This window comes from Cronobacter sp. EKM101R (assembly GCF_963888145.1).
Lineage (GTDB): Bacteria > Pseudomonadota > Gammaproteobacteria > Enterobacterales > Enterobacteriaceae > Cronobacter > Cronobacter turicensis.
Genome location: NZ_CAWPHW010000052.1, coordinates 1 through 57,671 on the forward strand (window position 1 = coordinate 1; position 57,671 = coordinate 57,671).

A 57,671-nucleotide genomic window follows, 5' to 3' on the forward strand; every position below is an offset into this window, starting at 1 on the left:
GGGGGACTTGAACCCCCACGTCCGAAGGACACTAACACCTGAAGCTAGCGCGTCTACCAATTCCGCCACCTTCGCATACCAGCAATACCGGGAAGTATTGCAACCACGGAGGCGCATTCTAGATGTTTTCTGGACTTCGTCAACACTTAATTGCATGCCGCTTTTCTGAATGGTGCAAAAAGCGGCATTCGACGCGTGAACAGGCTTAACGCTTCGCGTTGCGGCCCATTACGGCGCGATACACCTTAAAGCGGCCGGTTTGCGCCAGCACTTCGTGGTTGCCGAAGGTTTCGTCCAGCACATTGGGATAGGGCAGAAACGCGTTGGCCACAATACGCAGCTCGCCGCCGATATTCAGATGGCGTACAGCGCTGCGGATAAGCGTCTGCGCGGCTTCAAAGCTGGTCTCCATGCCGTCGTGGAACGGCGGGTTGGAGATAATCATATCGAAGCGGCCTTTGATTTCAGAGAAGACGTTGCTTGCAACCACTTCACCTTCAAAACCGTTCGCGGCAAGCGTCGCGCGGCTCGCCTCTACCGCAGGCGCGCTCACGTCGCACAGAGTCAGACGCACTTTCGGCGAATGGCTCGCCAGCACCGCCGCCAGCACGCCCGTGCCGCAACCGACATCCAGCACTTTGCCTTTGGTATGCGGCGAAAGGGTAGAGAGCAGCAGATCGCTGCCGACATCCAGCCCGTCGCGGCTGAAGACGCCCGGCAGGGTTTTGATGGTCAGCTCATCGACCTGATATTCGCCCCACCAGCCGTCAGCATTGAATTCCGGCTGTTTTTCGAGACGGCCATGATAAAGCCCGCAGCGGCGCGCGCTGTCGATTTTATTCAGCGGGCAGTAAGCTTCGAGCATCGCCTCGGCGCTGCGCACGCCGCTGCGGTTTTCGCCGACGACGAAAATATCGGTGCCGACCGGCAGCAGCGACAGCAGATTCATCAGCTGGAACTGGGCCTCCGGTTTGTTCTTCGGCCAGTAGTAAATAAGGGTATCGCTGTCCGCCACGATATCGGCGTCGGCGACCAGGCCGTAGCGCGCGTTATCGCCCATCGGCTTGCTCAGCACCTGCCAGTGGTGGAACTGCTGCGTATGCGCGCGGCTTTGCGCGGTATCAAAACGCGCCGGCAGGTCATCCTGCATATCGCCGGCAAACAGAACGCGGCTTTCGGTAAAATCATCACTGTGGCGCAGCAGAACTTCGCTTGCCGGGGAAAAACCAGACATGAAACACTCCTTCGGAAACTTGAGGGGCGATTATAGTGGTTTGTTGGCGCATGTTCGACGGATTTGCTATATTTGCGCCCCTTCGGCACTGATTCAGGCATCCCTATGACATCCCGACGAGACTGGCGATTACAGCAACTGGGCATTACCCAGTGGGTATTGCGTCGACCCGCCGCGCTGCTGGGTGAAATCGCCATTGTGCTGCCTCCTCATATCCGCCTGGTCATGGTGGCCGCCGAGCCGCCGCCGCTTACACAGCCGTTCGTTAAAGATGTGCTGCGCGCGCTGGCGCTTACTGCCGACCAGGTGATGCAGTTAACCCCCGATCGCGTGGCGATGCTGCATGACGCCCACTGCAACAGCTGGTGTCTGGGCGTGGACGCGACGCCTGAGCTGCCCGGTATCCGGCTGGTGACGCCGGGGCTGGAAACGCTACAGCGCAGCGGCCCGGCGCGCGCCGATCTCTGGCAACAAATTTGCGAGCATGAAGATGATTTCCTTACTCCAGAGCGCTGATCTGGCGGCGGCGTTCGCGATTGAACAGCGCGCCCATGCGTTTCCCTGGAGCGAAAAAACCTTCGCCAGCAATCAGGGCGAACGCTATCTGAATCTGCGTCTTGATGTCGACGGCACGATGGCCGCGTTTGCGATTACCCAGGTCGTGCTGGATGAAGCCACGCTATTTAATATCGCGGTCGACCCTGCGTTTCAGCGTCGCGGCCTTGGCCGTGCGCTGCTTCTGCATCTTATCGAGGCGCTGGAGACGCGCGGCGTGCTGACGCTCTGGCTCGAAGTGCGCGCCTCGAATCACGCGGCGCGCGCGCTCTATGAGAGCCAGGGCTTTAACGAGGCGACGATTCGCCGCAACTATTACCCGACGTCCGACGGGCGCGAAGACGCCATCATCATGGCGCTACCGTTGGGCTGATAATCAAGAAAGGTGACGTAATGAAGTGGGACTGGATTCTTTTTGACGCTGACGAAACGCTGTTTACTTTCGACGCCTTTGGCGGCCTGCAGCGCATGTTCCTGGACTACAGCGTAACGTTTACCGAGCAGGATTTTCACGACTACCAGGCCGTGAATAAGCCGCTATGGGTCGATTACCAGAACGGCGCTATCAGCGCGTTACAGTTGCAGCACCAGCGTTTTCAGGGTTGGGCCGATCGCCTGAGCGTGCCGGCAGGCGATCTGAACAGCGCGTTTTTAAACGCGATGGCGGAGATCTGCGCGCCGCTGCCGGGTGCGGCGTCGCTGCTGGAATCGCTCAAGGGCAAAGTAAAGCTTGGCATCATTACTAACGGCTTCACGGCGCTGCAGCAGATCCGTCTTGAGCGCACCGGTTTTCGCGACTATTTTGATTTACTGGTTATTTCCGAACAGGTCGGCGTGGCGAAACCCGCCCCGGAAATCTTCGATTATGCGCTGGAGAAAATGGGCAATCCCGAGCGCTCGCGCGTGCTGATGGTGGGTGACACGGCGGAATCCGATATTCTGGGCGGCATCAATGCCGGGTTCGCGACCTGCTGGCTTAACCACCACGGACGCATACTGCCGGAAGATATCGCCCCGACCTGGCAGGTCACCTCGTTAAGTGAACTGGAGCAACTGCTGTGTAAACAATGATTGTCTGACCCTGGCAGATGGGTAAAATAGCCGCATTTTTCGCTCACTCGCCGCGTGGCGCCTGGCCGCGCGCTTACACAGAAGATTGATTATGACGTTGTCTCCTTATTTGCAAGAGGTGGCCAAGCGCCGCACTTTTGCCATCATTTCGCACCCGGACGCCGGTAAAACGACGATCACCGAAAAGGTGCTGCTGTTCGGACAGGCGATTCAGGTCGCCGGTACGGTGAAAGGCCGCGGATCCAACCAGCATGCCAAATCGGACTGGATGGAAATGGAAAAGCAGCGTGGGATTTCTATTACCACCTCCGTGATGCAGTTCCCTTACCATGACTGTCTCGTTAACCTGCTGGACACCCCGGGCCACGAAGACTTCTCGGAAGACACCTACCGCACGCTGACGGCGGTGGACTGCTGTCTGATGGTTATCGATGCCGCAAAAGGCGTTGAGGATCGCACCCGTAAGCTGATGGAAGTCACCCGTCTGCGCGACACGCCGATCCTGACCTTCATGAACAAACTCGACCGTGACATCCGCGATCCGATGGAGCTGCTGGATGAAGTGGAAAACGAGCTGAAGATCGCCTGCGCGCCGATCACCTGGCCGATTGGCTGCGGCAAACTCTTTAAAGGGGTTTACCACCTTTATAAAGACGAAACCTACCTGTACCAGACCGGGCAGGGTCACACCATTCAGGAAGTTCGCATCGTTAAAGGGCTGGACAACCCGGAGCTGGACCAGGCCGTCGGCGACGAGCTGGCCGCGCAACTGCGCGACGAGCTGGAGCTGGTGAAAGGCGCCTCGCATGAGTTTGACCGTGAGCTGTTCCTGAGCGGTGAAATCACCCCGGTATTCTTCGGGACCGCGCTCGGCAACTTCGGCGTCGATCATATGCTGGATGGTCTGGTGGAGTGGGCGCCTGCGCCGATGCCGCGTCAGACCGATGGCCGTGTGGTTGAGGCGAGCGAAGAGAAGTTCTCCGGTTTCGTGTTTAAAATTCAGGCCAACATGGACCCGAAACACCGCGACCGCGTGGCATTCATGCGCGTGGTGTCCGGCCGCTATGAGAAAGGCATGAAGCTGCGCCAGGTGCGTACCGGTAAAGATGTGGTTATCTCCGACGCGCTGACCTTTATGGCGGGCGACCGCTCGCACGTGGAAGAAGCCTACCCGGGCGACATCATCGGTTTGCACAACCACGGCACCATTCAGATTGGCGACACCTTTACGCAGGGTGAATCCATGAAGTTCACCGGTATCCCGAACTTCGCCCCGGAACTGTTCCGCCGTATCCGCCTGAAAGATCCGCTCAAACAGAAACAGCTGCTGAAAGGGCTGGTTCAGCTGTCGGAAGAGGGCGCGGTGCAGGTGTTCCGTCCGCTTTCCAACAACGATCTGATTGTCGGCGCGGTCGGTGTGCTGCAGTTTGATGTCGTCATGTCGCGTCTTAAGAGCGAATACAGCGTTGAGGCGATTTACGAATCGGTCAACGTGTCGACGGCCCGTTGGGTGGATTGCGACGACGCGAAGAAATTCGAAGAGTTTAAGCGTAAGAATGAGATCCAGCTGGCGCTGGACGGCGGCGATAACCTGACCTACATCGCGCCGACCATGGTCAACCTCAACCTGACGCAGGAACGTTACCCGGATGTAACCTTCCGTAAAACACGCGAGCACTAATCCCCTTCAGGACGCGGCCAGCCCGCGTCCTGCCTCGTTTCCCCGCCCTTTTTCCGCGATGCGGAATGTTCTTAAATTCCTGCTTTCTCAGCTGTTTTGGCGTTTTTTCCCGCCGTTTGCCAGGCGTTTTTGCGAAGCTGATCTATATTTAACACTGTGATGACAACGTCGTCGGGATGAAATGCCGCTAAGTGCTTCTCATCAGGTGATTAATCATCATAAACGTTAATATTGCCATATTAATAACTGAGTTTTCGCAAGGTAACGGCTGACTGTCTGACTAACCCTCTGATAATGCCTTGCCGGTACGGCGCGAATAACTCATCAGCGGTGCTTATGCCTGCTGTTAGGAAAAGCCGCTGACGTGGCGGCTTGCGGCTCAAATTCTGAGCAAACCACAGGAACGAATCGATGAACAAGACTAAGATTTCAAAAACTCTGCTGGCTGTTGTGTTGGGTTCTGTCATGGCGTCCTCTTCTGCATTCGCAGAAAACTCCGCCGCTGAAAGCACCAAATCTACCGCGGATAGCGCAGGGCAAAAAATCGATAGCTCTATGAATAAAGTCGGTAACTTCATGGACGATAGCGCCATCACCGCTAAAGTTAAAGCGGCGCTGGTAGATGACGAACAGATTAAGAGCACCGACATCTCTGTGAAAACCGAGAAAAGCGTAGTGACGCTGAGCGGCTTTGTGGAAAGCCAGGCCCAGGCCGAGGAAGCGGTGAAAATCGCCAAAGGCGTTGAGGGCGTCGCTTCTGTAAGCGACAAGCTGCACGTACGCGACGGTAAAGACAAGTCGGTGAAAGGTTATGCGGGCGACGCGGCCACCACCAGCGAAATCAAAGCGAAACTGCTGGCGGATGACATCGTTCCTTCGCGTAATGTGAAAGTCGAAACCACCGACGGTGTGGTGCAGCTTTCCGGTAACGTCGAGTCTGAAAAACAGTCTCAGCGCGCCGAAAGCATCGCAAAAGCAGTTGATGGCGTGAAAAGCGTCAAAAATGATTTAAAAGTGAAGTCGTAACAGGCAAGCCCCTCTCCCGGTTTGCGCCGGGAGGGAAGGTAAGCACTATCAGCTGGATGACACCGCCAGTGGACGCTGCGTTCATTAAGAAGCGGTATAAAGATTAACTATGGTAAAGGAGAGTCTTATGTTTCGTTGGGGCATTATCTTTCTGGTTATCGCGTTGATTGCGGCCGCTCTGGGCTTTGGTGGCCTGGCAGGCACCGCAGCAGGCGCAGCGAAAATCGTATTTGTTGTGGGTATTATTCTGTTCCTGGTTAGCCTTTTTATGGGCCGTCGACGCCCATAGTGTGATAAAAAGATAACTGACAGACGGCAAAGCCAGTCCTTGTGACTGGCTTTGCTGGTTTATGGCATCGTAAAACGTTCGCGCGGCGCGCGACGATAAAACAGGAAAGCAGGGTGGGACAACGTATTCCCGTAACGCCAGGCAGCATAGCGCCTCTGGCGGTGAAACCGTTTCGTCCCGGCAAGCTGGCTATCGTCTGTGAAGGTGGCGGCCAGCGCGGGATCTTTACAGCCGGCGTGCTGGATGAATTCATGCGCGCGCAATTCAACCCGTTCGATTTCTTTCTCGGCACGTCTGCCGGGGCGCAAAACCTCTCAGCCTATGTCTGTAACCAGCCCGGTTATGCCCGGCGCGTTATCACCCGCTTTACCACCTCTCGCGATTTCTTCGACCCGGTGCGCTTTGTGCGCGGCGGCAATCTTATCGATCTCGACTGGCTCACCGAAGCCACCGCCGCGCGTATGCCGCTTCAGATGGGCAACGCGATGCGGCTTTTCGATGCCGGCAAAGCGTTTTATATGTGCGCGTGCCGTCGCGATGACTACGCACCCGGCTATTTCGCGCCGCAGGAAAAGGACTGGCTTGATATTATTCGCGCCTCCAGCGCCATTCCTGGCTTCTATCGCCCCGGCGTGGATATTGACGGCGTGAACTACTTCGACGGCGGCGTCAGCGATGCGATCCCGGTGCGGGAGGCGGCGCGCCTCGGCGCCACGACGCTGGTGGTTATCCGCACCGTACCGTCGCAGATGTACTACACGCCGCAGTGGTTTAAACGCATGGAGCGTTGGCTCACCGACAGCAGCCTGCAACCGCTGCTTAATCTGGTGCAGCACCATGAAACCACTTACCGCGAGATTCAGGAATTTATCGAAAACCCGCCTGGTAAGCTGCGCATTTTTGAAATCTCTCCGCCCCGCGCGCTCACCAGCATGGCGCTCGGCAGCCGTCTTCCGGCGCTGATGGAAGATTACAAACTGGGGCGTCTGTGCGGGCGCTATTTTCTCGCCACCGTGGGCAAACTGATGGTGAGCAAGCCGCCGCTGCGCCGTTACGGTACGCCGCCGTTAGTCCCGGTCGCTGAACCGACCGCGGTTGCCGCGGCGGCGGACGTGCTGATGCCCATCGTACCGGAGACGACTATCGTGGTGCCGCCCGCGACCGTCGCCAATGACGCGCTCGACGCGCTCGACGCGCCGCTGGTGAAAGCCGAGCAGGCGAACGACGCGACGTTCAACGATGAGGATCTGGCATGACGCGACGCTTTATCGACACCCATTGCCATTTCGATTTTCCGCCGTTTACCGGCGCTGAGGCCGAAAGCCTGGCGCAGGCCGCCTCGGCGGGCGTGGAACATATTATCGTGCCCGCCATCGAGGCCGCGCGATTTGCGACGGTGCTGGAGCTTGCGGCGCGTTACCCGGCGCTGTGGGCGGCTATTGGTTTGCATCCCATCGTCATCGGCAACCATAACGACGCCAGTCTGGCGCTGCTGGAGCATCATCTGCAACAGCAGGCGGATAAGCTGGTGGCGATAGGCGAGATCGGGCTCGATCTCTATATGGAAAATCCGCTGTTTGAGCGCCAGGAGGCGATTCTGGACGCCCAGTTGCGGCTCGCGAAACGCTATGATCTGCCGGTGCTCCTGCATTCGCGCCGCACCCACGATAAACTCGCGATGCACCTTAAGCGCCACGCGCTGCCCTGTACCGGCGTGGTGCATGGGTTCGCGGGCAGCCTGCAACAGGCGCAGCGCTTTGTGGATCTCGGCTACCGCATCGGCGTCGGCGGCACCATTACTTACCCGCGCGCGCAAAAGACGCGCGACGTCATGGCGCAACTACCGCTTTCTGCGCTACTGCTGGAAACCGACGCGCCGGATATGCCGCTGAACGGCTGGCAGGGTCAGCCGAACCGCCCCGAGCGGGTTAACGGCGTGTTTGACGTGCTTTGCGAACTGCGCGCCGAGCCGCCCGATGTCATCGCCCATACCCTCCTTGAAAACACCCGCGCGCTCTTCCCACGCCTCAAAATGTGACCGACGGTCCACGCTTGCTTAAAAAAGCGTAAAGCGTCTGGATTTCAGGCGATTCCCTGTCGTTAAATCGCCGCGCCTGCGCGCGCGGGACAACATAATTCACTCATTACACAGGGATACTGTATGCAAATATTGATGGGGCTGGTGGGGATGCTGGCGCTGCTGCTGATAGCGGTCGCACTCTCCAGTAACAGAAAAGCAATTAATCTGCGCACCGTGGTGGGCGCCTGGCTGATTCAGATAGCCATCGGCGCGCTGGTGCTCTATGTGCCTGCGGGGCGTAAAGTGCTGCTGGCGATGTCCGAAGGCGTGGCGAACGTTATCGCTTACGGCAACAGCGGCATCTCGTTTCTCTTTGGCGGGCTGGTGTCGGACAAAATGTTCGAGGTGTTTGGCGGCGGCGGGTTTATCTTCGCGCTGCGCGTCCTGCCGGTTATTGTCTTTTTCTCCTCGCTTATCGCGGTGCTCTATTACCTCGGCATTATGCAATTAGTTATCCGCCTGCTGGGCGGCGCGCTGCGCAAAGTGCTGAAAACCTCCCGAACCGAATCGCTCTCGGCGACCGCCAATATTTTTGTTGGCCAGACCGAGGCGCCGCTGGTGGTGCGCCCTTACATCGCCACGATGACCCGCTCTGAACTCTTCGCGGTCATGTGCGGCGGCCTGGCGTCTGTGGCGGGCTCGGTACTGGCGGGCTACGCCCAGATGGGCGTGCCGCTGGAATATCTGATTGCCGCGTCCTTTATGGCCGCACCTGGCGGCCTGCTGTTCGCCAAAATCATTATCCCTGAAACAGAAACCCCGCACGACGCGCCGCATCTGGACGCCGCGCAGCACGATCCTGACCGCCCGTCGAACGTGCTGGACGCCGCCGCCTCCGGCGCATCCGCCGGGATGCAGCTGGCGCTTAACGTCGGCGCGATGCTGCTGGCGTTTGTGGCGCTTATCGCGCTGCTTAACGGGATGCTCTCCGGCATCGGCGGCTGGTTTAATCACCCGGAGCTGTCGTTGCAGCTGATCCTCGGCTGGGTGTTCTCGCCGGTAGCCTGGCTGATTGGCGTGCCGTGGGATGAGGCGATGGTCGCAGGTTCGTTTATCGGCCAGAAGCTCATCATCAACGAATTCGTGGCGTATATGAATTTTGGCGAATACTTGAAAGAAGACGCCGCAGTGGCGGCGGCGGGCTTACAGGTCCTCTCCGATCACACCAAAGCGATTATCTCTTTCGCACTGTGCGGATTTGCTAACCTTTCTTCTATCGCCATCCTGATTGGCGGGCTGGGCAGCATGGCCCCCAACCGCCGTCACGAAGTCGCGCAGCTTGGGCTGAAGGCCGTGGCGGCCGGTACGCTCTCTAACCTGATGAGCGCGACGATTGCCGGATTGTTTCTGGCGCTGTAGTCTTGTGTGAAAATGTTATTATTTTCACATTTTCTGTGACGCTCAGGCTGGCTTCGCGCCAGCCTTTTTATTTTCTGCGCGTGATTCTGACTGTCATAATGTTGTGTTAATCACATATAATGGCGCAAAGTATGCAATCCTTACTTTGTAATTTGTGAAACAAGACACAAAATCAGACTGCCTGTGAGTGTTAGAATTTTAACATTGATAGCAATGATGTGCGGTGAGACGGATCTCAGCGTGACGGCGGACGACGCCGCTCTTCTTCATGGAACCACGACCGCTCCAACGTGTTGAGTTTCTCACCCGAGATGCATTTTTTTGTTGGAGAAAGTTATGACCGATTTAACCAAAAGCAGCCTGCGTGCGCTGCAGCTGATGGACCTCACCACCCTGAATGACGACGACACCAATGAAAAAGTGATCGCCTTATGTCATCAGGCCAAAACCCCGGTGGGCAACACCGCCGCGGTCTGTATCTACCCGCGCTTTATCCCGATCGCCCGTAAAACCCTGAACGAACAGGGTACGCCGGATATCCGTATCGCTACCGTGACCAACTTCCCGCACGGCAATGATGATATTGATATCGCGCTGGCGGAAACCCGCGCGGCTATCGCCTACGGCGCAGACGAAGTGGACGTGGTCTTCCCGTACCGCGCGCTGATGGCGGGCAATGAGCAGGTCGGCTTTGATCTGGTGAAAGCCTGTAAAGACGCCTGCGCGGCGGCGAACGTGCTGCTGAAAGTGATTATCGAAACCGGCGAACTGAAAGAAGAGGCCCTGATTCGCAAGGCGTCTGAAATCTCCATCAAAGCGGGCGCTGATTTCATCAAAACCTCAACCGGTAAAGTGCCGGTGAACGCGACGCCTGAAAGCGCGCGCATCATGCTGGAAGTGATCCGCGATATGGGCGTTGCGAAAACCGTTGGCTTTAAACCGGCAGGCGGCGTGCGTACGGCGGAAGACGCGGCCAAATATCTGGCGGTCGCGGATGAACTGCTGGGCGCCGACTGGGCCGATGCCCGTCACTACCGCTTTGGCGCGTCCAGCCTGCTGGCGAGCCTGCTTCAGGCGCTTGGCCACGGCGACGGTAAAAGCGCCAGCAGCTACTAAGCCGCGTTGTGCCTGATGACGCGTCGCGCATCAGGCCAACCGATTCACCGGGCGGGGGCTTCACGCCACCCGCCATCGTTCTTCCTTATTCACGGGGGGTACCGTGTTCCTCGCTCAAGAAATAATTCGTAAAAAGCGCGACGGTCATGCGCTCAGCGACGAAGAGATCCGCTTCTTTATTAACGGCATTCGCGATAACACCGTGTCCGAAGGCCAGATCGCCGCGCTGGCGATGACGATTTTCTTTCACGACATGACAATGCCGGAGCGAGTTTCGCTGACGATGGCGATGCGCGATTCCGGGACCGTGCTGGACTGGAAAAGCCTGAACCTCAACGGCCCGGTCGTGGATAAACACTCTACCGGCGGCGTGGGCGATGTGACCTCGCTGATGCTCGGTCCGATGGTCGCGGCCTGCGGCGGGTACATCCCGATGATTTCCGGACGCGGCCTGGGCCACACCGGCGGCACCCTCGATAAACTGGAAGCGATCCCAGGGTTTGATATTTTCCCGGACGACAATCGCTTTCGCGACATTATTAAAAACGTGGGCGTGGCGATTATCGGCCAGACCAATTCGCTGGCGCCTGCGGATAAACGGTTTTACGCCACGCGCGACATCACCGCGACCGTCGATTCAATTCCTCTGATCACCGCCTCGATCCTCGCGAAAAAACTCGCGGAAGGGCTGGATGCGCTGGTAATGGACGTGAAAGTGGGCAGCGGGGCGTTTATGCCGACCTATGCGCTGTCTGAAGAGCTGGCGCAGGCGATCGTCGGCGTGGCGAACGGCGCGGGCGTGCGCACGACCGCGCTGCTGACCGATATGAACGAAGTCCTGGCCTCCAGCGCCGGTAACGCGGTGGAAGTGCGTGAAGCGGTGCGGTTCCTGACCGGCGATTACCGCAACCCGCGTCTGCTGGAAGTGACCATGGCGCTGTGCGTCGAGATGCTGCTCTCCGGCGGGCTTGCGAAAGACGACAGTGAGGCGCGCGCGAAACTGCAACAGGTGCTGGATAACGGCCAGGCGGCGGAGATTTTCGGGCGTATGGTGGCGGCGCAAAACGGCCCGGCGGATTTTGTTGAAAACTACGATCGTTATTTGCCGGCGGCCACGCTCAGCAAAGCGGTCTATGCCGACCGTTCCGGCTTTGTCACGCAAATGGATACCCGCGCGCTGGGCATGGCGGTCGTGGCCATGGGCGGCGGTCGTCGTCAGGCGTCTGACAGCATTGATTACAGCGTCGGCCTGACTGATATGGCGCGCCTGGGCGAGCAGGTTGACGGCGAACGTCCGTTGGCCGTTATCCACGCGAAGAGCGAAGCAAGCTGGCAGGAAGCGGCGGCAGCCGTTAAAGCGGCCATCAAAGTTGACGATACGGCGGCGAAAGCGTCACCGGTTGTCTATCGCAGAATCAGCGAATAAGTGGCATACTGATCTGATCACTTTTTTACAGCGCAATAGGTACGGAGAAAATATGAAACGTGCATTTATTATGGTGCTGGACTCCTTTGGTATTGGCGCAACGGAAGACGCGGAACGCTTCGGCGACGCGGGTTCTGACACCCTTGGGCATATCGCCGAGGCCTGCGCCAAAGGTGAAGCAGACATCGGCCGTAAAGGTCCGCTGCATCTGCCGAATCTGACGAAGCTGGGCCTTGCGAAGGCGCATGAAGGCGCCACTGGCTTTATTCCTGCCGGGATGGACGGCAATGCGGAAATCACCGGCGCTTACGCCTGGGCGCATGAGCTTTCATCCGGGAAAGACACGCCGTCAGGCCACTGGGAAATCGCCGGCGTGCCGGTCCTGTTCGACTGGGGCTACTTCACCGATGAGAAAAACAGCTTCCCGCAGGAGCTGCTCGACAAGCTGGTGGAACGCGCGAACCTGCCGGGTTACCTCGGCAACTGCCACTCCTCCGGGACGGTGATTCTGGACGAGCTGGGCGAAGAGCACATGAAAACCGGCAAGCCGATTTTCTATACCTCCGCCGACTCCGTTTTCCAGATTGCCTGCCATGAAGAGACGTTTGGCCTGGACAGACTTTACGAGCTGTGCGAAATCGCGCGTGAAGAGCTGACCGAAGGCGGCTATAACATTGGCCGTGTTATCGCGCGTCCGTTTGTCGGCGATAAAGCAGGCAACTTCCAGCGTACCGGCAACCGTCACGACCTGGCCGTTGAGCCGCCGTCGCCGGTCGTGCTGAAAAAGCTGGTGGATGAGAAGGGCGGTCACGTGGTGTCTGTCGGTAAAATCGCGGATATCTACGCCAACATGGGCATCACCAAAAAAGTGAAAGCCACCGGGCTGGATGCGCTGTTTGACGCCACCATCAAAGAGATGAAAGAAGCGGGCGACAACACCATCGTCTTCACGAACTTCGTGGACTTTGACTCCTCCTGGGGCCATCGCCGCGATGTCGCGGGCTACGCGGGCGGCCTTGAGCTGTTCGACCGCCGCATGCCGGAGCTGCTGGAGCTGGTAGGCGAAGATGACATCATCATCTTTACCGCTGACCACGGCTGCGACCCGACCTGGAAAGGCACCGACCATACCCGTGAGCACATTCCGGTACTGGTCTACGGCCCGAAAGTGAAACCGGGCTCGCTGGGTCACCGCGATACCTTCGCGGATATCGGTCAGACCGTCGCCAAATACTTTGGCTTGTCTGACATGGACTACGGCAAAGCGTTATTTTAACTGACCCTGGTCAGTTTGCAGGCCGGGTGGGCTGCCGCCGCCCGGCTACATAAAAGACTAAAAAAGGAAACAGAGATGGCAACCCCACATATTAACGCTGAGATGGGCGATTTCGCGGACGTTGTGCTGATGCCGGGCGACCCGCTGCGTGCGAAACACATCGCAGAAACGTTCCTGGAAGACGTGCGCGAAGTGAACAACGTGCGCGGCATGCTGGGTTTCACCGGGACTTACAAAGGCCGTAAGATTTCCGTCATGGGCCACGGCATGGGTATCCCGTCCTGCTCTATTTACACCAAAGAGCTGATCACCGATTTCGGCGTGAAGAAAATCATCCGCGTGGGCTCCTGCGGCGCGGTACGCGCAGACGTTAAGCTGCGCGACGTGGTTATCGGCATGGGCGCGTGCACCGATTCCAAAGTGAACCGTCTGCGTTTTAAAGATCACGATTTCGCGGCCATCGCGGATTTCGACATGGTGCGTAACGCGGTAGACGCGGCGAAAGCGCTGGGCGTTGATGCGCGCGTGGGCAACATTTTCTCTGCCGACCTGTTCTATACGCCGGACCCGTCTATGTTCGATGTGATGGAAAAATACGGCATCCTGGGCGTGGAAATGGAAGCGGCAGGCATCTACGGCGTGGCGGCGGAATTCGGTGCGAAAGCGCTGACCATCTGCACCGTGTCCGACCATATCCGTACCCACGAGCAGACCACCGCGGCAGAGCGTCAGACCACGTTTAACGACATGATCAAGATTGCGCTGGAATCCGTGCTGCTGGGCGATAAAGAATAAGTTTTCGCGTGTTTAAAGTGAAAGAAGAGGGCGCCGCGGCGCCCTTTTTTATTGGGCGTTGTCGGTCAGTTGAAGCTTTGGAGCGCACCCACCAGTGGCACAGGGTTTTGTAGGGTGGGTAAGCGCAGCGCACCCACCAACAGCAGCTTACCGCACCGCCTGCGCCATCCACGCGCCCACTTCGCGCAATTCCGCGGCCTGGGCGGGAAACTCGCTCGCTAACGCCTCGCAGGCCTGCTGCAACGCACCGGCCTGATACACGCAGCCCTGTAGCCGGTTCGCCAGCGCCTCCAGCGGCGCCGGGTTCAGGCTATCGGTAAAAAGCTGCGTGCGGGTGATATGCCCCTTTTCCACGTCGAAATGCAGCTCCACGCCGCCCCAGACGAATCGCTCGTCCAGTTGATGCGTGAAGGCGGGCGCCTGGCCGAAATTCCACTCCCAGCTGCTCTGGCGGGCGAACGTCTCGGCAAAGCCAGGCAGATCCGGGAACGCGTCGGGCGAAATCACCTCGGCGGACACCTGCTCGCCGTAATACGTGAAAAACGCGTCCGTCACGGCGTCGCAGATCTGCGCATGCGTCACGCCGGGTTTGAGATCGTTAATATTGGCGACGCGCCCGCGCACGGAGGTGATCCCCTTCGCCTGGAGCTTTTTCTTATCCGGGTTCAGGTAATTCGCGAGCCGGCTCAAATCGGCGTTCAGCAGCAGCGTGCCGTGGTGAAAGCCGCGATCCATCGTCTCGCGGTAGGCGGAGCCGGAAATTTTGCGCGGCCCTTCGGCGGTTTCCACCACCAGATCGTTGCGCCCCGAGGCTGTTGCCGGAATGCCAAGCTGCGCCAGCGCGTTAATCACAATCGTCGTGGAGACGCTTTTGTCATACTCCGGTTTGCCCGCCATAAAGGTAAAACAGGTATTGCCGAGATCGTGGAACACCGCGCCGCCGCCGCTGCTGCGCCGCGCCAGCCGGACATTATCTTCCTCCATCCGGCGGGTGTTGCACTCTTTCCACGGGTTCTGCGCCCGGCCAATTACGACGGTATCGGCGTTGCGCCAGAGGAACAGCACGCGCTGGGTGGCAGGCATCTGGCGGAAGATGCACTCTTCCACCGCCAGGTTAAACCAGGGATCGTACGAATCGGAAATAAGCAGGCGTAAAGAGGACACAGGCGTTTTCCCTAAAGCATTGAAGAACGCCCATTATACCACGCGGCGTCAGGCGCGTTTGTCATCCACAGGCGTCTTAGGCTCACTCTCTTCTTCCGGTACGGATTTGCTGGCGGTGAGCAGGAACGGCGACTGCTGCCAGCGGGTACGTTTGCCCTGAAGCAGCGTGCGGGTCAGTACGATGCCGATAGCGAGCGCCAGCAGCATCATCAGGCGCAGAATATTGGTGGTGTTATCCACCTGGCGCGCTTCGGTCGGCAGGCTGTGGGTGTCGAGCGTGAGCCGCAGGTAACCTACCGGGCCGTTTTTATCCTGCACCGGCTGGACAATCTGCTGGTTAAAATAGCTGCCCGCTTTTTTGCCGTCGAGCGCCAGCCGGTCGCGTACGTTTACGCCTTCGCCCGCGCGGGCGATCAGTTCGCCTTGCTGGTCATACACGCTGGCGTCAAGGATACGGCTCTCTTCGGTGAGCTGGCTGAGGATAGCGCCGACGCGTTTTTCATCCGGGTTTTCGCCCTTAATCAGCGGAACCAGGCTGTAGCTGACCTGGCGGGCCAGCGTGCGGGCGAGCTCTTCCATCTGGATATTGCGCGACTGCTGATGGCTCTGGCTAAACCAGGACGCGCCCTGCATCAGCGCCACCAGCAGCGCCAGACAGATAAGTACAATCACTGCGCGATGCAGCCGAAATTTGAGTTTTGCCCGGGCCATAAAGTACCTGCTTAAATTTTGAAGCTTAATGTTGCCAGAAGCGCCGCAGACAAGGTAGCCTCATGCGTTGTTTTGTCCCGCCCCGATACTATTTACAGGAGCCTGAATGCCGAACAGTCTTACCTGGTGCGACCTGCCAAACGAGGTCTCCCTCTGGCCTGGATTGCCCCTTTCTTTAAGCGGTGATGAAGTCATGCCGCTGGATTATCACGCTGGCCATAGCGGCTGGCTCCTGTACGGACGGGGTTTAAATAAGCAGAGTCTGACCCAATATCAGCACAAGCTCGGCGCGGCGATGGTTATCGTTAACGCGTGGTGCGTGGAAGATTATCAGGTGATCCGCCTTGCGGGCTCGCTGACGCCGCGCGCGACGCGTCTGGCGCATGATTCAGGTCTCGACGTCGCGCCGCTCGGCAAAATTCCTCATCTGAAAACGCCAGGCCTGCTGGTGATGGATATGGATTCCACCGCTATCCAGATTGAATGCATTGATGAAATCGCAAAACTTGCCGGTACCGGCGATGAAGTGGCGGACGTCACCGAGCGCGCCATGCGCGGCGAGCTGGATTTCGCGGCCAGTCTGAAAGCGCGCGTCGGCACGCTGAAGGGCGCGAGCGCCGATATCCTGCACCAGGTGCGCGACGCGCTCCCTTTAATGCCTGGACTGACCTCGCTGGTGCTGAAGCTGCATTCGCTGGGCTGGAAAGTGGCGATCGCCTCCGGCGGTTTTACGTTCTTCGCGCAATATCTGCAGGACAAACTTCACCTGGACGATGTGGTCGCCAATGAACTGGCGGTGGAAAACGGCGTTTTTACCGGTGACGTGACCGGCCAGATTGTCGACGCCCAGTTTAAGGCGCAGACCCTGCAACGCCTGGCTGAAAAATATGAGATCCCGACGGGCCAGACCGTCGCGATTGGCGATGGCGCCAACGACCTGCCGATGATCCAGACGGCGGGGCTGGGAATCGCCTATCACGCTAAACCGAAAGTGAATGAAAAGACGGAAATCACTATCCGTCACGCTGACCTGATGGGGGTTTTCTGTATCCTTTCAGGCAGCCTTAACCAGAAATAAAGAGGTAAAAGGTGGCGAAAGCTCCAAAACGCGCATTTGTCTGTAACGAATGTGGTGCGGATTATCCGCGCTGGCAGGGGCAGTGCAGCGCCTGTCATGCCTGGAATACCATCACGGAAGTGCGCCTCGCCGCCTCGCCGCAAGCGGCGCGCAATGAACGGCTTTCCGGCTACGCGGGCAACGCGGGCGTGGCCAAAGTCCAGAAACTGTCGGACATCAGCCTTGAGGAGCTGCCGCGCTTCTCCACCGGCTTTAAAGAGTTCGACCGGGTGCTGGGCGGCGGCGTGGTGCCGGGCAGCGCCATTCTGATTGGCGGCAACCCGGGCGCCGGGAAATCGACGCTGCTGCTGCAAACGCTCTGCAAGCTCGGCGAGCAGATGAAGACGCTCTACGTCACCGGCGAGGAGTCGCTGCAACAGGTGGCGATGCGCGCGCATCGTCTCGGCCTGCCTACCGCTAATCTCAACATGCTTTCGGAAACCAGCATTGAGCAGATCTGCCTTATCGCCGAAGAAGAGCAGCCGAAACTGATGGTGATCGACTCCATTCAGGTGATGCACATGGCCGACGTTCAGTCGTCGCCGGGCAGCGTCGCGCAGGTGCGTGAAACCGCCGCCTACCTGACGCGCTTTGCGAAAACCCGCGGCGTGGCGATTGTGATGGTCGGCCACGTGACCAAAGACGGTTCGCTGGCGGGCCCGAAAGTGCTGGAGCACTGTATCGACTGTTCCGTCCTGCTGGACGGCGACGCCGATTCGCGCTTTCGCACGCTGCGCAGCCATAAAAACCGTTTCGGCGCGGTGAATGAGCTCGGCGTCTTCGCCATGACGGAGCAGGGGCTGCGCGAAGTCAGCAACCCGTCGGCGATTTTCTTAAGCCGTGGCGATGAAGTCACTTCCGGCAGCTCGGTCATGGTCGTCTGGGAAGGAACGCGCCCGCTGCTGGTGGAGATTCAGGCGCTGGTGGACCATTCGATGATGGCGAACCCGCGGCGCGTGGCGGTGGGCCTTGAGCAGAACCGTCTGGCGATCCTGCTCGCCGTGCTGCATCGTCACGGCGGTCTGCAAATGGCGGATCAGGATGTGTTCGTCAACGTGGTCGGCGGGGTGAAAGTGACCGAAACCAGCGCCGACCTGGCGCTGTTGCTGGCGATGGTATCGAGCCTGCGCGACCGTCCGCTCCCGCAGGATCTGGTGGTGTTTGGCGAAGTGGGCCTCGCAGGCGAAATCCGCCCGGTGCCGAGCGGCCAGGAGCGTATTTCCGAGGCGGCGAAGCACGGTTTCCGCCGCGCCATCGTTCCCGCCGCCAACGTGCCGAAAAAGGTGCCGGAAGGCATGCAAATTTTCGGCGTGAAAAAACTGGCGGATGCGCTGGCTGTTTTTGACGACCTATAATCATTAAACCACTGTTTTCTGGCGGGTAGCGCGTGGCTTACCCGCCTTTCGTATTTTATCGATCCGGCACGCTCATTCAGCAGGAGGCTCTTGTGTCATCATTCGATTATCTCAAAACCGCGATCCGTCAAAAAGGCTGCACGTTACAGCAGGTGGCGGATGCTAGCGGCATGACCAAGGGCTATTTAAGCCAGCTTCTTAACGCCAAAATCAAAAGCCCGAGCGCGCAAAAGCTCGAAGCGCTGCACCGTTTTCTTGAACTGGAATTCCCGCGCAGGCAGAAACGCGTCGGCGTGGTGTTCGGCAAGTTTTATCCGCTGCATACCGGCCATATCTATCTGATCCAGCGCGCCTGTAGCCAGGTTGATGAGCTGCACATCATCATGGGCTATGACGAAAAGCGCGACCGCACGCTGTTTGAAGAGAGCGCGATGTCGCAACAGCCGACCATCAGCGACCGTCTGCGCTGGCTGTTGCAGACCTTTAAATACCAGAAAAACATCCGCATCCACGCCTTTAACGAAGAGGGCATGGAACCGTATCCGCACGGCTGGGACGTCTGGAGCGAAGGCATCAAAGCGTTTATGGAAGAGAAGGGAATCGAGCCGGATTCTATCTATACTTCCGAAGAGGCCGACGCGCCGCAGTATCGCGAACATCTCGGCATCGAGACCGTGATTATCGACCCGAAACGCACCTTTATGAATATCAGCGGCGCGCAGATCCGCGCCAACCCGTTCCGCTACTGGGAGTACATCCCTACCGAAGTGAAACCGTTCTTTGTGCGTACGGTGGCGATTCTGGGCGGTGAATCGAGCGGGAAATCGATGCTGGTGAACAAGCTCGCCAATATTTTCAACACCACCAGCGCCTGGGAATATGGCCGCGATTATGTGTTTTCGCACCTCGGCGGCGACGAGATGGCGCTGCAATATTCCGATTACGACAAGATAGCGCTCGGTCACGCGCAATATATTGATTTCGCGGTGAAATACGCCAACAAAGTGGCATTCATCGATACCGATTTCGTGACCACGCAGGCGTTTTGCAAGAAGTATGAAGGGCGCGAGCACCCGTTTGTGCAGGCGCTGGTGGATGAATACCGTTTCGACCTGGTGATCCTGCTGGAAAATAATACGCCATGGGTAGCGGACGGGTTAAGAAGCCTCGGCAGCTCGGTGGATCGCAAAGAGTTTCAGTCGCTGCTGGTGTCGATGCTGGAAGAAAACAATATCGAGTATGTGCACGTTGAAGAGCCAGATTACGACTCGCGTTTTCTGCGCTGCGTGGAGCTGGTGAAGCAGCTGATGGGCGAGCAGGCGTAGCGGGCGGTTGTTTTCAGGGTATGGTGGGTGCGCTGCGCTTACCCACCCTACAAACACACTCGCTTTTACCGTAGGGCGGGTAAATAACGTGCACCCGCCGAGGGTATGAATGTTCAAAGGTGGGTGCGCTGCGCTTACCCACCTTAAAAAGACGCTCACGTTTCCCGTAGGGCGGGTAAGCCACGCGCACCCGCCATGTAAGGTGGTGTTCATGTAAAAAAGGTGGGTGCGCTGCGCTTACCCACCTTACAAAGACGCTCACGTTTCCCGTAGGGCGGGTAAACAACGTGCACCCGCCATGTAAGGTGGTGTTCATGTAAAAACGGTGGGGGCGCTGCGCTTACCCACCTTACAAAGACGCTCACGTTTCCCGTAGGGCGGGTAAACAACGTGCACCCGCCGTGGCTGCCGTCATTAAAATTCCACGACCACTTTGCCGCGCATATGGCCTTCCAGCACCTTCTGATGCGCCTTGCTGATGCTCTCAACGCTCAGGCCGTGGAAGGTCTCGCTCAGCGCGCTCTCCACTTCGCCGGCATCCACCAGCGTCGCCACTTCATTGAGGATCTCGCCCTGGCGCGCCATATCGGTGGTCTGATACATGCTGCGGGTATACATAAACTCCCAGTGCAGCGCGGCGGATTTTGACTTCAGCGCATCCTGATCCAGCGGGTGCGCATTCTCCACGATGCTGCAAATATGTCCCTGCGGCGCGATAAGCTGGCTCACGGCCGCCCAGTGGCCGTCGGTATCATTCAGAATGAAAATAAAATCGACATACTTAATCCCCTCTTTTGCAAGCTCACCTGGCAGATCGCGATAGTTCACCACCAGATCCGCGCCGCGATCGCGGCACCACTGCGCGGAATCTTCACGCGAGGCGGTAGCGATAATTTTTACCTTGCTGTGCAAACGCGCGAACGGAATGGCAAGCGAGCCCACGCCGCCTGCGCCGCCGATAATCAGCAGCGTCTTGTCTTCACCGGCATTCTGAATCGCCAGACGCTCGAATAAGCCTTCCCAGGCGGTCAGCGCCGTCAGCGGGATAGCGGCCGCCGCGGCCCACGAAAGCGTGCGCGGTTTATGCCCCACGATGCGGGAATCGATCAGCTGATGGCTGGCGTTGCTGCCAGAGCGGGTGATATCCCCGGCGTAATAGACTTCATCGCCCGGTTTAAAACCGCTGACCTTGCTGCCGACGGCGGTGACCACGCCGCTGGCGTCCCAGCCCAGCACGCGCGGCTCCTGCAAGCCGTTCTTCTGCAGGCTCGCATGCACTTTCGTATCCACCGGGTTGATGGAAACCGCTTTGATTTCCACCAGCAGATCATATTCGCCCGGCTGAGGCATCGGCTGAGTGATCTCAATAAAGTGTTGCGGGGAATCCGGGTTAACGGCAATCGCTTTCACAGACATGTCAGGTTCCTTTCGGTGCGTTCAGTAAGGGACAGATTGACTGTAGTCTATTCATGCCGCAGCAGGGTGATAAGATGGACAATCCAGAACGGCGTGTTCGTGGGAGATGAACAATCATGTTTAAGCAATTACAGGATATGGCGCTTTTCGCGCTGGTCGCGGAGACGGGTAGCTTCACGGCGGCGGCGCAGAAAGCGGGCCTGCCGAAGTCAAGCGTCAGTCAGCGCATCAGCCAGCTTGAAGCGCACGTCGGGCTGCGGCTGCTTAATCGCACCACGCGCACGCTAAGCCTGACGTTTGCGGGCGAGCACTATCTGGTGCATTGCCGTGAAATGCTTGATGCCAGCGAACGCGCCGATCTCGCCGTGCAGCGCCTGCGTGACAACCCCAGCGGCAGATTGCGTATCACCAGCCCGGCAGGTATCGGTGCGACGCTGCTGGCGCGCATGAACGCCGAGTTTCTCGCCAGATACCCGGATATCACGCTGGAGGTGTTTATCTCCGACGACGTGCGGGATCTCGTTATGGAAGGGTTTGACGTGGCGCTGCGCACCGGTAAACCGCAGGATTCTTCGCTGATTGGCCGCAAGATTGGTCACTGCCCGCGTTACTTGCTCGCCTCGCCAGCTTATCTGGCGCAGCATCCGCCGCTGACGCACCCGGCGCAACTGGCGGAGCATCGGGTTATCGTTCACCGCGCCTGGACGGAGTGGCTGCTCCAGCGCGACCGCGAGCTTTACCGCTGCCACCTGAATCAGATGCACCAGACCGATAATCTTCTCTATGCCCGTGAAAGCGCGCTGGCAGGGGCGGGTGTGACGCTGCTGCCCGCTTTTTTACTGGATGACACGCTAAAACAAGGCACGCTTATCAATATTCTGCCTGAATGGACCGTCACCGGTAACGATCTCTATCTGGTCTATCCGGGGCGCAAACTCAACGCCCCCGCGTTGGTCAGCTATATCAACTTTGCACTGGAATATGAAGGTGTGGCTCAGTTTTACGATAAATTATCGAGTTTTGTCTCATAATGAATATTTTTATTATTTAATATCTAAAAATAGGTAAATAGAAAAGCATCAAAAATTAACCTCTCCAAAAAAAGAAACCCACTATAAGTTATTTATGGGGATAATGCTTTGTGATATTTTACGCGCCTGAATTATTGTCACACGCTTCTGTTGCCGCAATGATAATTGCGAAAAATGAATTGGTGTATTTCATTTTTACCGCTTATGAGTGCATAGGCGGTTACGTATATGTTGCTGTTATTTACTTCTGCTGGCGAGAGTGTATTTCACAAAGCTATGGGTATATCCCATAGCGGTAGCCTGTTCACAGCACTAAAACCAGGATTTTTTTATGAAAAGGCATGGGCTGGATGTCCAGCGCGCCACTGTGCTGGCGCTATTTTTAAGAGAGATAAAAACGCGGTTCGGCAAGTTCCGTCTGGGTTACTGCTGGGCGCTGCTTGAGCCGTTACTGCATCTTGCCATCCTGCTGTTTGTGCTGGATTTCGTGATGGAGCGGACGCTGCCGGATATCTCATTCCCCGTCTTTTTATTAAGCGGCATTATTCCCTATTTTATTTTCAGTCATATTACGAATCGCTCTATTAATGCTATTGAAGCGAACCAGGGGCTTTTTAATTATCGCCCGGTAAAACCCATTGATACGATTATTGCGAGAACGCTACTGGAAGCGGGGATTTATATCGCCGTTTATCTGGTGCTGCTCGCTCTGCTGGCGGTAGCGGGTGAAGCGTTTACCTGTTCGCACCTGTTAATCCTGTTCAGCGTCTGGTGCTGTCTGGTGATTTTTTCCTTCGGCGCCGGGTTAATTTTTATGGTCATCAGCAGCGCCTTTCCGGAGGCTGAAAAATTTCTGCCGCTGCTGACGCGCCCGCTCTATTTCATCTCCTGCGTGATGTATTCACTTAATACGATCCCTCAGGAATATCAACGCTGGGTCGCGTGGAACCCACTGGTGCATGTGGTGGAGCTGACGCGTGAATCGCTGGCGGCAAGCTATGAGAGCGAGGGCGCGAGCCTGACTTATCTTGCTGTCAGCACGCTGGTCGTGCTGTTTACCGGCCTCGCGCTTTATCGTCATCAGGAAGAGGCGATGCTCACCTCATGATCGCTATCGAAAATCTCACTAAATCGTACCGCACGCCGGCTGGGCGGCATTATGTCTTTAAGGATCTTAATCTGACGCTGCCGTCTGGTAAGAGCGTGGCGCTGATTGGTCGTAACGGGGCGGGGAAGTCCACGCTGCTGCGCATGATTGGCGGCACGGATAACCCGGACCATGGGCGGATCGTCTCCAGCGCGTCGATCTCCTGGCCGGTCGGGCTGGCGGGCGGCTTTCAGGGCAGCCTCACCGGGCGCGAAAATGTGAAATTCGTGGCGCGGCTTTACGCCGCTAAAGACGAAGTGCGGCAAAAAGTCGCGTTCGTGGAGGAATTCGCCGAACTCGGAAAATATTTTGATATGCCGGTAAAAGCCTACTCTTCCGGTATGAAAGCGCGTCTCGGATTCGGGCTGAGCATGGCCTTCCGGTTTGATTACTATCTGGTGGACGAAGTGACCGCTGTGGGCGATGCGAGCTTTCGTAAAAAATGCGAAACGCTGTTCGAGGAGCGCCACCGCGAATCCTGTTTTTTAATGGTGTCGCATAATCTCAATTCGCTAAAACAGTACTGCGATGCGGCGGTGTTTATCGGCCGGGAAAACCACGTGCATTTTTACGACAGCGTTGATGATGCCATTGACGCGTATAAAGCACAGGAGAACCTGTAAACATGCGCTACCGTAAAATCAAAAAAATGCTTACATCGCCAGGCCTGTTCTTACGGGATTATCTCCTTAAAAAACATCCGCTCATTCTTAATGAAATAAACTGCCCGTTAGCGGAAGAGAATGTGCTCATCAGGCACGATCTGGCCCTTGAAAACATGAATGATGTCACCTTCCCGGTAGACGTGGTTTTTACCTGGGTGGATAACAACGACAGCCAGTGGCGCAAAAAATTCGAGCAGTACTGGCAGTCGCTACATGCAGAGCCTGGTATTGACCATGATTCAGCCCGTTTCAACAACCATAATGAGATATTTTATTCAGTACAGAGCGTACTGACGTTTATGCCCTGGGTGCGACGGATATATATTGTTGTCGACGGACATTCACTCCCGTGGGCTGAAAAAATCGACAAGATAAAAATGGTGTCTCATCAGGAAATTATTCCTGAATGTTATTTGCCGACATTTAATTCCCACGTTATCGAAGCGCATTTAGACGCAATCCCAGGGCTCGCTGAACATTTTATTTACTTTAATGATGACGTGTTTGTCGCACGAACACTCCCGGCAGGCCATTTTTTCAAAGGCAACGGCCTTGCTTCGCTTTTTATGGCCAGTAAGAGCCTGAAGGCAATGGCGGAGCGTGGGCGAAAGACCTCTGCGTTATGCGCATCATTCAATTCCAGGGCGCTACTTTCTGAGGACACCGGCTTTGCACCGGACGTGCCGCTGGCGCATACATACGTTCCACTGCGTAAAAGCGTTTTTACCGAAGCCCGACAGCGATACGGCAAGCGTATTCGCGCCTTTTTGCCCTGTAAATTCAGAAGCGACAACGATTTAAATTTACCTACCTTTCTGGTGCCCTGGCTTACCTACGCCAGGGGCCTGGCCGTACCTGCGAGGGATATCTGTTACTACTTTAACGTACGCTCGCCCGCCGCGAAGACACACTATCGCGCGCTGATCAACGGGCAGCAGAAGGGCGTTACGCCTCACTCGTTTTGCGCCAATGATTTTTCTTCACGTAACCGCAGCACCCGGAATTATCAGGATCAATTGACTGCAATGCTCGAAACCTATTTTGAAAATGGAAATCACAAGGATGTTTAATAATAAACTTCGCAAGCTGGTAAGGGACCCCAAACTGTTCTTCAGCGATATGGCAGCCAATCAGGCGCGTAAATTAGGTAAATTCAGGCTCAAAAAAGAAGATGGTCACTATGGCTATACCGTCGTTTCGGCCGTGTATAACGTGAGCGCTTTTCTTGATGACTACTTTGAAGGTTTTGTCAGACAACGTCTGAACTTTAAGAAACATATCCAGTTGATCCTGGTCGATGACGGCTCAACCGATAGCTCTGCGGAGATAATTAAACGCTGGCAGAAGAAATACCCGCATAACATTACCTATATCTATCAGGAGAATGCCGGGCAATCCGCCGCGCGTAACAACGGGTTACAGCATGTCACGACAGAATGGGTGACATTTATCGACCCGGATGATTTTGTTGATGTGAATTACTTTTACAACCTTGATAGCTTCCTTTATCAGCATCAGGATAAAGATGTTAAAATGGTGGGTTGTAATACCATCATGTTTTATGAAGCTAAAAATCAGTATAAAGATGCGCATCCTTTAGGCTTTAAATTTAAAAAAGGTAATTTGCTGGTGCCGCTTTGTAGCATGGAAAAGGAGATCCAGCTGTCAGCCAGTACGGCATTTTTCCGCACAGCCCTCATTGTCTCGAAAGATGTCTTTTTTGACGCCAGGGTTAAGCCTAATTTTGAGGACGCCCATTTTGTCGCTCGTTATCTGCAAGGCGTTCAAGTCGGTCATGCCGCGTTTCTGGAACATTCAAAATATTATTACCGTAAGCGTGAGGATGGTTCGTCTACACTGGATACGTCATGGACTAAAAAAGAGCGCTTTCTGAATGTTCCGGAATATGGTTATCTCAATATTTTAAAGAGCTACCATGATAACGATGGTACGGTGCCCGTATATGTACAAAGAACGGTTATTTATGAGATCGTCTGGTATCTGAAATGGCTGACGAACCATGGCGAACGCTGCGCTTTTTTAACGGCGGATGAAAAACGCCGTTTTCTTAGCAAGCTCAGAGAAATATTCGCGTACCTGGATAAAAGTACGATTATGAATTTCGAGCTTGCAGGCGCATGGTTCTTTCAGAAAATAGCAATGCTTTCGTTCTTTAAAGGCCTACAGCCGGATGCACAAATTGTCTATATAGAAAAGTACGATCCGTATAAATATATGGTTCAGCTTCGCTATTTTACCCACACGCCAGGTCTTGAACAGATTAACGTTGATGGCCGTGACGTTATTCCGGCATACGCAAAAACAATCCGCCATGATTTTCTCGACGAAACGCTGATCCTTGAGCGCCGCCTGTGGGTCGCGCTGGGTGACGCGCAGCAAATAAATGTGTCAGTTTCTCAATTGACTACACGAGTTTCACTGGCGGGTAAGCAACATAAACAAGGCGTTTCTGTAGCTGATATTGTTAAACACTTCACGAATATTAAGCCTCAATTTGAAACAAAAAAGGAATATCACCAGTCCTGGATTTTTATGGACAGAGATACGCAGGCCGATGATAACGCTGAGCATTTATACCGTTACGTCCGTGATAACCATCCTGAAAAGAATATCTTTTTTGTTTTGCAAAAAAAATCCCATGACTGGCCGCGACTGGAGCAAGAAGGATTCAGCCTGCTTGAATTCGGCTCTCATGAACATAAACTCGCGCTTGGCTCCTGCAGCAAGGTAATCAGTTCGCATGCAAATCGCTATGTAACTAATTATCTTGGCCCAAAAATGTTGGCAGGTAAACACTATGTATTCTTGCAACATGGCGTCACCAAAGATGATATATCCAGCTGGCTGAATAGTAAGGAAGATATCAACTGCTTTATTACTACTTCTCCCTATGAGTATCAATCCATTCATGAAGATGCAAGCCGTTATTACTACACTAAAAAGGAAGTCGTATTAACGGGTTTCCCGCGTCATGACAAACTGGTCGCCGTCAGCAATAATGAACGTCTGATCGTGATTATGCCTACATGGAGACAAAGCATTGTCGGTCCAGTGACGGGGGACGGAGAAGAAAGAGCGCTTAATCCTGATTTTATGAAAACGGAGTTTGCCAGAAGCTGGTATGGCATTCTCCATTCGCCGCTATTAAAAAAATATGCAGAGCAATACGCCTTTAAAGTAGCTTTCTTTCCTCATGCTAATATACAGCCTTATTTATCTGAATTTGCAGTTCCGGATTATATTGAGGTGATAACGCATGCGCAGGGCTCTATTCAGAATCTTTTTAACCGCGCATCGATGATGATTACTGATTATTCTTCTGTAGCGTTTGAACTGGCGGTGCAGAATAAACCAGTGATTTATTATCAGTTTGATGCTAAAGACTGTTTTTCTGGCGCGCACATTTATTCCAAAGGCTACTTCGATTATCGCAAGCATGGTTTTGGTCCGGTGGTGGAAACCGAAAGAGAGCTGTTTAAAGAGCTGAATACATTATTAAAAAACAATGCGGTGCCGTCGGCTAAGATCCTCAAGCGTATCAACGAGACTTTTCCGTTCCGTGATGGCCTCAACTGCGAACGTACCTATCAGGCCATCGCCTCACTGGATGCGCCGTTACCTGAAGGCTTTTCCGATAAAGCTATCTATCAGCAATACGCCCAACAGGCTGCCGTAGCTCGCCGCTGGGCGCTTGCCGAAACACGCTGGCAGGCTTATCTGGCGCTTGCGCTCACGCAGGATGAAGACGCACAAGGCAGTGCCGGGCTTGCCGAGGCGCTACGTAAACAGGGCAAAACGGTCGCGGCGCGCAGTGTTATCAACAGCTGGTATGAGCGTCATCCAAAGCAGCGCCATACCGCGCTTTTCGTAAGTCTTGCGCTGGTGGAAATGGCGGAGCATCACTGGCAGCAGGCGGCGTTTTACTGGCAAGAGGCAGGCGAGGCGACGCTTGATAATAACCGCTACTGTTATTGCCTGTATCGCAGCGGCCAGGCTGTCGTGCTGGAGGCGTTATGTAAGAAAGCCCGCCCTGCGGCTGGTTTCAGCTATGCCCGGTTCTGTTTACTGCTGGCGAAGCAAAAGTGGGCTGAAGGGATTGCTTATGTAGAGGAGCAGGGCGTTGACGTGACCTCAACAGAAAGCCTTGAGAATAAGCTCCTGATTACGCTGTCTTACTGTTACCAGCAGCTCAATAAACTTAACGACGCTCATCAGTGCCTGGTGAAATATGAGAAATACATTGAAAACGATCCGCAGTGCCGTCTGAAAATCGCCCGTCTCGCCTTTTTGCGCCAGAACTGGGAGAAGATCCTCACTCAGCTGAATAAAGCCAGTGCGGATATCGATCATCTTCCGGATGAACATCTCTATTACTACGGCGTGGCGCTGCTGCGCACCGGTAAATTTAAAGAGATGTATACATTGTTTGGCACGCTGAATGAGGCGCTAAAAAATGACGTTCGGTTCCTGAAAATTTATGCGCAGACATGCCTGGCCCTGAAAAAAACTGGCGACGCGATCGCCCTCGTTGAGGCCCGGAATAACCCAGACGATGAGTTCTGTCTGATCTACGCGGAAGCCTTAAAAGAGGCCGGCCGCTTTAGCCAGGCGCTGTCGGTCGTTCGCAATAAAATCAGCCGTTATAACCAGAAAACGTGGATGCTCCGGTGCGAACTCGCCCAGCTCTGTGAAGACTGGGACGATGCTTATGAATGCTGGCTGAGTCTGTTACGCCACTACCCGCAGAATATGCCCGCTAATGCGGCTGAAAAATTGCAGAATCTGCGGCTGCTGCGTGATTTTTCCGTTAAATCGGATGTTTAACCATAAGTGTTAATAATTTAAAAACAGGCGCGATGGCTATTCGCGCCTGTTTTGTATGGAGCAAAAATGACAGAGCAAACTGAAATTATTAATGGCGTACCAATTCAATATCGCTATAAAAAGAGAAAATATGACACTCAGCATATGATTTTTATTTTTAGCGGATTTGGCGGCGCAGGAATGTTCACCTGGGATTTTGCCAATGCCCTTCAGGATTGCCCCGCGCATGTGGTCTGGATCAAAGATGATTTTGACAACGCCTGCACATATTATCTTCGCCATCACAACGATTTCTACGTTGAGCAGGCGGTAATTACGTTTATCGACGCGATGCTTGCCCGCTATGGGCTTGATAAGACACAGTGCACGCTGGCAGGGTTTTCTAAAGGCGGCAGCGCCGCGCTCTGGTATGGCCTTAAATATGGCTTTAAAAATATTGTCTCCACGGTCCCGCAGTTTCATATCGGCAGCTATGCCAGAAGAAACTGGCCAGAGGTTTTTACACATATGACGGGCGATGAGAGCGAAGCGTCTGCCCGACAACTTGATACTTTATTACCGCGCCAGTTAAGCCGTGATACGGCGCTTGATAAAAATATCTATCTGCTCACCTCCGAGGCGGATGTTCAGTATGAAAGCGAAGTGAAACCCTATATTTCTGACTTCAGGAAATACCACAACTTTAATCTCTTCATGGCGCAGTCACTGCTTATCAGAGAGCACAATCAGGTGACGTCTTACCATGTGCCGCTGCTGCTGGGGATTTTCTATTCGCTTTCGCAGGGTGCGGTTCCGCGCTATGGCGAATGTGAACTGGCGGCGGATAATAGCCTTTTGCCGCGCCCACTCAAGCCGCAACCGGTAGCGATATTAAAAAAAATCGCCGTCAAAGGCGCATTGTTGTTCCCGGAAGGCGTGGCGGTGCTGAAAGGACTGAACTGCGCTGAGTATCAGGATATTCAGGTCGATTTGGTTTTCAGAAAGGAAGGCTTTGAAGACGTATTTCGCATCGCGAAGGCCCATCGTTCGATTCTGTCGCGCCAGCTCTATGACGGCGGCTTTGTGAATTACGACAAAGGCTGGTTCTGTACATCGCGCTATGAAGGACTGTCGCTGGAGGCGTTACCCGCCGGAACGTATCAGGTCTGGCTGGATATTACGTGTCAGCAAATCCTGATGCGTAAGGCGCTTGAGGCCGATCCGGCGCTTGTTAACGGCACACTCGCCAGCAGTGAGACGCTGGACGTCTTCAGCAACGACGGGAAAGTGTATGTCACCCGCAAAGCACATTTATAACCCGAAGAACGGGTTTTCACGGCTGTAAAACACCATATTAAGCTGCGTTTTATGCATCAGATAATAGCGAAACGTGGAAAACAACTGGTGATCGGGGCGAAAGGGCGTTTTCCAGAACGCATCCAGAGGCCCCTGAAACGTTAACCCTTCCATATCATACAGCGCCTTTCCCATTACCTTCAGGGGCTTATTGTGAATGAGCGCTGAGATCCCCGCCGTACTGTTGATGGTCACGACGCCTGCCGCATTGCTCAGCAACTCTGGTAGAGGCAGATCGTGCACATAAACCACTCGGCCGCTCACGCCATAGCGCTTGCACAGGGCATTAATCAGCGAACGGTAAAGCCGGTGCCCTCTGTCCATCGGATGGTGCTTGATGACCAGCATTCGCGAGGCTAAAGCACCGCGCGCAAATGAGCCGATCGTCTCCTCAATAAACTCACGCATATCGCCGTAATCGCTGTGGTGCCGTAACTGGCTGTCGTTAAAAACCTGTAGCAGGGCGAGAAAGTATCGTCCGCGATACTGCGAGGCCAGTGAACGTCGTATACGGTGCTCCGTGCAGCGATACCAGAGCTTACGCAGGGCGGCGCGGGTCCAGCAGGCGCCTTCATACCAGGGCGAAAAACATTTGTGGTGCTGGTAGCCCGGAAACGCGCGGCGATGATAACAGCCCATCAGATAATACCAGGTCGCGTGACTAATACGCCTGAGGAGCGAAGGGGCGATGCGTCGCACATCAGGAACTGGCAGAAAAGGCAGAGCGCGATAAAACCCTGCCTCCCGCGGCAGCCCGGAAAACCCATTGACCCCGTTCTCTTCAAGCGTGATAAAACACGGGCGCAAATAGCCCTCTTCAAAAACCAGAAAACGAATCCCCAGCGTCTGCGCCCAGCGGCGGGCGGCCTGGTGTAGCGGTCGGCAGTCGCCGAAGCAGACCAGCGTATCAAACGGCCACGCGCTTCGCGTTGCGGCAAGCCACACGCCAAAACCCTCCGGCGTGCCTTGATACGGAAGGCTTTTCTCCTTGCGGCAGTAAAACCGATCGCCTCCGTTGAAAATAACCTGGCGGGCCTCGCGGTCTTTGCTTTCCAGCCAGTTGCCGAGGTCACGAAAAAACGGCCCCATCGGCCCTTGCAAAAGCAGGTATTTCTGGCCGGAAAGCAGAGTATCAAGGGCGCTACGGTTCATTCGGTGCCACCGGGGTTAAAAAAGAGCGTGAAAGAGATTGCGGGCTTTATTGGCCAGACGCATAAGCGTTTTCCGGCGGCGCTGTAGCGCGCGGCGTCGCTCAGGCGACACGCTGAGGCATGCGACGGCCTCTTCCGCGCTCATCGGCGTTTTACGCGTCGGGTGCAGGTAGAAGGGATAATCGATAAGCGTCGCGTGGATAAGCGCGCTAAGGGTGAGCCGCCGGGTGCGGCGCGCACAGGGGTATTCGTCGTGCGTCAGGCCCCATCCGGCGTAAAAGGGCATGCCGTAGCAGTAGACTGTTTTACCGCGCAGCAGCGCCTCAAAGCCCGTCAGCGAGGTGAGCGTATGCACCTCATCGACTTGTTCGAGCACCCCGGCGATATCCGCCTGTGTCGCGAGGCAATCGGCCCAGCGCAGCGCGTCTTGTTCGCTGGGCTCGCCCGGCCGGTTACCGGCGGCCACGTCCGGGTGCGCTTTGAAAACGATATACGCCTGCGGGTTTCGGGCGCGAACGAGACGCAGCAGGGCCGTGAGCGTTCGGATATCCTTCGTGCCGCCGGCCAGCGAAGCGTCATCGCTCACCTGGCCTGGCACCAGCAGAACGCGGCGGCTCCATGCCGATGACGGCAGCCGCCACGCACCGCCCGCATTGTATTTACTGACGCCGTTTTCGATGATTTGCTGACGCAGGCGTTCGGCGCGCGCCTCCTGCGCAGGCGTCAGATGCGCCTCGCTAAGGGCGACTTCCAGATCGCTTGCGCGCGTGGCGTCGTAATAGAGGCCGCGTTTATCCAGCACCAGGGAGAGCGGGGCAAAGAGATCGGAGCCGAGACCCGCCGAGCGCAGAAACGCATCTTCCATCCGCCATACGGGCATATCATGCGCCTGCGCCGCCGCCTGCCAGCGGGCTTCACCAGCCGAGCCCCAGACCACGCAGGCGTCGGCCTGCGGCACGCGGCGCGTAAAGCGCAGCCGGTTATAGGGCGTGGCGAGAAACGGTTTCACGATACTGCGTTTCCAGAGCGTCAGCCCCGGCGCCCAGAGCGTGCCGCGCAGCGCCAGTTGATGACGGCGCTGCAACGTCAGCCACGACAGCACATCAAACAGCGTGCCGGACTCGCCGGTTTGCGGATTGAGGTAACGTGCGTAGCGTAGATAGGCGGCGCTAAAGAGTGCGAGTAATGTGGCTTTGCCGCGCCGTGCGGCAAGCGTTGCCGCCGCCGGGTGCCTGTCGTCCGTCAGCCCCCATCCGGCATACCAGGGCTGGCCGAAGCAGACCACCGGTTTGCCCGCCACCAGCGCTTCAAAGCCGAAGTGCGACGTCACGGTGTAGACGCGCTCCACGCACCGCAGCAGCGACTGTGGGCTGGCATCCTGAGTTATCAGTCGGACGCGGCTATCCGCGCGCACGTCGCGCAGATAGCCGCGCTTATGGCCGCCCACGACGTCAGGATGTGTTTTTACCCATATTTCGGCGCCGGGGTTTTCGGCGCAGGCCGTCTCCAGCATCAGGCGGAACGAGGCCGCGCTGGCATTGCCGAGCGTGACCGACATATCGCCTGCGGTCTGATCCACCACCAGCACCGCGCGGGTCTCTGGCGCGCCGTCAAATGGCGGCGCGTGGTTATACTTCGCCAAATCGCCCTGCGTGATAAGCCGCATTGCCTCCTGCGCCGCTTCGCAGAGCGCGTCGTTGCCGGGCCGATCCTGAATCAGTTTCTCCAGCGTGCTTTGCTTGCTGGCGTCGTAGTAAATGCCATCGTAATCGATAACCAGTGAAAGTGGCGGATGACCATGTACCGCCGGACCGGCAGAACGGATAAAGCCATCTTCCAGACGGATAACCGCACGCCCGGCCTGGCGGGCGCGAGCCTCGGCCGCCGCCGCGCCGGGGCGATGACCCCAGACGGCGATAGCCGTAATATCGTCCGGGATAGCCCGGCGCGGCGTGAGTTTCCGACAAGGCATTGGCAGCAGATGCGCTAAGCCGGGGATGCGCCAGATGCCCTTCGAGAAAATACCGGTTACCATGGTTTTCATTGCCTTACAGCGTCAGGATAACTTTCGCTGCGACGGCCAGCTGGTACAGAATGGTCGAGATCCCGCGCGTCACTTCGATATTTTTCGACTCATACTTCGGCAGCACCATTAGCTCGTCGCCCGGCTGCATCTCATCGACCTCTTCGGCATCCAGCGCCGCGCCGTTCTGGCGAATCACGATGACTTTCGCACCGCTGGCTTTTTGCGTCATGCCGCCGCATTTGGCGATATAATCTTCAGGATCGAGCCCTTTTTCCCAGGTCACCGCGTTGGGGAACAGCACCTCGCCATGCACCATCACAAGCGAGGTTTTCTCCGGGATGGTAATCACGTCGCCATCCTCCAGCAGCACCGAATCAAGGTTGTTTTCGCTCAGCACCACTTCGCCCTGCGGCACCACGGTACGGGCTTTCGCCACGAAGCGACTCACCAGTTGCGCCTCCTGCATACGCAGGCGCGATTCTTCCTGGGTAGATGACTGCGCGGAGAGCGAGGCCTGTTCGAGCTTTTGCAGCGACAGATCCAGCATCTCTTTCTGACGCAGCGCGACCGAGCGGCGGTAAAGCTTGATGGCGTTTAGCTGCGACATGGTATTCGGGCGCAGTTTCGCCAGCACCTGACGCATCGTGGCGCCGTAAGGCAGCACCATAGCGTGTTCCCCGGAATGCGCGCCTTCCACGCGTACCTGAATGGTGCCGGTATAGCGGTCAGAGCTGACCACCATTCTGTCGCCATCCTGAAGCGTGCGGCTGGCGGCCTCGCCAATCGGGAAGTATTCGCTCTGTTTCATCGCGCCCTGCTGGCGCACCAGCGTGACATGCGTGGCGCCCGGTTTAGGCCGCGCCCAGCGCAGCGCTTCGGCGACAGAGATACGCTCATCGGTGAACTCAAAGTCATAGCTGTTAAAGACGTCACCCTCGACGCCGAAAGTATGCTGGCGCGGGCCGACGATAATGGTGTCGCCGTCAGCGAACTGCGACAGGCTGAGACTGCCGTTGAGCAGGAAGTCATACAGGTTGACGTGGGAGCGCGTTTTCTGGCCGCGTTTGACGGTGATGTCCACATAGCTGCCGCGATCGCTGTCCACGCCGCCCGCTTTGCTGAGGTAAGAGAGCAGGGAATCGGACGCCACGCCGCCATACAGCCCCGGCGTGCGAACGTAGCCCGTCACGAATACTTTCACCGGTTGCGCCTGGAGCAGCGAGGCGTAGACATTCACGTTGGATTGATAAACCTCTTTCACGCGCATAATCACCAGCGTATTGAGCTGGCTGTTAGTGACGCCAGCGACCTTCAGCGGGCCAACGTTTGGCAGAAAGATGTTGCCTTTCGGATCGACGGTTAACGTGCCGTCATAGGCGAATGCGCCCCATAAACGCACCTGGATGGTGTCGCCGAGGCCAATCACGTAGTTGGGGTTAAAAGCGATGCTGGCGCCGCCCTCTGCGGCTTGTGACGTAAAGAGCTGCGCGCCGAACATGCGGCTCATCACCGCGGCAGGCGCGGGCGGCGGGGTGTTATCAAAACCGTCCGCGCTAACCGGCGCGGATGACGTGGGCGTGAGTATCGGCGCTGCGCCAGTCAGCGCCGGGTCGGCGGTTAAATCGAGCGCGCTGGCGCTGGCCGATAAACAGAAAAAGATCAGTGAGGCGAATGAAACGTTTTTCATAACTCTCTCAGGGGTTAAAGCGGCAAGGTTAAGCACGATGATCGTCAATAATGGCCAGCAGCAGTTTGAGCGTGCCGAACAGCAGGCCGCAGATCAGCAAACAACTGGCTAACAGGTACAGCGTCTCGGGGTAGCGGGCCTCTTCAGCGAGCTGGGGAGAACTGATAACCGCCAGGCTTTTCAGCTTGCGGGCCGATTCCACGCGCGTTTTTTCGATGGCCGTCAGCGCAAGCTGGTACAGGTCGGTGTCGAAGGTCACGCGCGATTTAAGTTCTTCGAAATCTGCCGCCACGCGGTTAAGGCGGTTGCCTTCCGGGGCCGTAAGGTTGTTTTTCTCTTTCTCAATCTGCGCGTTGATGGAGGCCAGCGTGTTTTTCGTGGTGATGACCGGCGGGGCATCTTCACGCAGATAAGTCAGCAGAGTGCGCAGCTCCGTTTCCTGACGGATTTTTTGTTCCGTAAGGTTGTTAACCGCCGAGCTTGCCGCCACGGCAGACGCCTGCGGATCGAGCATCTGGTTGCGATTCTGGAAGGCGAGCAGGGCGCTTTTGCTGGCATCGAGCCGCTGACGGGCTTTTTCCAGCTCGCCTTCGGCAAAGGTTTGCTGATCGCGGGCGATGTGGTGCGAAAGCTCGTTGATAAACCGCTCCGACTCCTTCAGCACCGCCTGGTTGAAGCGCAGGGCGAACTGTGGCGTAAAGCCCTGGGTCTGGATGGTCAGCAGACCGTTTTTGTTGTCGTAATCAATCGTGATGCGGTGGCGGTAGTAATCGAGAAACTCCTCCGCTGTGGCCCCGGAGAAGAGGTGATAAAAGAGATCCAGCCCGCTCGCGCCAAACGCCTGTCTGAAATTAAGCTGTTTATCGAGCACGGTCAGGAGATCCGGCGAGTGCAGATACTCTTTCAGATACAGCGCGTCTTCGGCAGAGCTGGGGTTGGAAGCGCCCATCAGCAGGCCAATATTGAGGCTGCCGCCGTCGATATCGCTGGCGCGCTTAATGGCGATTTGCGATTCGCTCACATAACGCGGCTGGCTGAAAATAAGCAGGTAAACGACCAGCAACAAAAACGGGGCGCCGATGACGATTTTCGCGCTGTGGCGCTGGAACAAAATAAGCAGACGGGAAATGTCCTGACGCCGTATCCATGCTGAAAAACGCGTTATTTTAATGAGCACTGTGTGATTACCATTAATTTCATGAATAAATGACAGATATATATTTTTATAAAAAATGTTCTGACGGCGGCCCGGATTATTCCTGCGATAAATGCGTACGTATGACGATAGCGCTTAACAGAAAGCCGCCAGCATAGCCGTAAGCCGCCGTCCCTGCTGGTAGTAAAACTACAAGCTGTTTGTCGTTTTTATGTATTGACGCTGAAAATGATGAAAAGCGAGGAGAGATGAGGTTAACGACGCGCAGGCTACAGCCTGCTGACCCTGACAACGATTCCGTGACATTTTCAATCCGTGAGAAAACAGAGCGCTAATAATAAAATTATTTGCCGTCGGAGAACTAAAATCCGTATAAAACATCAGTGGGCAAATAGGGTTCATTAATTAACATAATAAAAATGAATGAACAATGCGCGGGACATAAATCAGAGTAGGGGGTGGGCATTAATCTGAGTGATGTAACAGATAAAAAAACGGCCCTCTTGCGAAGGCCGTTAGCGTCATTACTTGGCGATACGTTTGTATTTGATACGTTTCGGCTCCAGCGCTTCTGCGCCCAGCGTGCGTTTCTTATACTCTTCGTATTCGGTGAAGTTACCTTCAAAGAACTCCACTTTACCTTCGTCCTGGTAATCCAGAATGTGCGTGGCGATACGGTCCAGGAACCAGCGGTCATGCGAGATAACCATCGCGCAACCCGGGAATTCCAGCAGGGCGTTTTCCAGCGCGCGCAGGGTTTCGATATCCAGGTCGTTGGTCGGTTCATCGAGCAGCAGCATGTTGCCGCCGACCTGTAACAGTTTCGCCAGATGCAGACGACCACGCTCACCGCCGGACAGCTCGCCGACGCGTTTGCCCTGGTCCACGCCTTTAAAGTTAAAGCGGCCCACGTACGCGCGGCTCGGCATCTCGGTGTTGCCGATCTTCATGATATCCAGCCCGCCGGAAACTTCTTCCCAGACGGTTTTGCTGTTGTCCATGGCATCGCGGAACTGGTCAACAGACGCCAGCTTCACGGTTTCACCCAGCGTAATGGTGCCGCTGTCTGGCTGTTCCTGCCCGGACATCATACGGAACAGCGTGGATTTACCCGCGCCGTTCGGACCGATGATGCCGACAATCGCGCCTTTCGGCACCGAGAAGCTCAGATCGTCGATCAGCACGCGATCGCCGTAGGATTTGCGCAGGTTGCTGACTTCCACCACTTTATCGCCCAGACGCGGTCCCGGCGGAATAAAGAGTTCGTTGGTTTCGTTACGTTTCTGGTATTCGGTGCTGTTGAGCTCTTCAAAGCGCGCCAGACGGGCTTTGCCCTTGGACTGACGGCCTTTCGCGCCCTGACGCACCCACTCCAGCTCTTTCTCGATGGATTTACGACGCGCCGCTTCCTGAGAGGCTTCCTGCGCCAGACGCTGATCTTTCTGCTCAAGCCAGGAAGAGTAGTTGCCTTCCCACGGAATGCCTTCGCCGCGGTCCAGCTCCAGGATCCAGCCTGCGACGTTATCCAGGAAGTAACGGTCGTGGGTAATCGCCACTACGGTGCCTTCGAAGTCGTGCAGGAATCGCTCCAGCCAGGCGACGGATTCGGCGTCCAGGTGGTTGGTCGGTTCGTCGAGCAGCAGCATGTCTGGTTTTTCGAGCAGCAGGCGGCAGAGCGCCACGCGGCGGCGTTCACCCCCGGAGAGGTTCGCTATTTTCGCGTCCCAGTCCGGCAGGCGCAGGGCATCGGCCGCGCGCTCCAGCTGCACGTTCAGGTTATGACCGTCATGCGCCTGAATGATTTCTTCATATTTGCCCTGTTGCGCGGCAAGCTTATCGAAGTCGGCATCCGGTTCGGCGTATTTGGCATACACTTCATCCAGACCCTTCAGCGCGTTAACCACTTCGGATACCGCTTCTTCAACGGATTCGCGAACGGTGTGTTCCAGGTTGAGCTGCGGCTCCTGCGGCAGGTAGCCGATTTTGATGCCAGGCTGCGGACGGGCTTCACCTTCGATATCTTTATCGATGCCCGCCATGATGCGCAGCAGGGTGGATTTACCGGCGCCGTTCAGGCCCAGCACACCGATTTTGGCGCCAGGGAAAAAGCTCAGAGAGATATTCTTCAGAATGTGTCGCTTCGGCGGAACGACTTTGCCGACGCGATGCATGGTGTATACGAATTGAGCCACGTTGGACTTCGCCTCTTATCATGATTAAGGGTTTCTCAGCTGCGGAGTTTAGCTGTTTTCAACGTTTAATCCCAGCCAGCAACGCCGTGAATGCGGCGTAAGAGGCATTAATGCGCGAATGGTAAAAAAATGTTCGCGACATGGCGCAACGGCCTTCGCCTGGTTAGCATGAAGTATCTGAGAATTTCAGGCGGCATGAGGCTGCCGGTCAGTCAATTAACATGAGGAAGGATTGTGGGAACATCCAGACAGGTCGTCTGGCGGTGGCTGGCGGCGGGCGTCTGCCTGCTGACGCTCGGCCAGGCAGCACGCGCTGATTCGCTCGACGAGCAGCGCAGCCGCTATGCGCAGATCAAACAAGCGTGGGATAACCGGCAGATGGACGTGGTGGAGCAATTGATGCCCACCCTGCAAACCTATCCGCTCTATCCCTATTTGCAGTATCGCCAGCTCACTGACGATTTAATGAACGAGCCGACCATCGCGGTGCAGCAGTTTATCCAGGCGAACCCAACGCTGCCGCCGGCGCGCACGCTCACCTCCCGTTTTGTGAATGAACTGGCGCGGCGCGAAGACTGGCGCGGGTTGTTGGCGTTCAGCCCGCAGCCGCCGGGCAGCACCGAGGCGCAGTGCAACTACTATTACGCGAAATGGAACACCGGCGACGCGCAGGGTGCCTGGCAGGGCGCGAAAGAACTCTGGCAGACCGGCAAAAACCTGCCCGCGGCGTGCGAGCGACTTTTCCAGGCATGGCGCACATCCGGCGCGCAGGATCCGCTGGCTTATCTTGAGCGCATTCGGCTTGCCATGAAGGAGGGCAACACGTCGCTCGTCAGCTCGCTCGCCAGCCAGTTGCCGCCGGATTATCAGACCATTAGCAGCGCGCTGGTGAGCCTGGCGAACGATCCTAACAGCGTGATGACCTTTGTGCGCAGCGTCGGGGCGACCGATTTCACGCGCCAGATGGCCGCGGTGGCGTTCGCAAGCGTCGCCCGCCAGGATGTGGAAAACGCCCGGCTGATGATCCCTTCGCTCATCCAGGCCCAGCAGCTTAATGACGCCCAGGCGCAGGAGCTGCGCGATATCGTGGCGTGGCGCCTGATGGGCAGCGATGTGACGGAAGAACAGGCTCGCTGGCGCGACGACGCGATCATGCGCTCCGAATCCACGTCGTTGATTGAGCGTCGGGTGCGTATGGCGCTCGGCACGGGCGATCGCAGCGGGCTGAACACCTGGCTTGCGCGTCTGCCGATGGAGGCGAAAGAAAAAGACGAATGGCGTTACTGGCAGGCCGATTTGCTGATGGAGCGCGGACGCGACGACGAGGCGAAAACCATTCTGCATTCGCTGATGCAGCAGCGCGGTTTCTACCCCATGGCGGCAGCGCAGCGTCTCGGCGAGGATTACCCGCTGCGTGTCGATAAAGCGCCAGCCGTTAACGGCGCGCTGTTTGAAGGCGCAGAGATGGCGCGTGTGCGCGAGCTGATGTACTGGGGGCTTGATAATACCGCGCGCAGCGAATGGGCGAATCTGGTCACCAGCCGCAGCAAGCAGGAGCAGGCGGCGCTGGCGCGCTACGCGTTTGACCGCAACTGGTGGGATCTGAGCGTGCAGGCGACGATCGCCGGTAAGCTCTGGGATCAACTCGAAGAACGTTTCCCGCTGGCCTATAAAGATCTGTTCGCCCGCTACGTCAGCGACAAAGCCGTTCCGCAGAGCTACGCGATGGCGATCGCCCGTCAGGAGAGCGCCTGGAACCCGAAAGTGCGCTCGCCGGTCGGCGCGTCCGGCCTGATGCAGCTGATGCCAGGCACCGCCACCCACACGGTGAAGATGTTTAATCTGCCAGGCTACAGCAGCAGCGCGCAGCTTCTCGACCCGGAAACCAACATCCAGATAGGCACCAGCTATTTGCAGTATGTCTACGGAATGTTCGACAACAACCGTATTTTCGCCTCTGCCGCCTATAACGCCGGACCGGGGCGCGTGCGCACCTGGCTTGGCAATAGCGCCGGGCGTATCGATGCGGTCGCGTTTGTTGAAAGTATTCCGTTCTCCGAGACGCGCGGCTATGTGAAAAACGTGCTGGCTTACGATGCCTACTACCGCTACTTCATGGGCGGTAAGCCGGTGTTAATGAGCGATGCGGAATGGAGCCGTCGTTACTGATCGGCGGCGTTGTGCTATCCTGTCGTACTAGTGAACGAGTATGGCGGCATCTGATGACTCAACATTCAACCTATTCCGCGGCCCAGGCCGAACAGAGTAATCAGGAGTGGCTGCGCTTTGTGGCGCTCCTGAAACAATCTTTCGACAACGACCTGCATCTTCCTTTGCTGACGCTGCTGCTGACGCCGGACGAACGCGCCGCGCTCGGCACGCGCGTGCGGATCATAGAAGAGCTGCTGCGTGGAGAGATGAGCCAGCGCGAGCTGAAAAGCGAGCTGGGCGCGGGGATCGCGACGATCACCCGCGGCTCTAACAGCCTGAAAGCGGCGCCGCCGGAGCTGCGTCAGTGGCTCGAACAGGAGCTGTTACAGGTTCAGCGGTAAACTGCGTTATGAAAGGGGCTTAAGGCCAGGATCACCGCCTGATGGTAGACGCTGCTGCGCGTCAGCTTACCGGCGGTGAAAATGCCGATAGCCCCTTCTTTACGCCCGATTTCATCAATGCCTGTCCAGGCAGACATCACCGGCCCCAGCGCTTTTCCGGCGCGTACTTCATCCAGAATCGCGGCAGGCAGCGGCAGCGTCGCCGAGCGCGCTTCCCCACGCTGATCTGCGCTTTCAATTACCACCCAGCTAAAGGTGCTGTCGTCATCGATACCGGCTTCAATCGCCACCCAGTAATCGGCTTGCGGACGCAACGCGCGGGCATTGATGACGCGCTGGCGTGCGCCCGTGCGCGTTTCGGCGCTGCCGAGCGGCTGTTCCGGTACGCCGCTATCGACGGAGACGGCGTCAATGTGGCAGGATGCTTCGCCAAAAATCTCGTTAAAAGCACGCAGAATCGCCTGAATTTTGGCTGGATTCGTCGTGGCGCAGACAACATGGTACATAATTCAATTCACACTCACAGACGTTTAAAGTCGCAGCAGTATAACGGATAAAAAGCATGTTACAGGTATATCTGGTTCGCCACGGTGAAACGCAGTGGAACGCCGAGCGACGCATCCAGGGGCAATCGGACAGCCCATTGACGGAAAAAGGGGAACGCCAGGCCATGCAGGTGGCGCAGCGCGCCAAAGCGCTTGGCATCACGCATATCATCACCAGCGATCTGGGGCGTACACAGCGCACCGCCGAGATTATCGCGCAGGGCTGCGGCTGCGACGTGATACTCGATCCGCGCCTGCGCGAGCTGGATATGGGCATCCTTGAGCGCCGCCATCTCGACACGCTCAGCGAAGAAGAAGAAGGCTGGCGCCGTCAGCTGGTGAACGGCACGCCTGACGGTCGTATTCCACAGGGGGAGTCGATGCAGGAAGTCAGCGAGCGTATGCACGGCGCGCTGAACGCCTGTCTCGATCTGCCGCCAGGGAGCCGCCCGCTACTCGTCAGCCACGGCATGGCGCTTGGCTGCCTGGTGAGCACCATTCTCGGCCTGCCCGCGTATGCGGAGCGCCGCCTGCGCCTGCGTAACTGCTCGATTTCTCGCGTGGATTATCAGCAGAGCCCGTGGCTCGCGTCTGGCTGGGTAGTGGAAACCGCAGGCGATGTGTCGCATCTTGATGCGCCTGCGCTGGATGAGCTACAGCGTTAACGGCGGATAGGGATCAGGTACTCGCAGCGCAGGTTGATATCACGCTCCTGCGCGCTGGCTTCTTCGGTGAGCAAATAGCGCTCGATATCCTGACCACGGCGGCGCGTGAGACCCAGCGCGGGCATACAGGTGCCGTAGACCGTCAGGATAAACTCCTGGACGCCCGTGCCTGGCCCTTCATAGGTGAATTGCACATACTCGCCGCCCTCCAGCGTCACCGGATGGGTGTGCTCCACGCAGCCTTCCGCCAGCGGCTCCGGCAGCGCCGTGGTGTAAAAAACTTCCTGTTCGTCGTCTTTTTCCACGCTCGGGCGCGATTCGTTGAGCCCGTAAAAAACCGGCGGCATGGTCGTGCAGTTCGCCAGAAATTCGCGCCAGAACTGCACGCGCATCTGCTGGCGGAACACCGAGATTTGCTCAAGCGAACAGGTATAGCTTTGGGTCAGGCCCGTAAGGTGCAGCGGCGCGAGCGTAACGAACTGGTGCGGCGGCGGCGTGAACGGCTCAAGACGGATCGGCGGACGCATGCCCTGCGCATTCCAGTCCGGCGAGCGGCGATAAAGCGCCGGCGTCAGCGAAAACTGTTTTTTAAACGCGCGGGTGAAGGTCTGCTGTGAGTCAAAACGGTATTGCAGCGCGATATCGAGAATAGGACGAGCGGTCAGGCGCAGGGCGACAGCGGATTTCGATAACCGGCGCGCGCGAATATAAGCGCCAATCGCCTGGCCCGTCACCTCTTTGAACATACGCTGTAAGTGCCACTTGGAATAGCCGGCTTTCGCCGCCACATTGTCCAGAGACAAGGGGTGATCGAGATGGCCTTCCAGCCAGGTGAGCAGATCCCTAATGATCCCAGACTGATCCATATATAATTCTCATCCTTAAACGCAGTGCCTGAAAAAGTAGGTAGCGAATAGTAGCATTTTTGTTCTTCTGGCATTCAGTGTTTTCTTTTGGGGTTTAGACGGGATCTGCTGCTGTAAAACGGGCATTTTGAGTAACAATGTGATCTGTAAGGTTTTTTGTTCTCACAGTGAATAGTCACTAAACGTAACCTTTAATGAATGGTAACAATATGAAATATAGGGCGTTATTAGTTCCGGTAATGTTTATGGCCTTAAGCGGCGGTTTACGCGCTGAAGAAATTGGATCGGTCGATACGGTGTTTAAATGGCTGGGGCCGGATCACAAAATTGTGGTGGAAGCCTTTGACGATCCGGATGTCAAAAATGTGACCTGTTACCTGAGCCGCGCCAAAACCGGCGGTATTAAAGGCGGCCTTGGGCTTGCGGAAGATACCTCCGACGCGGCTATCTCCTGCCAGCAGGTCGGGCCCATCGAACTGAGCGATAAAATCAAAGCCGGTAAATCGCAGGGCGATGTGGTGTTCCAGAAACGCACCTCGCTTATCTTTAAAAAATTACAGGTGGTGCGGTTTTACGACGCGAAGCGCAATACGCTCGCCTATCTGACCTACTCCGATAAAGTGGTGGAAGGTTCGCCGAAAAACGCGCTGAGCGCCGTACCGATTATGCCGTGGGGCCAGGCCCGGTAATTCACAGGATTATTCAGGATGAATCAGACAACCGTCTGGCTGGTGGAGGATGAAACCAGCATCAGCGAAGCGCTGGCGTATGTGATGCAGCTTGAAGGTTTTACGGTACGGACGTTTGAGCGCGGACTGCCCGCGCTCGACGCCGCCCGCCAGGCGCTGCCTGACCTGGTGGTGCTGGATGTGGGCCTGCCGGACATCAGCGGCTTTGAGTTATGTCGTCAGCTTCTGGCGGCGCATCCGGCGCTGCCGGTGCTGTTTCTGACCGCGCGTAGCGAAGAGGTGGATAAGCTTATCGGCCTTGAAATCGGCGCGGATGATTACGTCGCCAAGCCGTTTTCGCCGCGTGAAGTGTGCGCCCGCGTGCGCACCATTCTGCGGCGTTTGCAAAAGCAGCAGAGCGGCGCGCAGACGGTCGTGCGGGCGGGGCGTTTCGAGCTCAATGACGACGCCGCGCAGATCGCCTTTTGCGGTCAGCCGCTGCCGCTTACCCGCTATGAATTCCTGCTGCTGAAAACGCTGCTGCTGGCGCCGGGTCGTGTCTACTCGCGCCAGCAACTCATGGACAGAGTCTGGGGCGATGCCAACGACAGTTTCGATCGCACCGTCGACACCCATATCAAAACGCTGCGCGCCAAACTGCGCGCGGTCAATCCTGAAGCATCGCCCATCAATACGCACCGGGGGCTGGGTTACAGCCTGGCGGTAAACTGATGCGCATCGGCATGCGGCTTCTGCTGGGCTATTTCCTGATTGTCGCCGTGGCGGCCTGGTTTGTGCTCGCGATTTTTGTACAGGAGATCAAGCCCGGCGTGCGGCGAGCGACGGAAGGATCGCTTAACGACACCGCCACGCTGCTGGCGGAAATCGCCCGCGACGATCTGCTGGCGGGCCATCCGCGCGACGGGCAACTGGCGCAGGCGTTTGAGCGGTTAAACCATTACCCGGTGAACGCCAACATCAGCGGCATCAAAAAGGAGCGCAATGAATATCGCGTTTACCTGACCGACGCGCAGGGACGTGTGGTGTTTGACTCCAGCGGCGCGGCGGTGGGGGAGGATTACTCGCGCTGGAACGATGTCTGGCTGACGCTTCGCGGCAAATATGGCGCGCGCAGTTCGCCGCTGCACCCGGACGATCCGGATAGCACGGTGATGTATGTCGCGGCCCCGGTACGCGACGCTGGACGCATCATCGGCGTGCTGAGCGTGGGCAAACCGAATATCGCGCTCGCGCCGGTGATACGGCGCAGCGAGCACCGGATCATGATGGCGGGCATCGCGCTGCTCGGTATTGCGCTACTGACCGGCATCGTGATGGTGCTGTGGATCAACCGCTCCATCGGTACGCTGGTGCGCTACGCCGATTCGGTCACGGAAGCCGCGCCGCTGCCGCTGCCGGATCCGGGCAGTAGTGAATTGCGGCGTCTCGCGCAGGCGCTGGAGAACATGCGCGTGAGGCTGGAAGGCAAAAATTATATTGAGCAGTATGTCCATGCGTTGACGCACGAGTTGAAAAGCCCGCTTGCGGGCATTCGCGGCGCGGCGGAGATCCTGCGCGAGTCGCCGCCGCCGGCGGTGGCGCAGCGTTTTTGCGACAACATCCTGGAGCAAAACGCGCGTATGCAGGCGCTGGTGGAGAAGCTGTTGCATCAGGCCAAACTGGAAAACCGGCTGGATATCACGCCGGAGCCGGTGTTGCTGGCGCCGCTGTTCGCCACGCTCGCTGAACTGCACGCCTCGACGCTGCTGCAAAAAGCGGTGCGGCTCACGATTGATCCCGTCCCCGGCGACCTGCGCGTGGCGGGCGATGAAGCGCTGCTGCATCAGGCGCTCGGCAATCTTCTCGTGAACGCGCTCGACTTTACCCCGCCAGGCGGCGAGATAACGCTTGGCGCATGGCAGGAGGGCGATCGCGCCATCGTGCGCGTGACGGATACCGGCAGCGGTATTCCGGATTACGCGCTGGCGCGTATTTTCGAGCGTTTCTATTCGCTGCCGCGCGCAGGCGGGCAGAAAAGTAGCGGCCTCGGGCTCGCTTTCGTGCAGGAAGCGGCGCGGCTTCACCAGGGCGAGATTACGCTCGCCAACCGGCCGGAAGGCGGCGTTGAGGCGCGGCTGACCTTACCGCTCGCCTGACTTCACCGACGCTTCACATAACTTCATTTCCACCCCACATAAGCCCTCTATCTTTGGCAGCATCGAAGAGGAGAGGCTTATGTTGAAATCACCACTGATGTTAAAAGGACTGGCGCTGCTGGGCTGTATGGCGCTCCTGTTAATTCCGCTGCGCATTCTGAGCGTGGTCATCGGCGAGCGCGCCGACTATCGCGACGATGTCTCACACTCGCTTGAGCAGAGCACCAGCGGGCCGCAAAAGCTGGTCGGGCCGCTTATCGCCATTCCGGTGACGGAAATCACCACCACCACGCAAGCGGGTAAAGAGGTCACCAAAGAGCGTAATTTTATCCGTTACTGGTTGCCGGAGTCACTGGTGGTTACGGGAAAGCAGGCGGTTGAGCCGCGTCACATCGGCATTTACGAAGGGCAAATCTGGCGCAGCGACGTCGCGCTGGAGGCGCGCTTTACGCTGCCGGAACAGGCGATGAACCCCGGCGCGCAGTACCGGCTGGGCGAGGCGCGGCTGGTGATGGCGGTAGGCGATGCGCGCGGCATCGGTAACGTGGGCGCGCTGAAAATCAACGGGCAGACGCTGGCGGTCGAGCCGGGTTCTGGTCTTGAAGAGGGCGGCCAGGGGCTACATGCCAGGGTGCCTGCGGGGCTTTTGAATTCCCCGACGCTCGCCGTCAGTTTCTCGCTGGAACTGAATGGCACCGGCGCGTTTTCCGTCGTGCCGCTGGGCCGCAACAGCGAGCTGTCGCTTATCAGCAACTGGCCGCATCCGGGTTTCTACGGCAATTTCCTGCCGGCGACGCGGGAGATTTCCGCCAGCGGTTTCGCGGCGAAATGGCGCAGCAGCTGGTATGCCAATAATATCGACAGCGAATTTCAGAACACAGAGGCCGTCACGCTCCGCAACTTGCCCGCCTTTAGCGTGACGGTGGCGACGCCGGTCGATCAATATCAACTGACCGACCGGGCGGTGAAATACGCCGTGCTGCTGATAGCGCTCACCTATATGGCGTTTTTCGTCTGCGAAACGCTCAGCGGCATAACGATGCACCCGGTGCAGTATCTGCTGGTGGGGCTGTCGCTGGTGATGTTTTACCTGCTGCTGCTGGCGTTTTCTGAACACATCGGCTTTAACCTGGCCTGGCTTGCCGCCAGTCTCGCAGGCGCCGGGCTGAATGCGTTGTATCTTCAGGCGGTGCTGAAAGGGTGGCGACGCAGCCTGATGTTCGCAGGCGGTCTGCTGGCGCTCGACGGCGTGCTCTGGCAGTTGCTGCGCTCGCAGGATTTCGCGCTGTTGCTCGGCAGTGGGTTGCTGTTTGTCGCGCTCACGGCGGTGATGTTGCTGACGCGCCACATCGACTGGTATGCGTTGACGCCTGCGAAGCCGCGCTATCAGCGCCTGACGCCCGCGCCGCAGGAGGAGCGGTTCCGGCTCTGGAAGTAAAATACAGGCAATAAAAAAGGGCGGAATTTCCGCCCTTTTTGCGTTGCGCCGAAACGTCTTATTCCTGCAGATCGCCGCAGAAACGGTAACCTTCGCCATGAATGGTGGCGATGATTTCCGGGGTGTCCGGCGTGGACTCGAAATGTTTACGGATGCGACGGATGGTCACGTCAACGGTACGGTCATGCGGCTTGAGCTCGCGACCGGTCATTTTCTTCAGCAGCTCCGCACGGGTCTGGATCTTGCCCGGGTTTTCGCAGAAATGCAGCATCGCGCGAAATTCGCTGCGCGGCAGTTTGTACTGCTCGCCGTTAGGGCTAATCAGCGAACGGCTGTTGATATCAAGCTCCCAGCCGTTGAACTTGTAGCTTTCCACGCTGCGGCGCTCTTCGCTCACCGTACCGAGATTCATGGTGCGGGAGAGCAGGTTGCGGGCGCGGATCGTCAGTTCACGAGGGTTGAACGGCTTAGTGATATAATCATCGGCGCCGATTTCAAGGCCCAGGATTTTATCCACCTCGTTATCACGGCCGGTCAGAAACATCAACGCGACATTGGCTTGCTCGCGCAGTTCACGCGCCAGCAGCAGGCCGTTTTTACCCGGCAGGTTGATATCCATGATAACCAGATTGATATCATTATCAGAGAGGATCTGATGCATCTCGGCGCCATCGGTGGCTTCAGACACATCATAGCCTTCTGCTTCGAAAATACTTTTTAACGTGTTGCGTGTAACCAACTCGTCTTCAACGATAAGAATGTGCGGGGTCTGCATGTTTGCTACCTAAAAATTGCCAACTAAATCGAAACAGGAAGTACAAAAGTCCCTGACCTGCCTTATGCATGCCATAAATTAACATGCCCGGCGTAACATGACTAAAGTACGTAATTGCGTTCTTGATGCACTTTCCATCAACGTCAACAACATCATTAGCTCGGTCGTGGGTACTTTTCCCTCTGGACCCGACGGTGTCAAAAACGGCTGTCATCCTAACCATTTTAACAGCAACATAACAGGATGATACGATACCAACACCCAATAAAACTACTCTTCGTTGACATATATCAAGTTCAATTGTAGCACGTTAACAGTTTGATGAGATCGTCGCAGCGAAGAACTAACTTTGATTACATTTAAATAACAACACGGATAATTTCACCTCTTAATTAATAAACAAGGTGAATCCGATAAGCAAGCGGAATTTACATGGCTTTTATTGATGATAAACAGCCTGATAAAGGCGATTTTAAGGCATGATTAAACGCGCGCTTTGCGTTTTATTCATAACTAATGTTTATCCTTTTCATGACCACTTTCATGACGGAATTGTATATAAAATGTAAATTCGCTGCGCGTATTAATTAGCGCGCTGATATTTACCCCCACCACAGGATCACTGAGAGCCTTATGCGTTTGCCAATAATTCTGGTGTCTCCCGCCAGGCCTGAAAACGTCGGCGCCGCTGCGCGCGCCATGAAAACCATGGGATTTACCGAACTGCGTATTGTTGAAAGCGCGGCGCATCTCGACCCGGCGGCGCGTCGCGTCGCCCACGGCGCAGGCGATATTCTTGATAATACAAAGCACTACGACACGCTTGCCGCCGCGCTGGAAGATGTGGATTTCACCGTCGCCACCACGGCGCGCAGCCGTGCGAAGTTTCACTACTATGCGACGCCGCAACAGCTGCTGCCGCTGCTGGAAGAAAAAGCGGCCTGGCTGCCGGTGACGGCGCTGGTCTTCGGACGTGAAGATTCGGGGCTGACCAATGAGGAGCTGGCGCTGGCCGATGTGCTGACCGGCGTGCCGATGGTGGCGGACTATCCGTCGCTGAATCTGGGCCAGGCGGTGATGGTGTATTGCTATCAATTAACCGCGCTGATGCAAAATGCGCCCACCGCGGCGCCGCAGGCGGATCAACAGCAACTGAAAGCATTACGTCTGCGTATTGATGCATTACTGACCACGCTCGGCGTGGAAGATGACCTGAAAATGGCCGACTGGTTACAGCAGCGTCTTGGGCTGCTGGAGCAGCGCGACACCGCGATGTTGCATCGTTTGCTGCATGATATCGAAAAAAAAGTCGCGGGCTGAAATGCTGATGAGCCGCTACGGTATAGCATTAAATGCTAATCAGGTAGGGCGAACGCCGGTTTTTTGGGCCGTGAAGGCGGCTTTTATCGGTATCCATGGGGAAAGTTTCGGACGGTGCGTAAATGAAATATTCGTTGACTTAACCTGACGATTACTTTAACCAATAGAGATACAGGACAGAAAACAGAAAAGTACAGAGCACACAACATCCATGATCCGCATCAGCCTGACTACCATTATTACTACCACCACCATTACCACAGGTAACGGGGCGGGCTGACGCGTACAGGAAAAACTGAAAAAAGCCCGCACCTGAACAGTGCGGGCTTTTTTTTCGGCATAAAATCAAGGGGTAACAACCATGCGAGTGTTGAAATTCGGCGGTACATCGGTCGCGAACGCAGAGCGCTTTATGCGTGTCGCTGACATTCTGGAGAGCAATGCCAGGCAGGGGCAGGTAGCGACCGTTCTTTCTGCCCCCGCAAAAATCACCAACCATCTGGTGGCGATGATTGAAAAAACCATCAGTGGTCAGGATGCCCTGCCGAATATCAGCGATGCCGAACGTATCTTTGCCGAACTGCTGAAAGGCCTCAGCGACGCCCAGCCACAATTCCCGTATGCGCAGATGAAAGCGCTGGTCGAGCAGGAGTTCGCCCAGATCAAGCATGTGCTGCACGGGATCAGCCTGCTTGGTCAGTGCCCGGACAGCATCAACGCGGCGCTGATCTGCCGCGGCGAAAAACTCTCGATCGCTATCATGTCAGCGCTGCTTGAGGCGCGCGGCCATAAAGTGACGGTTATTGATCCGGTGGAAAAACTGCTCGCGGTCGGCCATTACCTTGAATCGACGGTCGATATCACCGAATCCACCCGCCGCATCGCGGCCAGCAAAATCCCGGCGGATCATATGATCCTGATGGCTGGTTTTACCGCCGGAAACGACAAAGGCGAGCTAGTCGTGCTTGGCCGTAACGGCTCCGACTACTCCGCCGCCGTGCTGGCGGCGTGCCTGCGCGCCGACTGTTGCGAGATCTGGACCGACGTGGACGGCGTTTATACCTGTGACCCGCGCCAGGTTCCGGACGCCAGGCTCCTGAAGTCGATGTCGTATCAGGAGGCCATGGAGCTCTCCTACTTCGGCGCTAAAGTCCTTCATCCCCGCACCATTACCCCTATCGCACAGTTCCAGATCCCTTGTCTGATTAAAAATACCGGCAACCCGCAGGCGCCAGGCACGCTGATTGGCGCGTCCAGCGATGAAGACGGCCTGCCGGTGAAGGGCATCAGCAATCTTAACAATATGGCGATGTTTAACGTCTCCGGCCCCGGCATGAAAGGCATGGTGGGGATGGCGGCGCGCGTGTTTGCGACCATGTCCCGCGCCGGGATCTCGGTGGTGCTGATAACCCAGTCGTCGTCCGAGTACAGCATCAGCTTCTGCGTGCCGCAAAGCGATTGCGCCCGTGCGCAGCGGGCGATGGAAGATGAATTCTATCTGGAGCTGAAAGAAGGGCTGCTGGAGCCGCTCGCCATTATGGAGCGGCTGGCGATTATCTCGGTGGTGGGCGACGGCATGCGCACACTGCGCGGCATCTCCGCGAAATTCTTCGCGGCGCTTGCCCGCGCCAATATCAATATCGTGGCGATAGCGCAGGGCTCGTCTGAACGCTCTATCTCTGTCGTGGTGAGTAATGACGACGCGACGACCGGCGTGCGCGTCACCCATCAGATGCTCTTTAACACCGATCAGGTTATCGAAGTATTTGTTATCGGCGTCGGCGGCGTCGGCGGCGCGCTGCTGGAGCAGCTCAAGCGTCAGCAGACGTGGCTCAAGCAGAAGCATATCGATTTGCGCGTCTGCGGCGTCGCCAATTCGCGCGCGTTGCTGACCAACGTTCACGGTCTCGATCTGGAGAACTGGCGCGCGGCGCTGGAAGAGGCCAACGAGCCGTTTAATCTCGGCCGCCTGATCCGTCTGGTGAAAGAATATCACCTGCTGAACCCGGTAATTGTCGACTGTACGTCCAACCAGGCGGTGGCGGATCAGTACGCCGACTTCCTGCGCGAAGGTTTCCACGTCGTGACGCCGAATAAAAAGGCCAACACCTCGTCGATGGCCTACTACCACCAGCTGCGTCACGCCGCCGCCGCGTCGCGCCGTAAATTTCTCTACGACACTAACGTCGGCGCAGGGCTGCCGGTTATCGAAAACCTGCAAAACCTGCTCAACGCCGGCGATGAGCTGCAACGCTTCGCGGGCATTCTCTCCGGCTCGCTCTCTTTTATCTTCGGCAAGCTGGACGAAGGCATGAGCCTGTCTGAAGCGACCACGCTGGCGCGCAAAATGGGCTATACCGAGCCCGATCCTCGCGACGACCTCTCCGGCATGGATGTGGCGCGCAAGCTGCTCATCCTGGCGCGTGAGACGGGCCGTCAGCTTGAACTGAGCGATATCGTCATTGAGCCGGTGCTGCCTGAAAGCTTTGACGACAGCGGCGACACTGAGAGTTTTATGGCGCGTCTGCCGCAGCTGGACGATGAGTTTGCCGCCCGCGTGGCGCAGGCCCGCGATGAAGGCAACGTGCTGCGCTATATCGGCACCATTGAAGAAGACGGCGTCTGTCGCGTGAAAATCGCCGCCGTCGACGGCAACGATCCGCTCTATAAAGTGAAAAACGGCGAAAACGCGCTGGCGTTCTACAGCCGCTACTACCAGCCGCTGCCGCTGGTGCTGCGCGGTTACGGCGCAGGCAACGATGTCACGGCGGCGGGCGTGTTCGCCGATCTGCTGCGCACCCTGTCATGGAAGTTAGGAGTTTAAGATGGTTAAAGTGTATGCCCCGGCCTCCATTGGCAACGTCAGCGTGGGGTTTGACGTATTAGGCGCTGCGGTGTCGCCGGTGAACGGCGAGCTGCTGGGCGACTGCGTGACGGTGGAAGCGGCGGCGGAATTTTCGCTGACCAATACCGGGCGCTTCGTCAGCAAGCTGCCCGCCGAGCCGCGTGAAAATATCGCCTGGCAATGCTGGGAGCGTTTTTGTCAGGAGATCGGCAAAACCGTGCCGGTCGCCATGACGCTTGAAAAGAATATGCCGATAGGCTCCGGGCTTGGCTCCAGCGCCTGCTCTGTGGTCGCGGGCCTGATGGCGATGAACGAATTTTGCGGCAAGCCGCTTAGCGACGACCGCCTGCTGACGCTGATGGGCGAGCTGGAAGGGCGCATCTCCGGCAGCATTCATTACGATAATGTCGCGCCCTGTTTCCTGGGCGGGCTGCAACTGATGCTGGAAGAAAATAACATTATCAGCCAGCCGGTGCCGTGCTTTGACGAGTGGCTGTGGGTGATGGCGTATCCGGGGATCAAAGTCTCCACCGCCGAGGCGCGGGCGATTTTACCGGCGCAATATCGCCGTCAGGATTGCATCAGCCACGGGCGTTATCTGGCGGGCTTTATTCACGCCTGCCATACGCGCCAGCCGCAGCTTGCCGCTAAACTGATGCGTGACGTCATCGCCGAGCCTTACCGCACAAAACTGTTGCCGGGCTTTGGCGAGGCGCGCCAGGCGGCGGCGGAGACCGGGGCGCTGGCCTGCGGGATCTCCGGCTCCGGCCCAACGCTGTTCGCGGTCTGCGATAAAACCGACACCGCGCAGCGGGTGGCGGAGTGGCTGAAGCAACACTATCTGCAAAATCAGGAAGGCTTTGTACATATTTGCCGTCTCGACACGGCTGGCGCACGAGTACTGGGATAACGCATGAAACTTTATAATCTGAAAGATCATAACGAACAGGTCAGCTTTGCGCAGGCCGTCACGCAGGGTCTGGGTAAAAATCAGGGGCTCTTTTTCCCGCACGATTTACCGGAATTCAGTCTGACTGAAATCGATGAGATGCTGGAGATGGATTTTGTCTCCCGCAGCAGCAAAATTCTTTCGGCCTATATCGGCGATGAAATCCCGGCGGACACGCTGCGTCAGCGCGTGAAAAAGGCGTTTACCTTCCCGGCGCCGGTAAGCCAGGTGGCGGAAGATATCGGCTGTCTGGAGCTGTTCCACGGCCCTACCCTGGCGTTTAAAGATTTCGGCGGCCGTTTTATGGCGCAGATGCTGACGCAAATCAGCGGCGATAAACCAGTGACCATTCTGACCGCGACGTCCGGCGACACGGGGGCGGCAGTGGCCCACGCGTTTTATGGTCTGAAAAACGTGCAGGTGGTTATCCTCTATCCGCGCGGTAAAATCAGCCCGCTGCAGGAAAAACTGTTCTGTACGCTCGGCGGCAATATCGAAACGGTCGCCATCGACGGCGATTTTGACGCCTGCCAGGCGCTGGTGAAACAGGCGTTTGATGACGAAGAGCTGAAAACGAAACTCGGCCTGAACTCCGCCAACTCCATTAACATCAGCCGCCTGCTGGCGCAGATTTGCTACTACTTTGAAGCCGTCGCGCAACTGCCGCAGGAGGCCCGCAATCAACTGGTGGTATCGGTGCCGAGCGGCAACTTTGGCGATCTGACCGCCGGGCTGCTGGCGAAATCCGCCGGGCTGCCGGTGAAGCGTTTTATCGCCGCGACAAACGCCAACGACACGGTGCCGCGTTTCCTGCAACACGGCGAATGGCTGCCGAATGCGACGGTGGCGACGCTCTCGAACGCGATGGATGTGTCGCAGCCGAATAACTGGCCGCGGGTGGAGGAACTCTTCCGCCGTAAAATCTGGCGCCTGAACGAGCTGGGTGTTGCGACCATCGACGATGAAACCACGAAGGCGACCATGCGCGAACTGCGCGAGCTGGGGTATTTGTCGGAGCCGCACGCGGCGGTGGCCTACCGCGCGCTGCGCGATCAGCTGCGCCCTGGCGAGTACGGCCTGTTCCTCGGCACCGCGCATCCGGCGAAATTCAAAGAAAGCGTGGAAGATGTGCTTGGCGAAACGCTGGAACTCCCGGCGGAGCTTGCCGAACGTGTCGATCTGCCGCTGCTGTCGCATTCGCTGCCAGCGGATTTCGCCGCGCTGCGCGAGTTTATGATGAGCAAAGCGCCGTAAGCGGCGCCTGCAATATGACAAGAAAAGCCGCCTGCCCCGCAGGCGGCTTTTTTATTGCTCGTGGCGCTTAAACACCAGTTCGTTATGGCCTGAGGCCGCTTCATCAAAGAAGTAACCTTCGCTGTCGAACGCCGTGAGCTGTTCGGGGGCCGTCAGGCGATGTTCAATGATGTAACGACTCATCAGGCCGCGCGCTTTTTTGGCGTAGAAGCTGATGATTTTAAACTTGCCGTTCTTCTCATCGAGAAACACTGGCTTGATGATTTCCGCATTGAGTTTTGCGGGCTTCACCGCTTTGAAGTATTCATCCGACGCCAGATTCACCACCACATTATCGCCCTGGGCGGCAATTGCCTCGTTGAGTTTTTGGGTGATCGTCTCGCCCCAGAAGGTATAGAGATCGTTGCCCTTCGGGTTGGCAAGGCGCGTGCCCATCTCCAGACGGTACGGCTGCATCAGATCGAGCGGGCGCAGCACGCCGTAAAGGCCGGAGAGCATCCGCAGATGCTGCTGAGCGAAATCGAAATCCGCGTCGCTGAAGGTTTCCGCCTGAAGGCCGGTGTAGACGTCGCCTTTAAACGCCAGAATCGCCTGACGGGCGTTATCCGGCGTGAAATCCGGCTGCCAGTCGTTAAAACGGGTGGCGTTCAGCGACGCCAGCTTGCTGCTGATGCTCATGAGAGAGGCTATCTCTTCATCGGTTAAGCGGCGGGCGACATCAATCAACTGCTGTGCATGGTCGAGCAGTTCAGGCTGCGTGTAGCGCGCTGTGACAAGCGGGCTCTGGTAATCCAGCGTCTTGGCGGGGGAAATAAGAATCAGCATGACGTTTCCTTTCTTCGTTTTCCCGGAACTCTACCAAAGAACGCCGCAAAGTGAACCAATGGCTGCGATTGAAGACGTTTACTCCAGCGGCGCGCTGCGCCAGACCTCCGGTTCAACCTGACGCGCGATCTCCGGGTAGCGGTCTGAGTTAAACACCGGCTTCAGCCCCAGTCTGCGCTGGCGCAGGTAGTCGTCGGCTATGCACTTCACCACCGGCGAGAGCAGCAGGATGGCGGTAAGATTCATGACCGCCATTAACGCCATCGCCACTTCGGCCACCTGGCGCAGCAGCGATAAGTTCAGGAAAGGCCCGGCGAACACCATCCCCATCACCGCGATGCGCAGCAGCCAGCGGTAAGGGGGCGTGTAGCGGCGCAGAAACACCAGATTGTTTTCGGCGTAGGCGTAATTCGCGACGATAGAGATAAACGCGAAGAGCACAATCACACCCGCCACCAGATCTTTTGCCCAGTGGCCCGCGAGCAGGCCCAGCGATTCGCGCGCAAGCGTCAGCCCGTCGGTCGCCGCCGGGGAAGGGTTCGCCAGCAGCACAATAAATGCGGTAGACGAGCAGATAACCAGCGTGTCGACAAAGACGCCAATCATCTGCACGATGCCCTGCGCGGCCGGGTGGGGCGGCCAGGACGTGGCCGCTGCGGCCGCGTTAGGCGATGCGCCCATGCCCGCTTCGTTTGAGAACATGCCGCGCTGAAAACCGCTGGTGAGCGCCTGGCTTATCGTCCAGGCCACGGCTCCGGAGGCCGCTTCATGCCAGCCAAAGGCGCTGCGAACAATGAGCCACAGGATCTCGGGCAGCGCAGAAATATGCATCACCATCACCACCAGCGCCGTGATAACCCAGATGCCCGCAATCGGCGGCACCGCAAAGCGCATCAGGCGCGCCACGCGGTTAAAGCCGAGCATTAGCATCGGCAGCAGGCACAGGGCCAGCAGACTACTACTGGCAAAGGCTGGGAGTGAAAGCGCGTTACTGAGCGCTTTCGAGAGCGCGCCTGCCTGGGCGGCGTTAAAGAGAAGTCCGAAAGTGAAGATTAAAAACAGCGAAAACAGCACGCCCATCCAGCGCATGCCGAGCCCGCGCTCCATATACCAGGCCGGGCCGCCGCGGAAGTAGCCGTCTCTGTCGCGCCCTTTATAGAGCTGGCCCAGGGCGTTTTCGGCAAAGGATGTCGCCATACCGATAAGGCCTGCAACCCACATCCAGAAAACCGCGCCCGGCCCGCCGCTGATGATGGCGAACGCGACACCTGCTATATTGCCGCTGCCTACGCGCGCGGCGATGCTGGTGCAGAGCGCTTCAAACGCCGTCAGCCCGCTGCCGGAGGGACGCAGGCTGCGGCTTAACGCGCGCGGAAAATAGCGCAGGTAGCGGAACTGAATAAACCGCGTGCGCCAGGAAAACCAGAGGCCTGCGCCTGCAAGCAGGTACAGCATGGCCGATTCCCATAATATTTCGCTGATAAATAAAAGAAAATCTGACATGCCCGCTCCCCCTGGCGCCGCTCTGCTTTCCGCGTGTGGCCAACGTCGCCGACACGCCTTCCCTGAAACAGCAGAGCCTGAAATAAAAGCAGTTTATCACATGGCGACGACGCGATTGCCCCGGTTGCGCTCGAAAAGTCTCGTGTTATCATCACCGCAAACCGATTACCTTCCCTGACACGTAGTTCAAAAGAGAAACACTATCATGACGGATAAATTGACCTCCCTTCGTCAGTTCACAACCGTGGTTGCTGACACTGGAGATATCGCGGCAATGAAGCTGTACCAGCCGCAGGATGCCACGACTAACCCTTCTCTGATCCTTAACGCCGCGCAGATCCCTGAATACCGCAAACTGATTGACGACGCGGTGACCTGGGCGAAAAGCCAGAGCAGCGATCGTGCGCAGCAGGTTGTGGACGCCACCGACAAACTGGCGGTGAATATCGGTCTGGAAATTCTGAAGCTTATCCCTGGCCGTATCTCTACCGAAGTGGACGCGCGTCTGTCCTATGACACCGAAGGCAGCATCGCGAAAGCCAAGCGTCTGATCAAACTCTACAACGATGCCGGCATCGGCAACGATCGCATCCTGATCAAACTGGCTTCCACCTGGCAGGGCATCCGCGCGGCGGAGCAGCTGGAAAAAGAAGGCATCAACTGTAACCTGACGCTGCTGTTCTCCTTCGCGCAGGCGCGTGCGTGCGCAGAAGCGGGCGTGTATCTGATCTCCCCGTTCGTGGGTCGTATCCTCGACTGGTACAAAGCCAACACGGACAAAAAAGAGTACGCGCCGCAGGAAGATCCGGGCGTGGTTTCCGTGACGGAAATCTACGAGTACTACAAACAGCACGGCTATGAAACCGTCGTGATGGGCGCAAGCTTCCGTAACGTCGGCGAAATCCTTGAGCTGGCGGGCTGCGACCGTCTGACCATCGCGCCTGCGCTGCTGAAAGAGCTGGCGGAAAGCGAAGGCGCGGTTGAGCGCAAACTGGCTTTCAACGGCGACGTGAAAGCGCGCCCGGCGCGTCTGACCGAATCCCAGTTCTTCTGGGAGCACAACCAGGATCCGATGGCGG

At 57.0% G+C, this 57,671-nt stretch carries 49 protein-coding genes, 1 pseudogene and 1 other annotated feature (1 of these 51 running past the window's edge); of the genes and pseudogenes, 36 read left to right on the top strand and 14 right to left on the bottom strand.

Annotation, left to right across the window (positions count from 1 at the left end; translation table 11 throughout):
• Positions 1–205 precede the first annotated feature (205 nt).
• Positions 206–1,234, bottom strand: a complete 1,029-nt coding sequence (rsmC, locus tag AACV31_RS19215; protein ID WP_075197440.1) for a 16S rRNA (guanine(1207)-N(2))-methyltransferase RsmC — start codon at positions 1,232–1,234, stop codon at positions 206–208.
• Between the two features lie 105 nt (positions 1,235–1,339).
• On the opposite strand from rsmC, the gene AACV31_RS19220 reads away from it, so the two are divergent.
• From AACV31_RS19220 to deoD, 13 genes are all read left to right on the top strand, one after another.
• Positions 1,340–1,750, top strand: a complete 411-nt coding sequence (locus AACV31_RS19220) for a DNA polymerase III subunit psi (protein WP_165155794.1) — start codon at positions 1,340–1,342, stop codon at positions 1,748–1,750.
• On the top strand, positions 1,719–2,162 hold the full coding sequence (gene rimI, locus AACV31_RS19225; RefSeq protein WP_165155796.1) for a ribosomal protein S18-alanine N-acetyltransferase: 444 nt from the start codon (positions 1,719–1,721) through the stop codon (positions 2,160–2,162). Before AACV31_RS19220 ends, rimI begins: the two co-directional genes overlap by 32 nt.
• Positions 2,163–2,182: 20 nt before the next feature.
• Positions 2,183–2,860 (top strand): pyrimidine 5'-nucleotidase, encoded by a 678-nt coding sequence (yjjG, locus tag AACV31_RS19230; protein WP_165155798.1) that lies wholly within the window; start codon positions 2,183–2,185, stop codon positions 2,858–2,860.
• 91 nt (positions 2,861–2,951) lie between these two features.
• Positions 2,952–4,541: a peptide chain release factor 3 gene (gene prfC / locus AACV31_RS19235; protein ID WP_012815183.1), complete on the top strand. Its 1,590-nt coding sequence runs from the start codon at positions 2,952–2,954 to the stop codon at positions 4,539–4,541.
• Positions 4,542–4,952: 411 nt separating this feature from the next.
• Positions 4,953–5,567, top strand: a complete 615-nt coding sequence (osmY, locus tag AACV31_RS19240) for a molecular chaperone OsmY (protein WP_075197444.1) — start codon at positions 4,953–4,955, stop codon at positions 5,565–5,567.
• Between the two features lie 127 nt (positions 5,568–5,694).
• Positions 5,695–5,856, top strand: a complete 162-nt coding sequence (locus AACV31_RS19245; protein WP_002437547.1) for a DUF1328 domain-containing protein — start codon at positions 5,695–5,697, stop codon at positions 5,854–5,856.
• Positions 5,857–5,969: 113 nt separating this feature from the next.
• Positions 5,970–7,112, top strand: a complete 1,143-nt coding sequence (locus AACV31_RS19250; RefSeq protein ID WP_165155800.1) for a patatin-like phospholipase family protein — start codon at positions 5,970–5,972, stop codon at positions 7,110–7,112.
• Complete coding sequence (locus AACV31_RS19255; RefSeq protein WP_165155802.1) at positions 7,109–7,894, top strand: TatD family hydrolase; 786 nt, start codon at positions 7,109–7,111, stop codon at positions 7,892–7,894. Before AACV31_RS19250 ends, AACV31_RS19255 begins: the two co-directional genes overlap by 4 nt.
• Before the next feature lie 123 nt (positions 7,895–8,017).
• Positions 8,018–9,295 (top strand): NupC/NupG family nucleoside CNT transporter, encoded by a 1,278-nt coding sequence (locus tag AACV31_RS19260; RefSeq protein WP_007767246.1) that lies wholly within the window; start codon positions 8,018–8,020, stop codon positions 9,293–9,295.
• Positions 9,296–9,631: 336 nt separating this feature from the next.
• Complete coding sequence (gene deoC / locus AACV31_RS19265) at positions 9,632–10,411, top strand: deoxyribose-phosphate aldolase (RefSeq protein WP_007767250.1); 780 nt, start codon at positions 9,632–9,634, stop codon at positions 10,409–10,411.
• A gap of 103 nt (positions 10,412–10,514) precedes the next feature.
• Entirely contained in the window at positions 10,515–11,837 is a 1,323-nt protein-coding gene (gene deoA, locus AACV31_RS19270; RefSeq protein ID WP_165155804.1) for a thymidine phosphorylase, read from the top strand.
• 52 nt (positions 11,838–11,889) lie between these two features.
• The gene (deoB, locus tag AACV31_RS19275; protein ID WP_007767258.1) at positions 11,890–13,113 is read left to right on the top strand and encodes a phosphopentomutase; all 1,224 of its coding nucleotides are present in this window, start codon (positions 11,890–11,892) and stop codon (positions 13,111–13,113) included.
• Positions 13,114–13,188: 75 nt separating this feature from the next.
• Positions 13,189–13,908 carry a purine-nucleoside phosphorylase gene (gene deoD / locus AACV31_RS19280; RefSeq protein ID WP_007767260.1) on the top strand — a complete coding sequence of 240 codons (720 nt, stop codon included), beginning with the start codon at positions 13,189–13,191 and terminating at the stop codon, positions 13,906–13,908.
• A 147-nt stretch (positions 13,909–14,055) separates the two neighbouring features.
• On the opposite strand, the gene lplA is transcribed toward deoD, so the two are convergent.
• A complete protein-coding gene (gene lplA, locus AACV31_RS19285) occupies positions 14,056–15,072 on the bottom strand; it encodes a lipoate--protein ligase LplA (protein ID WP_165155806.1) in 1,017 nt (338 codons plus the stop codon).
• Positions 15,073–15,120: 48 nt separating this feature from the next.
• Entirely contained in the window at positions 15,121–15,783 is a 663-nt protein-coding gene (locus AACV31_RS19290; RefSeq protein ID WP_165155808.1) for a YtjB family periplasmic protein, read from the bottom strand.
• Between the two features lie 106 nt (positions 15,784–15,889).
• On the opposite strand from AACV31_RS19290, the gene serB reads away from it, so the two are divergent.
• From serB to nadR, 3 genes are all read left to right on the top strand, one after another.
• On the top strand, positions 15,890–16,861 hold the full coding sequence (gene serB, locus AACV31_RS19295) for a phosphoserine phosphatase (protein ID WP_161589670.1): 972 nt from the start codon (positions 15,890–15,892) through the stop codon (positions 16,859–16,861).
• Positions 16,862–16,872: 11 nt separating this feature from the next.
• Complete coding sequence (gene radA, locus AACV31_RS19300) at positions 16,873–18,255, top strand: DNA repair protein RadA (protein WP_075197451.1); 1,383 nt, start codon at positions 16,873–16,875, stop codon at positions 18,253–18,255.
• A gap of 92 nt (positions 18,256–18,347) precedes the next feature.
• The gene (gene nadR, locus AACV31_RS19305) at positions 18,348–19,580 is read left to right on the top strand and encodes a multifunctional transcriptional regulator/nicotinamide-nucleotide adenylyltransferase/ribosylnicotinamide kinase NadR (protein WP_105538109.1); all 1,233 of its coding nucleotides are present in this window, start codon (positions 18,348–18,350) and stop codon (positions 19,578–19,580) included.
• A gap of 414 nt (positions 19,581–19,994) precedes the next feature.
• Here nadR and AACV31_RS19310 read toward each other — a convergent pair whose 3' ends face one another.
• Positions 19,995–20,996, bottom strand: coding sequence for a zinc-binding alcohol dehydrogenase family protein (locus tag AACV31_RS19310; protein WP_165155810.1), 1,002 nt, complete (start codon positions 20,994–20,996; stop codon positions 19,995–19,997).
• Between the two features lie 116 nt (positions 20,997–21,112).
• On the opposite strand from AACV31_RS19310, the gene AACV31_RS19315 reads away from it, so the two are divergent.
• The 6 genes from AACV31_RS19315 to AACV31_RS19340 all read left to right on the top strand — a co-directional run bounded on the left by AACV31_RS19315 (position 21,113) and on the right by AACV31_RS19340 (position 29,980).
• The gene (locus AACV31_RS19315; protein WP_165155812.1) at positions 21,113–22,027 is read left to right on the top strand and encodes a LysR family transcriptional regulator; all 915 of its coding nucleotides are present in this window, start codon (positions 21,113–21,115) and stop codon (positions 22,025–22,027) included.
• A gap of 331 nt (positions 22,028–22,358) precedes the next feature.
• Entirely contained in the window at positions 22,359–23,135 is a 777-nt protein-coding gene (locus AACV31_RS19320) for an ABC transporter permease (protein WP_075197455.1), read from the top strand.
• A complete protein-coding gene (locus tag AACV31_RS19325) occupies positions 23,132–23,797 on the top strand; it encodes an ABC transporter ATP-binding protein (protein ID WP_161589673.1) in 666 nt (221 codons plus the stop codon). Before AACV31_RS19320 ends, AACV31_RS19325 begins: the two co-directional genes overlap by 4 nt.
• Before the next feature lie 2 nt (positions 23,798–23,799).
• Positions 23,800–24,909, top strand: a complete 1,110-nt coding sequence (locus tag AACV31_RS19330; protein ID WP_165155814.1) for a Stealth CR1 domain-containing protein — start codon at positions 23,800–23,802, stop codon at positions 24,907–24,909.
• The gene (locus tag AACV31_RS19335; protein ID WP_165155816.1) at positions 24,902–28,684 is read left to right on the top strand and encodes a CDP-glycerol glycerophosphotransferase family protein; all 3,783 of its coding nucleotides are present in this window, start codon (positions 24,902–24,904) and stop codon (positions 28,682–28,684) included. The genes AACV31_RS19330 and AACV31_RS19335 overlap by 8 nt, the downstream gene beginning before the upstream one ends.
• 66 nt (positions 28,685–28,750) lie before the next feature.
• Positions 28,751–29,980: an alpha/beta fold hydrolase gene (locus tag AACV31_RS19340; RefSeq protein ID WP_165155818.1), complete on the top strand. Its 1,230-nt coding sequence runs from the start codon at positions 28,751–28,753 to the stop codon at positions 29,978–29,980.
• Here AACV31_RS19340 and AACV31_RS19345 read toward each other — a convergent pair.
• The 5 genes from AACV31_RS19345 to ettA form a co-directional block, all read right to left on the bottom strand.
• Positions 29,975–31,171 carry a capsule biosynthesis protein gene (locus tag AACV31_RS19345; protein ID WP_165155820.1) on the bottom strand — a complete coding sequence of 399 codons (1,197 nt, stop codon included), beginning with the start codon at positions 31,169–31,171 and terminating at the stop codon, positions 29,975–29,977. The two genes, AACV31_RS19340 and AACV31_RS19345, sit on opposite strands and share 6 nt — an antisense overlap.
• 15 nt (positions 31,172–31,186) lie before the next feature.
• Positions 31,187–33,214 (bottom strand): capsular polysaccharide biosynthesis protein, encoded by a 2,028-nt coding sequence (locus tag AACV31_RS19350; protein ID WP_165155822.1) that lies wholly within the window; start codon positions 33,212–33,214, stop codon positions 31,187–31,189.
• Between the two features lie 4 nt (positions 33,215–33,218).
• Positions 33,219–34,883, bottom strand: coding sequence for a polysaccharide biosynthesis/export family protein (locus AACV31_RS19355; protein WP_165155823.1), 1,665 nt, complete (start codon positions 34,881–34,883; stop codon positions 33,219–33,221).
• 28 nt (positions 34,884–34,911) lie between these two features.
• Positions 34,912–36,060 carry a capsule biosynthesis protein gene (locus AACV31_RS19360; protein WP_165155825.1) on the bottom strand — a complete coding sequence of 383 codons (1,149 nt, stop codon included), beginning with the start codon at positions 36,058–36,060 and terminating at the stop codon, positions 34,912–34,914.
• 503 nt (positions 36,061–36,563) lie between these two features.
• On the bottom strand, positions 36,564–38,231 hold the full coding sequence (gene ettA / locus AACV31_RS19365) for an energy-dependent translational throttle protein EttA (RefSeq protein WP_105538088.1): 1,668 nt from the start codon (positions 38,229–38,231) through the stop codon (positions 36,564–36,566).
• A 234-nt stretch (positions 38,232–38,465) separates the two neighbouring features.
• Here ettA and sltY point away from each other — a divergent pair, with 234 nt between their 5' ends.
• Together sltY and trpR are read left to right on the top strand one after the other, a co-directional pair.
• On the top strand, positions 38,466–40,400 hold the full coding sequence (gene sltY / locus AACV31_RS19370) for a murein transglycosylase (RefSeq protein ID WP_161589681.1): 1,935 nt from the start codon (positions 38,466–38,468) through the stop codon (positions 40,398–40,400).
• Positions 40,401–40,453: 53 nt separating this feature from the next.
• Entirely contained in the window at positions 40,454–40,783 is a 330-nt protein-coding gene (gene trpR, locus AACV31_RS19375; RefSeq protein ID WP_075197465.1) for a trp operon repressor, read from the top strand.
• Here the strand turns inward: trpR and yjjX are convergent.
• Positions 40,774–41,289: an inosine/xanthosine triphosphatase gene (gene yjjX, locus AACV31_RS19380; protein ID WP_012815209.1), complete on the bottom strand. Its 516-nt coding sequence runs from the start codon at positions 41,287–41,289 to the stop codon at positions 40,774–40,776. The two genes, trpR and yjjX, sit on opposite strands and share 10 nt — an antisense overlap.
• A 56-nt stretch (positions 41,290–41,345) precedes the next feature.
• Between yjjX and gpmB the strand changes: the two genes are divergently transcribed.
• Entirely contained in the window at positions 41,346–41,993 is a 648-nt protein-coding gene (gpmB, locus tag AACV31_RS19385; protein WP_004386285.1) for a 2,3-diphosphoglycerate-dependent phosphoglycerate mutase GpmB, read from the top strand.
• Here the strand turns inward: gpmB and robA are convergent.
• Entirely contained in the window at positions 41,990–42,859 is an 870-nt protein-coding gene (gene robA / locus AACV31_RS19390; protein WP_165155827.1) for an MDR efflux pump AcrAB transcriptional activator RobA, read from the bottom strand. The two genes, gpmB and robA, sit on opposite strands and share 4 nt — an antisense overlap.
• A gap of 209 nt (positions 42,860–43,068) precedes the next feature.
• Between robA and creA the strand changes: the two genes are divergently transcribed.
• The 4 genes from creA (at position 43,069) to creD (ending at position 47,121) form a co-directional block, all read left to right on the top strand.
• Complete coding sequence (creA, locus tag AACV31_RS19395; RefSeq protein WP_075197467.1) at positions 43,069–43,548, top strand: protein CreA; 480 nt, start codon at positions 43,069–43,071, stop codon at positions 43,546–43,548.
• Positions 43,549–43,566: 18 nt separating this feature from the next.
• Positions 43,567–44,259, top strand: a complete 693-nt coding sequence (gene creB / locus AACV31_RS19400) for a two-component system response regulator CreB (RefSeq protein WP_165155829.1) — start codon at positions 43,567–43,569, stop codon at positions 44,257–44,259.
• Positions 44,259–45,683: a two-component system sensor histidine kinase CreC gene (gene creC / locus AACV31_RS19405; protein ID WP_165155831.1), complete on the top strand. Its 1,425-nt coding sequence runs from the start codon at positions 44,259–44,261 to the stop codon at positions 45,681–45,683. Before creB ends, creC begins: the two co-directional genes overlap by 1 nt.
• A gap of 79 nt (positions 45,684–45,762) precedes the next feature.
• Positions 45,763–47,121 (top strand): cell envelope integrity protein CreD, encoded by a 1,359-nt coding sequence (creD, locus tag AACV31_RS19410; protein ID WP_161589684.1) that lies wholly within the window; start codon positions 45,763–45,765, stop codon positions 47,119–47,121.
• 58 nt (positions 47,122–47,179) lie between these two features.
• Here creD and arcA read toward each other — a convergent pair whose 3' ends face one another.
• Entirely contained in the window at positions 47,180–47,896 is a 717-nt protein-coding gene (gene arcA, locus AACV31_RS19415) for a two-component system response regulator ArcA (protein ID WP_007675752.1), read from the bottom strand.
• A 97-nt stretch (positions 47,897–47,993) separates the two neighbouring features.
• Between arcA and yjjY the strand changes: the two are divergent.
• The 6 genes and pseudogenes from yjjY (at position 47,994) to thrC (ending at position 54,264) form a co-directional block, all read left to right on the top strand.
• Positions 47,994–48,135 (top strand): annotated as a pseudogene (gene yjjY / locus AACV31_RS19420) (protein YjjY).
• Positions 48,136–48,529: 394 nt separating this feature from the next.
• Positions 48,530–49,216 carry a tRNA/rRNA methyltransferase gene (locus tag AACV31_RS19425; RefSeq protein ID WP_165155833.1) on the top strand — a complete coding sequence of 229 codons (687 nt, stop codon included), beginning with the start codon at positions 48,530–48,532 and terminating at the stop codon, positions 49,214–49,216.
• A 211-nt stretch (positions 49,217–49,427) separates the two neighbouring features.
• A complete protein-coding gene (gene thrL, locus AACV31_RS19430) occupies positions 49,428–49,496 on the top strand; it encodes a thr operon leader peptide (RefSeq protein ID WP_071601047.1) in 69 nt (22 codons plus the stop codon).
• Positions 49,435–49,552: a sequence feature (Thr leader region), on the top strand. It overlaps the preceding gene by 62 nt.
• A gap of 25 nt (positions 49,553–49,577) precedes the next feature.
• Positions 49,578–52,040: a bifunctional aspartate kinase/homoserine dehydrogenase I gene (gene thrA / locus AACV31_RS19435; protein WP_165155835.1), complete on the top strand. Its 2,463-nt coding sequence runs from the start codon at positions 49,578–49,580 to the stop codon at positions 52,038–52,040.
• A gap of 1 nt (position 52,041) precedes the next feature.
• Complete coding sequence (thrB, locus tag AACV31_RS19440) at positions 52,042–52,971, top strand: homoserine kinase (RefSeq protein ID WP_007765983.1); 930 nt, start codon at positions 52,042–52,044, stop codon at positions 52,969–52,971.
• A gap of 3 nt (positions 52,972–52,974) precedes the next feature.
• Positions 52,975–54,264, top strand: coding sequence for a threonine synthase (thrC, locus tag AACV31_RS19445; RefSeq protein ID WP_165155837.1), 1,290 nt, complete (start codon positions 52,975–52,977; stop codon positions 54,262–54,264).
• A 51-nt stretch (positions 54,265–54,315) separates the two neighbouring features.
• On the opposite strand, the gene yaaA is transcribed toward thrC, so the two are convergent.
• Positions 54,316–55,089: a peroxide stress protein YaaA gene (gene yaaA, locus AACV31_RS19450; protein WP_165155839.1), complete on the bottom strand. Its 774-nt coding sequence runs from the start codon at positions 55,087–55,089 to the stop codon at positions 54,316–54,318.
• 78 nt (positions 55,090–55,167) lie between these two features.
• On the bottom strand, positions 55,168–56,592 hold the full coding sequence (locus AACV31_RS19455) for an alanine/glycine:cation symporter family protein (RefSeq protein WP_165155841.1): 1,425 nt from the start codon (positions 56,590–56,592) through the stop codon (positions 55,168–55,170).
• Positions 56,593–56,797: 205 nt separating this feature from the next.
• Between AACV31_RS19455 and tal the strand changes: the two genes are divergently transcribed.
• On the top strand, positions 56,798–57,671 hold the 5' portion of the coding sequence (gene tal / locus AACV31_RS19460) for a transaldolase (protein ID WP_012815221.1). The gene runs 80 nt beyond the window's last position; 874 of the gene's 954 nt are visible here — the first part of the coding sequence; the start codon lies at positions 56,798–56,800; its stop codon lies off the right edge, out of view.

What these genes read in the sequence shown, in the direction of transcription:
- AACV31_RS19260 (WP_007767246.1), top strand. Translation starts at nt 8,018, where the DNA reads ATGCAAATATTGATGGGGCTGGTGGGGATGCTGGCGCTGCTGCTGATA.
- AACV31_RS19330 (WP_165155814.1), top strand. Translation starts at nt 23,800, where the DNA reads ATGCGCTACCGTAAAATCAAAAAAATGCTTACATCGCCAGGCCTGTTC.
- AACV31_RS19320 (WP_075197455.1), top strand. Translation starts at nt 22,359, where the DNA reads ATGAAAAGGCATGGGCTGGATGTCCAGCGCGCCACTGTGCTGGCGCTA.
- thrB (WP_007765983.1), top strand. Translation starts at nt 52,042, where the DNA reads ATGGTTAAAGTGTATGCCCCGGCCTCCATTGGCAACGTCAGCGTGGGG.
- deoD (WP_007767260.1), top strand. Translation starts at nt 13,189, where the DNA reads ATGGCAACCCCACATATTAACGCTGAGATGGGCGATTTCGCGGACGTT.
- AACV31_RS19220 (WP_165155794.1), top strand. Translation starts at nt 1,340, where the DNA reads ATGACATCCCGACGAGACTGGCGATTACAGCAACTGGGCATTACCCAG.
- creD (WP_161589684.1), top strand. Translation starts at nt 45,763, where the DNA reads ATGTTGAAATCACCACTGATGTTAAAAGGACTGGCGCTGCTGGGCTGT.
- arcA (WP_007675752.1), bottom strand. Translation starts at nt 47,896, where the DNA reads ATGCAGACCCCGCACATTCTTATCGTTGAAGACGAGTTGGTTACACGC.
- trpR (WP_075197465.1), top strand. Translation starts at nt 40,454, where the DNA reads ATGACTCAACATTCAACCTATTCCGCGGCCCAGGCCGAACAGAGTAAT.
- prfC (WP_012815183.1), top strand. Translation starts at nt 2,952, where the DNA reads ATGACGTTGTCTCCTTATTTGCAAGAGGTGGCCAAGCGCCGCACTTTT.
- yaaA (WP_165155839.1), bottom strand. Translation starts at nt 55,089, where the DNA reads ATGCTGATTCTTATTTCCCCCGCCAAGACGCTGGATTACCAGAGCCCG.
- yjjX (WP_012815209.1), bottom strand. Translation starts at nt 41,289, where the DNA reads ATGTACCATGTTGTCTGCGCCACGACGAATCCAGCCAAAATTCAGGCG.
- AACV31_RS19455 (WP_165155841.1), bottom strand. Translation starts at nt 56,592, where the DNA reads ATGTCAGATTTTCTTTTATTTATCAGCGAAATATTATGGGAATCGGCC.
- AACV31_RS19290 (WP_165155808.1), bottom strand. Translation starts at nt 15,783, where the DNA reads ATGGCCCGGGCAAAACTCAAATTTCGGCTGCATCGCGCAGTGATTGTA.
- gpmB (WP_004386285.1), top strand. Translation starts at nt 41,346, where the DNA reads ATGTTACAGGTATATCTGGTTCGCCACGGTGAAACGCAGTGGAACGCC.
- AACV31_RS19310 (WP_165155810.1), bottom strand. Translation starts at nt 20,996, where the DNA reads ATGTCTGTGAAAGCGATTGCCGTTAACCCGGATTCCCCGCAACACTTT.
- deoC (WP_007767250.1), top strand. Translation starts at nt 9,632, where the DNA reads ATGACCGATTTAACCAAAAGCAGCCTGCGTGCGCTGCAGCTGATGGAC.
- AACV31_RS19340 (WP_165155818.1), top strand. Translation starts at nt 28,751, where the DNA reads ATGACAGAGCAAACTGAAATTATTAATGGCGTACCAATTCAATATCGC.
- AACV31_RS19325 (WP_161589673.1), top strand. Translation starts at nt 23,132, where the DNA reads ATGATCGCTATCGAAAATCTCACTAAATCGTACCGCACGCCGGCTGGG.
- serB (WP_161589670.1), top strand. Translation starts at nt 15,890, where the DNA reads ATGCCGAACAGTCTTACCTGGTGCGACCTGCCAAACGAGGTCTCCCTC.
- osmY (WP_075197444.1), top strand. Translation starts at nt 4,953, where the DNA reads ATGAACAAGACTAAGATTTCAAAAACTCTGCTGGCTGTTGTGTTGGGT.
- AACV31_RS19255 (WP_165155802.1), top strand. Translation starts at nt 7,109, where the DNA reads ATGACGCGACGCTTTATCGACACCCATTGCCATTTCGATTTTCCGCCG.
- AACV31_RS19425 (WP_165155833.1), top strand. Translation starts at nt 48,530, where the DNA reads ATGCGTTTGCCAATAATTCTGGTGTCTCCCGCCAGGCCTGAAAACGTC.
- AACV31_RS19335 (WP_165155816.1), top strand. Translation starts at nt 24,902, where the DNA reads ATGTTTAATAATAAACTTCGCAAGCTGGTAAGGGACCCCAAACTGTTC.
- AACV31_RS19350 (WP_165155822.1), bottom strand. Translation starts at nt 33,214, where the DNA reads ATGAAAACCATGGTAACCGGTATTTTCTCGAAGGGCATCTGGCGCATC.
- AACV31_RS19345 (WP_165155820.1), bottom strand. Translation starts at nt 31,171, where the DNA reads ATGAACCGTAGCGCCCTTGATACTCTGCTTTCCGGCCAGAAATACCTG.
- rimI (WP_165155796.1), top strand. Translation starts at nt 1,719, where the DNA reads ATGAAGATGATTTCCTTACTCCAGAGCGCTGATCTGGCGGCGGCGTTC.
- thrA (WP_165155835.1), top strand. Translation starts at nt 49,578, where the DNA reads ATGCGAGTGTTGAAATTCGGCGGTACATCGGTCGCGAACGCAGAGCGC.
- creA (WP_075197467.1), top strand. Translation starts at nt 43,069, where the DNA reads ATGAAATATAGGGCGTTATTAGTTCCGGTAATGTTTATGGCCTTAAGC.
- robA (WP_165155827.1), bottom strand. Translation starts at nt 42,859, where the DNA reads ATGGATCAGTCTGGGATCATTAGGGATCTGCTCACCTGGCTGGAAGGC.
- creB (WP_165155829.1), top strand. Translation starts at nt 43,567, where the DNA reads ATGAATCAGACAACCGTCTGGCTGGTGGAGGATGAAACCAGCATCAGC.
- creC (WP_165155831.1), top strand. Translation starts at nt 44,259, where the DNA reads ATGCGCATCGGCATGCGGCTTCTGCTGGGCTATTTCCTGATTGTCGCC.
- deoB (WP_007767258.1), top strand. Translation starts at nt 11,890, where the DNA reads ATGAAACGTGCATTTATTATGGTGCTGGACTCCTTTGGTATTGGCGCA.
- thrC (WP_165155837.1), top strand. Translation starts at nt 52,975, where the DNA reads ATGAAACTTTATAATCTGAAAGATCATAACGAACAGGTCAGCTTTGCG.
- yjjG (WP_165155798.1), top strand. Translation starts at nt 2,183, where the DNA reads ATGAAGTGGGACTGGATTCTTTTTGACGCTGACGAAACGCTGTTTACT.
- AACV31_RS19245 (WP_002437547.1), top strand. Translation starts at nt 5,695, where the DNA reads ATGTTTCGTTGGGGCATTATCTTTCTGGTTATCGCGTTGATTGCGGCC.
- AACV31_RS19315 (WP_165155812.1), top strand. Translation starts at nt 21,113, where the DNA reads ATGTTTAAGCAATTACAGGATATGGCGCTTTTCGCGCTGGTCGCGGAG.
- AACV31_RS19355 (WP_165155823.1), bottom strand. Translation starts at nt 34,883, where the DNA reads ATGAAAAACGTTTCATTCGCCTCACTGATCTTTTTCTGTTTATCGGCC.
- rsmC (WP_075197440.1), bottom strand. Translation starts at nt 1,234, where the DNA reads ATGTCTGGTTTTTCCCCGGCAAGCGAAGTTCTGCTGCGCCACAGTGAT.